47 protein-coding genes and 2 tRNA genes (2 of these 49 cut by a window edge) are annotated in these 57,671 nt (G+C 60.6%); 21 read left to right on the top strand and 28 right to left on the bottom strand.

The genetic code is table 11. The annotated features are described in order from the left end of the window. The 4 genes from ASD70_RS24045 to edd form a co-directional block, all read right to left on the bottom strand. Positions 1-1,458 carry the 5' portion of an ATP-binding protein gene (locus tag ASD70_RS24045; protein ID WP_046069369.1) on the bottom strand. It extends 12 nt beyond the left edge of the window, so only the first 1,458 of its 1,470 coding nucleotides appear in the window; it begins with the start codon at positions 1,456-1,458; its stop codon lies off the left edge, out of view. Then, entirely contained in the window at positions 1,448-2,182 is a 735-nt protein-coding gene (locus ASD70_RS24040) for a response regulator (RefSeq protein ID WP_046069370.1), read from the bottom strand. Before ASD70_RS24040 ends, ASD70_RS24045 begins: the two co-directional genes overlap by 11 nt. A 178-nt stretch (positions 2,183-2,360) precedes the next feature. After that, complete coding sequence (locus tag ASD70_RS24035; RefSeq protein ID WP_056847602.1) at positions 2,361-3,317, bottom strand: glucokinase; 957 nt, start codon at positions 3,315-3,317, stop codon at positions 2,361-2,363. After that, positions 3,314-5,140 carry a phosphogluconate dehydratase gene (edd, locus tag ASD70_RS24030; protein ID WP_046069372.1) on the bottom strand — a complete coding sequence of 609 codons (1,827 nt, stop codon included), beginning with the start codon at positions 5,138-5,140 and terminating at the stop codon, positions 3,314-3,316. Before edd ends, ASD70_RS24035 begins: the two co-directional genes overlap by 4 nt. A 221-nt stretch (positions 5,141-5,361) precedes the next feature. Between edd and gap the strand changes: the two genes are divergently transcribed. The 7 genes from gap to ASD70_RS23995 all read left to right on the top strand — a co-directional run bounded on the left by gap (position 5,362) and on the right by ASD70_RS23995 (position 14,262). Further along, positions 5,362-6,363, top strand: a complete 1,002-nt coding sequence (gene gap, locus ASD70_RS24025; RefSeq protein WP_005791003.1) for a type I glyceraldehyde-3-phosphate dehydrogenase — start codon at positions 5,362-5,364, stop codon at positions 6,361-6,363. A gap of 133 nt (positions 6,364-6,496) precedes the next feature. Then, entirely contained in the window at positions 6,497-7,015 is a 519-nt protein-coding gene (locus tag ASD70_RS24020) for an RNA polymerase sigma factor (RefSeq protein ID WP_046069373.1), read from the top strand. 74 nt (positions 7,016-7,089) lie between these two features. Next, on the top strand, positions 7,090-8,058 hold the full coding sequence (locus ASD70_RS24015; RefSeq protein WP_056847601.1) for a FecR family protein: 969 nt from the start codon (positions 7,090-7,092) through the stop codon (positions 8,056-8,058). A 117-nt stretch (positions 8,059-8,175) separates the two neighbouring features. Continuing rightward, a complete protein-coding gene (locus ASD70_RS24010) occupies positions 8,176-10,740 on the top strand; it encodes a TonB-dependent receptor (RefSeq protein WP_056847600.1) in 2,565 nt (854 codons plus the stop codon). 137 nt (positions 10,741-10,877) lie between these two features. After that, positions 10,878-11,486, top strand: a complete 609-nt coding sequence (locus ASD70_RS24005; RefSeq protein WP_056847599.1) for a biliverdin-producing heme oxygenase — start codon at positions 10,878-10,880, stop codon at positions 11,484-11,486. 98 nt (positions 11,487-11,584) lie between these two features. After that, complete coding sequence (locus ASD70_RS24000) at positions 11,585-11,986, top strand: YbaN family protein (RefSeq protein ID WP_056847598.1); 402 nt, start codon at positions 11,585-11,587, stop codon at positions 11,984-11,986. Between the two features lie 137 nt (positions 11,987-12,123). Continuing rightward, on the top strand, positions 12,124-14,262 hold the full coding sequence (locus ASD70_RS23995; protein WP_056847597.1) for a methyl-accepting chemotaxis protein: 2,139 nt from the start codon (positions 12,124-12,126) through the stop codon (positions 14,260-14,262). 146 nt (positions 14,263-14,408) lie between these two features. Here ASD70_RS23995 and ASD70_RS23990 read toward each other — a convergent pair whose 3' ends face one another. Beyond that, positions 14,409-14,972, bottom strand: a complete 564-nt coding sequence (locus ASD70_RS23990; protein WP_056847596.1) for an NAD(P)H nitroreductase — start codon at positions 14,970-14,972, stop codon at positions 14,409-14,411. Between the two features lie 140 nt (positions 14,973-15,112). Here ASD70_RS23990 and ASD70_RS23985 point away from each other — a divergent pair, with 140 nt between their 5' ends. The 3 genes from ASD70_RS23985 to ASD70_RS23975 are packed head-to-tail and all read left to right on the top strand — an operon-like array spanning position 15,113 to position 18,748. Continuing rightward, positions 15,113-16,552 carry a di-heme oxidoreductase family protein gene (locus tag ASD70_RS23985; protein ID WP_046069380.1) on the top strand — a complete coding sequence of 480 codons (1,440 nt, stop codon included), beginning with the start codon at positions 15,113-15,115 and terminating at the stop codon, positions 16,550-16,552. A 31-nt stretch (positions 16,553-16,583) separates the two neighbouring features. Then, positions 16,584-17,648: an imelysin family protein gene (locus ASD70_RS23980; protein WP_046069381.1), complete on the top strand. Its 1,065-nt coding sequence runs from the start codon at positions 16,584-16,586 to the stop codon at positions 17,646-17,648. A 2-nt stretch (positions 17,649-17,650) separates the two neighbouring features. Continuing rightward, the gene (locus tag ASD70_RS23975) at positions 17,651-18,748 is read left to right on the top strand and encodes a DUF1513 domain-containing protein (protein WP_056847595.1); all 1,098 of its coding nucleotides are present in this window, start codon (positions 17,651-17,653) and stop codon (positions 18,746-18,748) included. A gap of 75 nt (positions 18,749-18,823) precedes the next feature. Here ASD70_RS23975 and ASD70_RS23970 read toward each other — a convergent pair whose 3' ends face one another. The 10 genes from ASD70_RS23970 to ASD70_RS23920 form a co-directional block, all read right to left on the bottom strand. After that, positions 18,824-19,051: a hypothetical protein gene (locus ASD70_RS23970; RefSeq protein WP_056847594.1), complete on the bottom strand. Its 228-nt coding sequence runs from the start codon at positions 19,049-19,051 to the stop codon at positions 18,824-18,826. Then, positions 19,048-19,767: a lipopolysaccharide kinase InaA family protein gene (locus tag ASD70_RS23965; protein ID WP_056847593.1), complete on the bottom strand. Its 720-nt coding sequence runs from the start codon at positions 19,765-19,767 to the stop codon at positions 19,048-19,050. The genes ASD70_RS23970 and ASD70_RS23965 overlap by 4 nt, the downstream gene beginning before the upstream one ends. Positions 19,768-19,771: 4 nt before the next feature. After that, positions 19,772-20,452 (bottom strand): class I SAM-dependent methyltransferase, encoded by a 681-nt coding sequence (locus ASD70_RS23960; protein WP_043051096.1) that lies wholly within the window; start codon positions 20,450-20,452, stop codon positions 19,772-19,774. A gap of 188 nt (positions 20,453-20,640) precedes the next feature. After that, positions 20,641-21,921 carry a sensor histidine kinase gene (locus tag ASD70_RS23955; protein ID WP_046069383.1) on the bottom strand — a complete coding sequence of 427 codons (1,281 nt, stop codon included), beginning with the start codon at positions 21,919-21,921 and terminating at the stop codon, positions 20,641-20,643. Further along, entirely contained in the window at positions 21,911-22,594 is a 684-nt protein-coding gene (gene colR / locus ASD70_RS23950) for a two-component system response regulator ColR (protein ID WP_003208587.1), read from the bottom strand. The genes ASD70_RS23955 and colR overlap by 11 nt, the downstream gene beginning before the upstream one ends. 699 nt (positions 22,595-23,293) lie before the next feature. Next, positions 23,294-24,940 carry a chaperonin GroEL gene (gene groL, locus ASD70_RS23940; protein ID WP_056847591.1) on the bottom strand — a complete coding sequence of 549 codons (1,647 nt, stop codon included), beginning with the start codon at positions 24,938-24,940 and terminating at the stop codon, positions 23,294-23,296. A 50-nt stretch (positions 24,941-24,990) separates the two neighbouring features. After that, on the bottom strand, positions 24,991-25,284 hold the full coding sequence (locus ASD70_RS23935) for a co-chaperone GroES (protein WP_003193940.1): 294 nt from the start codon (positions 25,282-25,284) through the stop codon (positions 24,991-24,993). Positions 25,285-25,531: 247 nt separating this feature from the next. Beyond that, positions 25,532-26,008 carry an FxsA family protein gene (locus tag ASD70_RS23930; protein WP_043051599.1) on the bottom strand — a complete coding sequence of 159 codons (477 nt, stop codon included), beginning with the start codon at positions 26,006-26,008 and terminating at the stop codon, positions 25,532-25,534. A gap of 66 nt (positions 26,009-26,074) precedes the next feature. Beyond that, positions 26,075-26,806 carry a HugZ family pyridoxamine 5'-phosphate oxidase gene (locus ASD70_RS23925; protein WP_056847590.1) on the bottom strand — a complete coding sequence of 244 codons (732 nt, stop codon included), beginning with the start codon at positions 26,804-26,806 and terminating at the stop codon, positions 26,075-26,077. Between the two features lie 102 nt (positions 26,807-26,908). After that, on the bottom strand, positions 26,909-27,916 hold the full coding sequence (locus ASD70_RS23920) for a DUF481 domain-containing protein (protein ID WP_056847589.1): 1,008 nt from the start codon (positions 27,914-27,916) through the stop codon (positions 26,909-26,911). A 196-nt stretch (positions 27,917-28,112) separates the two neighbouring features. On the opposite strand from ASD70_RS23920, the gene ASD70_RS23915 reads away from it, so the two are divergent. The 4 genes from ASD70_RS23915 to ASD70_RS23900 all read left to right on the top strand — a co-directional run bounded on the left by ASD70_RS23915 (position 28,113) and on the right by ASD70_RS23900 (position 32,878). Next, positions 28,113-28,427 carry an MGMT family protein gene (locus ASD70_RS23915; RefSeq protein WP_043051602.1) on the top strand — a complete coding sequence of 105 codons (315 nt, stop codon included), beginning with the start codon at positions 28,113-28,115 and terminating at the stop codon, positions 28,425-28,427. Between the two features lie 43 nt (positions 28,428-28,470). Then, entirely contained in the window at positions 28,471-30,012 is a 1,542-nt protein-coding gene (locus ASD70_RS23910) for an AmpG family muropeptide MFS transporter (protein ID WP_043051603.1), read from the top strand. 176 nt (positions 30,013-30,188) lie between these two features. Continuing rightward, on the top strand, positions 30,189-31,904 hold the full coding sequence (locus ASD70_RS23905) for a proline--tRNA ligase (protein ID WP_056847588.1): 1,716 nt from the start codon (positions 30,189-30,191) through the stop codon (positions 31,902-31,904). A 20-nt stretch (positions 31,905-31,924) separates the two neighbouring features. Next, entirely contained in the window at positions 31,925-32,878 is a 954-nt protein-coding gene (locus ASD70_RS23900; RefSeq protein WP_046069392.1) for a lipoprotein, read from the top strand. Positions 32,879-33,007: 129 nt separating this feature from the next. On the opposite strand, the gene dinB is transcribed toward ASD70_RS23900, so the two are convergent. After that, complete coding sequence (gene dinB, locus ASD70_RS23895) at positions 33,008-34,066, bottom strand: DNA polymerase IV (protein WP_046069393.1); 1,059 nt, start codon at positions 34,064-34,066, stop codon at positions 33,008-33,010. Positions 34,067-34,344: 278 nt separating this feature from the next. Here dinB and ASD70_RS23890 point away from each other — a divergent pair. The 4 genes from ASD70_RS23890 to ASD70_RS23875 all read left to right on the top strand — a co-directional run bounded on the left by ASD70_RS23890 (position 34,345) and on the right by ASD70_RS23875 (position 38,875). Further along, positions 34,345-34,421: transfer RNA gene (locus ASD70_RS23890), tRNA-Met, on the top strand. A 175-nt stretch (positions 34,422-34,596) separates the two neighbouring features. Further along, positions 34,597-34,673 (top strand) — tRNA-Met (locus ASD70_RS23885). Positions 34,674-34,952: 279 nt separating this feature from the next. Then, a complete protein-coding gene (gene mprF / locus ASD70_RS23880) occupies positions 34,953-37,595 on the top strand; it encodes a bifunctional lysylphosphatidylglycerol flippase/synthetase MprF (protein WP_046069394.1) in 2,643 nt (880 codons plus the stop codon). Next, positions 37,595-38,875: a virulence factor family protein gene (locus ASD70_RS23875; RefSeq protein WP_046069395.1), complete on the top strand. Its 1,281-nt coding sequence runs from the start codon at positions 37,595-37,597 to the stop codon at positions 38,873-38,875. Before mprF ends, ASD70_RS23875 begins: the two co-directional genes overlap by 1 nt. Before the next feature lie 137 nt (positions 38,876-39,012). On the opposite strand, the gene recJ is transcribed toward ASD70_RS23875, so the two are convergent. Continuing rightward, complete coding sequence (recJ, locus tag ASD70_RS23870; RefSeq protein ID WP_046069396.1) at positions 39,013-40,722, bottom strand: single-stranded-DNA-specific exonuclease RecJ; 1,710 nt, start codon at positions 40,720-40,722, stop codon at positions 39,013-39,015. 150 nt (positions 40,723-40,872) lie between these two features. Beyond that, complete coding sequence (locus ASD70_RS23865; protein WP_003193952.1) at positions 40,873-41,415, bottom strand: YaeQ family protein; 543 nt, start codon at positions 41,413-41,415, stop codon at positions 40,873-40,875. A gap of 131 nt (positions 41,416-41,546) precedes the next feature. On the opposite strand from ASD70_RS23865, the gene ASD70_RS23860 reads away from it, so the two are divergent. Next, complete coding sequence (locus tag ASD70_RS23860; protein ID WP_056847587.1) at positions 41,547-42,746, top strand: CaiB/BaiF CoA transferase family protein; 1,200 nt, start codon at positions 41,547-41,549, stop codon at positions 42,744-42,746. A 172-nt stretch (positions 42,747-42,918) separates the two neighbouring features. Here the strand turns inward: ASD70_RS23860 and ASD70_RS23855 are convergent, their stop codons facing one another. Further along, a complete protein-coding gene (locus ASD70_RS23855; RefSeq protein ID WP_046069398.1) occupies positions 42,919-43,203 on the bottom strand; it encodes a DUF3509 domain-containing protein in 285 nt (94 codons plus the stop codon). A gap of 207 nt (positions 43,204-43,410) precedes the next feature. Here ASD70_RS23855 and ASD70_RS23850 point away from each other — a divergent pair, with 207 nt between their 5' ends. Then, positions 43,411-44,073 carry a response regulator transcription factor gene (locus tag ASD70_RS23850; RefSeq protein ID WP_056847586.1) on the top strand — a complete coding sequence of 221 codons (663 nt, stop codon included), beginning with the start codon at positions 43,411-43,413 and terminating at the stop codon, positions 44,071-44,073. Here the strand turns inward: ASD70_RS23850 and ASD70_RS23845 are convergent. The 6 genes from ASD70_RS23845 to xerD form a co-directional block, all read right to left on the bottom strand. After that, the gene (locus ASD70_RS23845; protein ID WP_056847585.1) at positions 44,042-45,286 is read right to left on the bottom strand and encodes an EAL domain-containing response regulator; all 1,245 of its coding nucleotides are present in this window, start codon (positions 45,284-45,286) and stop codon (positions 44,042-44,044) included. The genes ASD70_RS23850 and ASD70_RS23845 overlap by 32 nt on opposite strands. Before the next feature lie 514 nt (positions 45,287-45,800). After that, complete coding sequence (locus tag ASD70_RS23840; RefSeq protein WP_056847584.1) at positions 45,801-49,370, bottom strand: ATP-binding protein; 3,570 nt, start codon at positions 49,368-49,370, stop codon at positions 45,801-45,803. A gap of 173 nt (positions 49,371-49,543) precedes the next feature. After that, entirely contained in the window at positions 49,544-50,953 is a 1,410-nt protein-coding gene (thrC, locus tag ASD70_RS23835; RefSeq protein WP_043046863.1) for a threonine synthase, read from the bottom strand. A gap of 66 nt (positions 50,954-51,019) precedes the next feature. Further along, positions 51,020-52,324, bottom strand: a complete 1,305-nt coding sequence (locus ASD70_RS23830) for a homoserine dehydrogenase (protein WP_043046862.1) — start codon at positions 52,322-52,324, stop codon at positions 51,020-51,022. 128 nt (positions 52,325-52,452) lie between these two features. Further along, on the bottom strand, positions 52,453-53,184 hold the full coding sequence (locus ASD70_RS23825) for a thioredoxin fold domain-containing protein (protein WP_046069402.1): 732 nt from the start codon (positions 53,182-53,184) through the stop codon (positions 52,453-52,455). Between the two features lie 148 nt (positions 53,185-53,332). Further along, a complete protein-coding gene (gene xerD / locus ASD70_RS23820) occupies positions 53,333-54,229 on the bottom strand; it encodes a site-specific tyrosine recombinase XerD (RefSeq protein WP_046069403.1) in 897 nt (298 codons plus the stop codon). A 106-nt stretch (positions 54,230-54,335) separates the two neighbouring features. Here xerD and ASD70_RS23815 point away from each other — a divergent pair, with 106 nt between their 5' ends. Continuing rightward, the gene (locus ASD70_RS23815) at positions 54,336-56,144 is read left to right on the top strand and encodes a cation:proton antiporter (RefSeq protein ID WP_056847583.1); all 1,809 of its coding nucleotides are present in this window, start codon (positions 54,336-54,338) and stop codon (positions 56,142-56,144) included. On the opposite strand, the gene ASD70_RS23810 is transcribed toward ASD70_RS23815, so the two are convergent. The 3 genes from ASD70_RS23810 to trmD all read right to left on the bottom strand — a co-directional run. Next, a complete protein-coding gene (locus tag ASD70_RS23810) occupies positions 56,145-56,558 on the bottom strand; it encodes an acyl-CoA thioesterase (protein WP_046069405.1) in 414 nt (137 codons plus the stop codon). Positions 56,559-56,640: 82 nt separating this feature from the next. Beyond that, positions 56,641-56,991: a 50S ribosomal protein L19 gene (gene rplS / locus ASD70_RS23805; RefSeq protein ID WP_003175895.1), complete on the bottom strand. Its 351-nt coding sequence runs from the start codon at positions 56,989-56,991 to the stop codon at positions 56,641-56,643. Between the two features lie 45 nt (positions 56,992-57,036). Then, on the bottom strand, positions 57,037-57,671 hold the 3' portion of the coding sequence (gene trmD, locus ASD70_RS23800) for a tRNA (guanosine(37)-N1)-methyltransferase TrmD (protein ID WP_173664496.1). It continues 139 nt past the right edge of the window; only the last 635 of its 774 coding nucleotides appear in the window; the start codon falls outside the window, past its right edge; it ends in the stop codon at positions 57,037-57,039.

Below are 57,671 nucleotides of genomic sequence, written 5' to 3'. Positions count from 1 at the left end.
GCGGGGCAGTTGCAGGGTGACGCGAAGGCCACCTTCACGCAAATTCTGCAAACTCACTTCCCCTCCATGGCTATGGGCAATATTGCGCGCAATCCCCAACCCCAACCCATACCCCTGCTGCTGGCCTGCCAGGCGAAAGTGCGGTTCGAAAACTTGCTCCAGGCGCTGTTCCGGCACCCCCGGGCCTTCATCATCCACATGCAGGGTGAACAGCGCGCCATCGTCCTCGATATGCAAATGCGCGTTCTGCCCATACTTCAAGGCGTTGTCGATCAGGTTGCCGATGCAACGCTTGAGCGCCAGCGGCTTGCCCGGGTAGGTCGTCAGGGCCGCGCCATCCAGGGACACGCGACCGTTGCCATTGGGCGCCAGGTACGGCTCCACCAGGCATTCGAGTACGTGGTTGAGGTCCACCGGCTGAATGTTTTCGTGAATGTCGGTGTCTTTCACGCATTGCAGCGCGCCTTTGACCAGCAACTCCAACTCATCCAGGTCGCGGCCGAACTTGGCTTGCAGATTTTCGTCTTCAAGCAATTCTACCCGCAGCCGCAGGCGAGTAATCGGTGTGCGCAAATCGTGGGAAATCGCGCTGAACAATTGGCTGCGTTCGGTCAGGTAACGGCTGATGCGTTCGCGCATGGCATTGAAAGCGCGGCCCACTTCCACCACTTCACTGCCGCCGCCTTCGGCCACCGGCTCCACATCAGCGCCCAGGGACATGTCCCGCGCCGCCCGCGCCAGGCGCTTGAGCGGCCGGCTTTGCCAATGCACCAGCAGGCCGATGAACAGCAGCAAGAGACCGCTGGTCAACACGATAAACCAAACCTGCTGGGACGGCAGGCTCTGCTCCTCGAGGCTGGTATAGGGCTCGGGCAACAGCGAGGCGATGTACAGCCATTCTCCGGGGGCAAGCTGGATCTGGGTGACCAGTACCGGCGGGTTCACCGGTTCCAGAGTCAAGGCGTAATGCGCCCAGGAACGCGGCAGTTCGTCGAGCTTCAAGCCGGCATTGAAGATACGCAGCTCCTCGGCGCTGACGAACTCCACCGAGATAAGCACGTTGGCGCCCAGGGTCTGGCGCAACACGTCATCGACCGCTTCCAGCACCGCCTGCTTGCGCGGGGTTTGCGGCAGCAAGGCCATATCCAGCGGGCGGTCATTGAGGGTCACGACAAAACGCGTGCCGCCCATGCTGCGCAACTGGTCGAGCACCAAAGGTCGATAGGCCACCGGCAACGAACGGAAATAACTCACGCTGGCGGTCATCGAATGCGCCAGGCTACGGGCGCTGGTGACCAGGCCCTCAAGTTGGGTGGCGCGCAACTGCGAGACCCAGATCACGCTGGACAATGCCTGGGCGAACAGCACCACCAGCAAGGTCAGCAGCAGCATGCGCCCCAGTAGGGAGCGCGGTACCGGAAAGCGGCGACGGCGTTCAGCCGGGTGTTCAGTGGGCATTGCCGGCAACCACGCTGGCTGCCAGCTGGTAACCGCTGCCGCGCACGGTGCGGATCAGCCGCGGGGGTTTTTCAGTATCGCGCAGGCGTTGGCGCAGGCGGCTGACGGCCATGTCGACGATACGGTCCAGAGGCATCAGGTCACGGCCACGAGTGGCGTTGCCGATGGTGTCGCGGTCGAGGATCTGTTGCGGGTGGTCGAGAAATAATTTGAGCAAGGCAAAGTCGGCACCGGAGAGGATCACCTCTTCACCATCAACGTGGAACAGCCGATGGCTGATCATATCCAGGCGCCACTCGTCGAACACCAGCACGTCGCTACTGCTGCCGCGTTCCTGGCCAAACTGGCAACGACGCAGCAGCGCCTTGATGCGCGCCTGTAATTCTCGGGGGCTGAATGGCTTGCCGATATAGTCATCGGCGCCCAGCTCCAGACCGATCACCCGGTCGGCTTCGTCGGAACTGGCGGTGAGCATGATGATCGGCACCTGCGCCTGGCGAGGGTGCTGGCGGATCCAGCGACAAAGGCTGAAACCGTCTTCGTCCGGCAGCATTACATCGAGGATGACCAGGTCGCACGGCGCCTCGTTCATCGCCTGGCGGAACCCCGCGCCATCCGGCACGCCACGCACCTGGAAGCCGGCACGACTGAGGTAGGTTTGCAGCAATTCGCGGATTTCCTGGTCGTCGTCGACGAGGAGAATGGATTTACTGATTACGCTCACGGGGTCCTCCTTGTTGTTATGGCTGTAGGAGCGAGCTTGCTCGCGAAAAACCTGAGGGTGGCGCGTATAACCTGATGCGCTGCGTTATCGTTGGCGTTTTTCGCGAGCAAGCTCGCTCCTACATTTGCCTGCATTCCAGAGTTGAAACCAGGTCGAATGTGAAAGGGGCCATTATGACCTACGCAAAAGCCTGCTCAAGCGCCACACCCGCCCCGGTCAACCCGGAATACGGCGCGGTCACCAACCACACCGGAATGCCCTTGAAGTAGTCGCTCATGCAGCCTTTATCCGCAAAGCTCTTGGCGAAACCGCTGGCGATAAAGAAGTCGGCAAACCTCGGTATTACCCCACCCACGATGTAAACACCACCACGCCCACCCGTGGTCAGTACGTTATTGCCGGCCACCCGGCCCAGCCAGATGCTGAACTGGTCCAACACTTCCATAGCCACCGGGTCACCGGCCAGCCCCGCTGCGGTAATAGCCTCGGGACTGTCCAGCACCGGAGTATGCCCGTCGACCGCACAGATGGCGCGGTACAGACGCGGCAACCCACCGCCACTCAACGCGGTTTCTGCGCTGACATGGCCAATCTCGTTGTAAATGTGCTGCCACAGCTGGGTTTCCCGCGGGCTGCTCAGGGGCAGGTCGACATGTCCGCCCTCCCCCGGCAGCGCCGCGAAGCGGCCAGCGCCCAAATCCAGCAACGTCCCCACACCAAGACCCGTGCCCGGGCCAATCACTACGGCCGGGCGCAACGGCTCCGGCGTGCCTTGGCAGACCACGCGGAATTCGTCGGGTTTGAGGCGAGTCATGCCCAGGGCCATGGCGGAGAAATCGTTGACCAGCAGCAGTTCATCCACCTGCAACGCTTGGCAAAACGCAGTCTTGCTCAAGCGCCAATGATTGTTGGTGAATTTAAATTCATCACCGCTCACCGGCCCGGCCACCGACAGGCACACCGCGCCGATATCGCCGACTTGCAGGCCCTCTTCCTTGAGGTAGACCTTGATGGCCTCCTCAGGGCTCGAGTGATCTGCAGTGGCATGCACGCGGATCGAATGCAGTTCCTGGTCCCGCCACAACGCAAAGCGGGCGTTGGTACCCCCGATGTCACCGACCAGCGCAAGTTTCACTTAAGCGTCTCCAAGGCAGAGGTAAAGGCGCTGGCGCCCTGCTCTGCGGAGCTTGCGGCCAAGCGCATGAATGCAAACAGCTCGCGACCGGCGCCCACGTTATTGCCCAGCAGGCCCGTGGCAGGCGTGCGCGCTGCAAAAGTTGCGGCGTCTACCTTAAGCTCCAAGGTGCCGGTAACGCCATCCACGCGGATGATATCGCCATCCTGCACCCGCGCCAGCGGCCCGCCGCTCTGGGCTTCGGGGTTGACGTGGATCGCGGCAGGGATCTTACCCGAGGCGCCGGACATACGCCCGTCTGTCACCAGCGCAACTTTGAAACCACGGTCCTGCAACACACCGAGGAACGGCGTCATCTTGTGCAATTCGGGCATGCCGTTGGAGCGCGGGCCCTGAAAGCGCATCACCGCGACGAAGTCTTTTTCCAACTCGCCAGCCTTGAAGGCGTCAGCCAGGTCCTGTTGATCCTGGAACACCACCGCCGGCGCTTCGACAACCTGATGCTCCGGCGCCACCGCAGAAACTTTCATTACGCCACGACCGAGATTGCCTTCCATCACGCGCAGGCCGCCTTCGGGCGAGAACGCACGGGCCACCGGGCGCAGGATGGTTTCGTCGAGGCTTTCAATCGGCCCGTCGCGCCAGACCAGTTCGCCATCGACCAGGAACGGTTCCTGGATATAGCGGCTCAGGCCCTTGCCGGCCACGGTGTTGACGTCTTCGTGGAGCAGGCCGGCTTCGAGCAGTTCGCGGATCAGGAACGACATGCCGCCCGCCGCCTGGAAGTGGTTGATGTCGGCCTTGCCATTTGGATACACGTGGGACAGGGTCGGCACCACCTCGGAAAGGTCGGCCATGTCCTGCCAGGTCAGGATGATGCCCGCCGACATGGCGATGGCCGGCATGTGCAGGGTGTGGTTGGTGGAACCGCCCGTGGCGTTGAGGGCGACGATGGAGTTGACAATGGACTTCTCGTCGACAATCTCGCCGATCGGCGTGAAGTTGCCATTGGCCTTGGTCAAACGGGTGACCTGGTGCGCGGCCTCGCGGGTCAGGGCATCGCGCAGCGGCGTGTACGGGTTGACGAACGATGCGCCCGGCAAGTGCAGGCCCATCACCTCCATCAGCAACTGGTTGGTATTGGCGGTGCCGTAGAAGGTGCAGGTACCGGGGCTGTGGTAGGACTTCATCTCCGATTCCAGCAGCTCTTCGCGGCTGGCCTTGCCTTCGGCATAGCGCTGGCGCACATCGGCCTTCTGCTTGTTGGAGATACCCGACGGCATTGGCCCGCCGGGCACGAAGATCATCGGCAGGTGGCCGTAGCGCAGCGCGCCCATCATCAGGCCGGGGACGATCTTATCGCAGATCCCCAGCATCAGCGCGGCGTCGAACATGTTGTGGGACAGCGCTACCGCCGTGGACATGGCGATGACTTCACGGCTGAGCAGGCTCAGCTCCATGCCGGGCTCGCCCTGGGTCACGCCGTCGCACATGGCGGGCGTGCCGCCGGCGAACTGGCCGACCGAGCCCACTTCACGTAGGGCTTTCTTTATTTGTTCAGGGAAATGTTCGTAGGGCTGGTGTGCCGAGAGCATGTCGTTATAAGAAGAAACAATTGCCACGTTGGCGGCGTTCATCATGCGCAGGCTGTTTTTGTCTTCGGTGCCGCAACCAGCCACGCCGTGGGCAAAGTTGGCGCATTGCAGCTTGCCGCGCATCGGACCGTCGCTGGCGGCGCCGCGAATGAGCGCAAGGTAAGCCTCACGGGTGGCGCGGCTGCGGGCGATAAGCCGTTCGGTGACCTCAAGGACGCGGGGATGCATGTATAGAACTCCAGGCTAACGGATGTGGCGACCTGAGTGTCTATGCTGATCAAACGCCCACGGCTCATGGGATGGCAGGGGGTCGTTTGGATCATCGGACCAGTTGATTCAGGTCACTCGTTGTAGATTGAACAAAATATTGCCACTAAAAAGGCTTGTTTTCTATTTTTATGCGAATAATCTTGTAATTCTTACAACAAATCGACGACAGGCACTTTCCAATGACTCTACGTATCGCAATCAATGGTTTTGGCCGTATCGGCCGTAATGTCCTGCGCGCACTGTATACCCAAGGCTATCGCCAGGATTTGCAGATCGTCGCCATCAATGATCTGGGCGACAGCTCGATCAATGCCCACCTGCTCAAGTACGACACCGTACACGGCACTTTCGATGCAGAGGTTGCCCACGATCAGGAAAGCCTGACCGTCAATGGTGACCGGATTGCCGTCAGTGCCATTCGCAACCCCGCCGACCTGCCGTGGGCTGCACACAAGATCGACGTGGTGTTCGAATGCACCGGTCTGTTCACCGACCGCGACAAGGCTGCTGCCCATATTACCGCCGGCGCACGCAAGGTGATCATCTCGGCACCGGCCAAGGGCGCGGATGCGACCGTGGTCTACGGGGTAAACCATGACATTTTGCGTCAATCCCACCAGATCATCTCCAACGCCTCGTGCACCACCAACTGCCTGGCGCCGGTGGCCCAGGTGCTGCACCGTGAGCTGGGTATCGAAAGCGGCCTGATGACCACCATTCACGCCTACACCAACGATCAGAACCTCACCGACGTCTACCACACCGACCCGTACCGCGCGCGTTCGGCCACCCAGAACATGATCCCGAGCAAGACCGGCGCCGCCGAAGCGGTGGGCCTGGTGCTGCCGGAACTGGCGGGCAAGCTGACCGGCATGGCGGTGCGTGTACCGGTGATCAACGTGTCTCTGGTGGACCTCACCGTGCAATTGAAGAAAGAAGCCACCGCCGATGAGGTCAATGCCCTGCTCAAACAGGCCAGCCAACATTCGAAGATCCTCGGCTACAACACCCTGCCGCTGGTTTCCAGTGACTTCAACCATAACCCACTGTCGTCGATCTTCGACGCCAACCACACCAAGGTCAGCGGCAAGCTGCTCAAGGTGCTGGCGTGGTACGACAACGAGTGGGGCTTCTCCAACCGCATGCTGGATAACTGCCTGGCGCTCTGCAACGCCGAGTAACCCCATCTGTGGGAGGGAGCAAGCCCCCCTCCCACAGTTACATTTTGTCCAGAGTAGGTTCAGGGAAATAGCCACTTGCCATTTCAGTTGATGATAAGCATTATCATTCACTGCAAATCGGTCTGGTATCACTGTGAGCCAATCTCGCTTCAACCACGTCTTTCTCACCCAACGGGTGATTCTGCTTCGCACTCTGCAGCGCATGGTCAATAACCACAGCACTGCCGAAGACCTGTTGCAGGAAACCTACCTGCGCGTGACTCGGGCCCTGAGCGAGCGGCCAATCGACCACCTCGAACCTTTTGTCTACCAGACAGCGCGCAACCTGGCGCTGGACCACCTGCGCTCGCGTCGGATCCAGGCCCGCACGTTGCAGGAAGATGTGCCACTGGACGTGCTGCAAAGCGTGGCCGCCCCGGTCAGTACGCCCGAAGAGGCCACCCAGGCCGAGCAACTGCTGGAACACTTGAGCGTCAGCCTCGGCCAATTGACCGCCCGCCAGCAACGGATTTTCATCCTCAGCCGCCTGCACGGTTGCAGCTACCAGGAGATTGCCGATCAATTGGGCGTGTCCTTGAGCACCGTGCAAAAGGAACTGAAATTGATCATGGCCATCTGTGTAGGTGTGGCCGAACGGTTGGATCAGCCTTAAGCTTCATCCGACAGAGCTATCGATCCAAGCTGTAGGAGAGATGAATAGAACGTGGCGAAGACCCGAGGAACACCGTGACGGACCCGAATAAACTGCCCCCCCATGAGCTGGCTCATGAGGTGTTGCAAGACGCGGCCATGGACCAAGCCCTCGATTGGCTGATCGCCTTGCAGTGCCCACAACCCGGGCAGCAGGCCGCGTTCGACGCTTGGCTGGCCGCAGACCCGGCCCACGTTCATGCCTTCAGCAAGGCCCAGGCCGCCTGGAGTGGCGCGCCAGTACACAGTGCCGCCGTGGCCCTCGCTGCGCCGCGCAAGCCAAGGGGTTGGCGCCGGGTCAAACCGCATTGGAAACCCCTCGCTACCGCCGCCGTGCTGCTGATCGGCCTGTTCAGTTTCAGTAACCTGCCGGTGCGCCTGCAGGCTGACCACCTCACCGTGGTCGGCGAGCGCCAGCGCCTGCAACTGGACGATGGCTCCAAGGTGCTGCTGAACACCAACTCGGCGTTTTCCAGCAGCATCAAGGACCACCAGCGCATGGCCCGTCTGTACCAGGGCGAAGCGTTTTTCGAAATCGCCCCCACCCGTGGCCTGCCCCTGGAAATCGATGCCGGCCCCGTACGCGCCAGCGTGCGCGACACGGCGTTCGCCGTGCGCTACCTCAATGGCGAAGCCCAGGTACAGGTGCAGCGTGGCGATGTCGACTTGAGCAACACCTTCGACGATGTCCGCGTGCGCCTGAGTGCCGGGCAAAGCATCCGCATCGGGCCCAAGGGGTTCGGCCAGCCGGCCAAGCTGGATGCCAGCAAGGACCTGGCCTGGGTCCAGGGCCGCCTGGTATTCGAAAACTGCCCGCTGAGCGAAGTGCTGGCCGAACTGCGGCGCTATTACCCAGGCTGGATCGTCAACAACAACGAGCAACTGGCCAGCGTCGCCGTCACCGGCAACTATCGCCTCGACCAGCCCCTGGATGTGGTGCGCTCACTGGCCCACATCACCTCGGCCAAGCTGTCGGAATACCCGGCATTGGTGATCTTGAACTAAATGAGAATTATTTTTACTCGATAGTACGCGGCGGTACGTCTCGTCTTAGCCAATGCAACTGATTCCTATTTGGTTCAGTCCGCAACTATAAGATTCGTATCCCCCGGAGCGCTCTCGATGTCCTCTCGTTTCAACCGCCGGTGTTCTTCGCCCGTCTTGTCCTTGCTGACCGCCGCGATCCTGCTGGCTGGCGCACCTGCCATGGCCGCCACCGCCGCCGAGCCGATCCTGCGCAGCCACGCAAATTACAATTTCAGCATCGAGCAGCAGCCGCTCGTGTCGGCACTCAATGCCTTTACTGCGGTAACCGGCTGGCAAGTTGGCTTGCCGGCCGAGCTCGGCCAGGGTGTGTCGTCCCCTGGCGTACGCGGCCCGCTGCCGCCAGAAAAAGCCTTGGACCGGCTGTTGGTGGGGACCAATCTGAGCTATCGCAAACTGGGCGATAACAACATCGTGCTGGAGAAACGGGCCGCAGGCGGCGCCCTGAACCTGCAACAGGTGACCATCAGCGCCACCCGTAACGAACAGGATGTGAACAGCGTACCGAGCACCGTCAGCGTGCACGACCGCGAGGAACTGGACCGCCAGAACACCAACAACATTCGCGAACTGGTGCGCTACGAGCCCGGTGTTTCCGTCGGCGGCGCCGGCACCCGCTCAGGCAACGCGGGCTATAACATCCGTGGTATCGATGGTGACCGCATCCTCACGCAGGTCGACGGCGTCGAAGTGCCCAACAACTTTTTCAACGGCCCCTACGCCAAGACCCGCCGCAACTACGTCGACCCGGAAATCGTCAAGCGCGTGGAGATCCTGCGCGGCCCGGCCTCGGCCCTGTACGGCAGCAGCGCCATCGGCGGCGCGGTGAGTTATTTCACCCTCGACCCGGACGACATCATCAAGCCAGGCAAAGACGTCGGCGCCCGCCTGAAGACCGGCTACAGCTCCGCCGATGAAAGCTGGCTGACCTCCGGCACCTTCGCCGGGCGTATACAGGACTTTGACGGCTTGCTGCATCTGAGCCAGCGCAACGGCCATGAAACCGAATCCTACGACGGCAACAACGCCACCGGCCTGGCCCGTACCGGCGCCAACCCGGAAGATGCGCGCACCACCAACGTACTGGCAAAGCTGGGCTGGAACTACGGGGATGACAATCGCCTGGGCCTGACCTACGAGAAGTTCAAGGATGACCGCGACGTCAACTTGAAGAACGCCGTGGGCGGCCCATTCATCGGCGGTCGGGGCATGAACCTCTACCGTGCCCGCTCGGGCAACGACACCATTACCCGCGAGCGCTTCGGCCTGGAAAACAGCTTCGCCCTTGATTCACCGATTGCCGACCGCATCAAGACCAGCCTCAACTACCAGATCGCCAAGACCGACCAGACCACCGCCGAAATCTACCAGGCTGGCCGTCGTGTCCTACGCACCCGCGACACCCTTTACGAAGAAAAACAGTGGGTCTTCGACGCCCAGCTGGACAAGGCTTTCAGCCTCGGTGAGACCGATCACCAGGTGACCTACGGCACCACCCTCAAGCAGCAGAAAGTCACCGGTTCCCGCGAAGGCTCGGCCTCGTGCCTGGCGGTTGGCGCCGGATGCACGGCCATCGGCGCGCCCAGCCCCTCAGCCGGTGATAGCGTGAAAAAGGCCAGTGACTTCCCCGACCCGACCATCAACACCTACTCGCTGTTCGCCCAGGACCAGATCACCTGGGACAAATGGACCTTCCTGCCCGCCGTGCGTTATGACTACACCCGGCTCAAGCCCAAGCTGACCCAGGAATTCCTCAGCACCGTCAACCCGACTGGCGAGTATGCGGTCGATGGCAAAGATAAAACCTGGCACCGCGTCACGCCCAAGTTCGGTCTGACCTATGCCCTGACCGATCACTACACCTGGTTCGGCCAATACGCCGAGGGCTTCCGCACCCCGTCGGCCAAGGCCTTGTACGGTCGCTTCGAAAACCTCAACCTGGGCTACACCGTCGAACCCAACCCCGACCTCAAGCCGGAAACCAGCAAAGGAATCGAAACCGGGATTCGCGGCAAATTTGACGAAGGTTCCTTTGATATCGCGGTGTACTACAACAAGTACCGTGACTTTATCGACGAAGACAACGCCGTGGTCGGGGGCACCGTGGAGCAGTTCCAGGCTGTCAATATCAAGCGCGCCACCATCAAGGGCATGGAAGCCAAGGGCCGCCTGAACCTGGACGCTTTCGGCGCGCCAAAAGGTCTGTATACCCAGGGTTCCATTGCCTACGCCCATGGCCGCAACGACGATAACGGCGAGCCATTGAACAGCGTCAATCCGCTCAAGGGTGTGTTTGGCCTGGGCTACGACCAGGACAACTATGGCGGTCTGCTGAGCTGGACCCTGGTGAAGAAACAGGACCGCGTCGACAGCACCACCTTCCACGCGCCCGACGGCAACACCGACGGCCCGTTCAAGACCCCGGGCTTCGGCATCCTCGACCTGACCGCCTACTACAAGGTCAGCGACGACGTGACCATCAACGGCGGCCTCTACAACCTCACCGACAAGAAGTACTGGAACTGGGATGACGTGCGCAGCTACGACAGCGTCGGCGAAGCAGCGGTAACCGGCCCGGCCAACCTCGACCGCCTGACCCAGCCCGGTCGCAACTTTGCGATCAACCTGATCTGGGACATCTGACCCACCCGCCTCACCTCGCCGGAATCCATCAGCGGCGGGGTGAGGATTTTTTACTGTGCCACGTCTTCTTGTTCGTCTAGTTGATAACAGCTCTCTTTAAGGGCACCCAGGCGCTTACCTTCTCAAGGACTTTTTACATGACCGCTTCTCCTACCGCAGAACGCCCGAGCCTGCGCTCTCAGCGCCTGAACCAGATCACCAATGAACCGCACACCAAGCTGGATGCGTTGGTGAAGGCTCATGCGCCGTTCGAAACCCAAGCCAACTTCGCCCGCTTCGTGGTGGCCCAGTACCTGTTCCAGTCAGAACTGGTAGCGCTGTACAACGATGCCGAACTGATCAAGATCGTCCCCGACCTGGCCGCACGCTGCCGCGCCGAAGCCGCCAAGCTCGACCTCGCGGACCTGGACACTGAAATTCCGGCCCCGGTGGCCGGTGCAGTAAAGAATCCGAGTAAAGCCGAAGCCCTGGGCTGGCTGTTCGTGTCCGAAGGCTCCAAGCTGGGCGCCGCGTTCCTGATCAAGCGCGCCGTCGGCCTGGGCCTGAGCGAAAGCTTCGGTGCCCGCCACTTGGGCGAACCGGCCGGTGGCCGCGCCGAAGGCTGGAAAAGCTTCACCCGCACCCTCGACAGCCTGGAGTTCAGCGCCGAAGAAGAAGCTGCGGTAGAAAAAGGCGCGATCGATGCGTTTGTGCGCTTCACCGTGTTGCTGGAACAGGCGTACGCTAGCGCCCCTGAAATGGCCTGACCTCCAGATTGAAATGCAATCAGAAAATGTGGGAGGGGGCTTGCTCCCTCCCACACTGAGCACTCATTTCACATTGATTTTTTGTGATATTCCTACCTATGACCGGCAAAACCCAATCCACCTCCAAAGTCGCCCAAGTCCTCTTCGGCCTGCTGGCCTACGTCAGCCTGGGGATCGGCCTGGTGGCGATTGTCATACCGGGTTTGCCGACCACCGAATTCATCCTCCTCGCCGCCTGGGCCGCCACCAAAAGCTCACCGCGCCTGAGCGCCTGGCTGGAAAACCACCGCCTGTTCGGGCCTATCCTGTTCAACTGGCGCAACGGCAAGATCATTGCGCGCCGGGCCAAGGTCAGCGCCACCGTGAGTATGTTGCTGTGTGCCGTGTTGATGCTGGTGATGCTGGATCACAACTGGCCGGTGTACCTGGCCATCGCCGGGATGAGCCTGGGCAACCTGTGGATCTGGTCTCGCCCCGAGCAGCTGGCACGCTCCATATAGGGCTGCATGTAGGCGTTATCCTACCGCTCATCGCCTATTCCTCATGAATCGATTTGTGACGCCGATGTTTCAGGCATGGCGCCGAATGGACTTGGCTCTGCTGCCCGCATTCCAACAAGTCATTCGTGAGTGAACCTATGTTCGACACCCTCTCCATTCGCTTGAAAATCGTGCTGCTGTCCGGTCTTTGCCTGTTGGGAGTCATTGCACTGGTGGTCGGCATCAATATCTACAACACCAACCAGAACGACCTATTGGTCAGTGACTCAAGCTCACGAATGCTGACCGCCAGCGTGGAACAGCTACTGCAAGCCAAGGCAGCCGAACAGGCCGGGCACTTGCAAAAGACCTTTGGTGAAAATCTGCTGGTGGTCACGGCCCTCGCCGACCAGATCAAAGACCTGCGTAAACTGGGGACCAAGCGCTCTCTTGAAGCCGGCGCCTTGCGCGAAGAAATCAACCAAAGCGTGAAAACCGCATTCGAGCGCAACACCAAGGTGCTGGGCATTTGGCTGTCGTTCGAACCCAACGGGTTGGATGGCAAAGACAGCGAGTTCGTCGACGACAAAGCGCGCGTCTCCAACGAAAAGGGCCGCTTTTCCAGCTACTGGAGCCGTGCGGGCGGTGAAGGCCTCAACACCATCATGGTCGAAGATGATCTGACCAAGACCACCCTCAACCTCAGCGGCACGCCCTACAACATTTGGTATACCTGCCCACGAGACACCCGCAGCACCTGCTTGCTGGACCCCTACGAAGACACGGTGGCCGGCAAACCTGTGCTGATGACCACCATTTCCCTGCCCCTGATCGTCGATGCCAAAGTCATTGGCGTCGTCGGTGTCGATATCGCTCTCACTGCCCTGCAAGCGACCACCGATGCCGCACAGACAGACCTGTTCAACGGCGCAGCGCACCTGGAGATTCTGTCCAGCACCGGCCTGATTGCGGCCTACAGCGGTGAACCGGCCAAGGTGGGCAAGAACCTGATCGACAGCCTCGGCGCCGAAGGCAAGGAAATCGTGCAGCTGCTCACCAATGACCGGCCCGTGATCCGCGAGCAAAACGACATTATTCGCGCCGTTTACCCGGTCAAGCCGATTGCCGACGCCAAGTCCTGGGGTGTGGTGATCAAGCTGCCAAAAACCGTGATGCTGGCCGATAACGTCAAGCTGCAAGCGGTACTCGACGAGGCCCAGGCCAGCGGCACCCTCAAAGCCTTGCTGGTGGCAGCGGCTGCCGGCCTGTTGGGCTTGCTGCTGATCTGGCTGACCGCCACCGGCGTCACCCGGCCGATCAACAGCGTAGCCGCCATGCTCAAGGACATCGCCAGCGGCGACGGCGACCTCACCCAACGCCTGGCGTACTCCAAGAAAGACGAACTGGGCGAGTTGGTGAACTGGTTCAACCGCTTCCTCGACAAGCTGCAACCGACCATCGCGCAGATCAAGCAAAGCATCACCGAAGCCCGTGGTACGGCAGATCAATCGTCAGCCATTGCGCGCCAGACCAGCGAAGGCATGCAGGTGCAGTTCCGCGAAATCGACCAGGTGGCGACCGCCTCCAATGAAATGAGCGCCACTGCCCATGACGTCGCCAACAGCGCCTCGAATGCCGCCAGCGCGGCACGCGGTGCCGATCAGTCGGCCCGTGAAGGCATGTCGATCATCGAGCAGAGCACTCGCGACATCACCACCCTTGCCGAGGAAGTCAGCAAAGCGGTGAGCGAAGTCGAAGCCCTGGCGGTCAACAGTGAACAGATCGGTTCAGTCCTGGAGGTGATCCGCAGCATCGCCGAACAGACCAACCTGCTCGCATTGAACGCCGCGATTGAAGCGGCACGCGCCGGCGAAAGCGGGCGTGGCTTTGCGGTGGTGGCCGACGAAGTACGCAACCTGGCCAAACGCACCCAGGATTCGGTCGAGGAAATCCGCCTGGTGATCGAGCGTATCCAGAGCGGCACCCGAGGCGTGGTAGCGACCATGCACTCCAGCCAGCAACAGGCCCAGAGCAATGCCGGGCAGATCCACCAGGCGGTGCAGGCCCTGGGCAAGATCAGTGACGCGGTCACCGTGATCAGCGACATGAACCTGCAAATTGCCAGTGCCGCCGAAGAGCAGAGCGCAGTGGCCGAAGAAGTCAATCGCAACGTCTCGGCGATTCGCACCGTGACCGAAACCCTCACCGGCCAGGCCACGGAATCGGCGGAGATCAGCAGCCAGCTCAATGCACTGGCCAGCCAGCAGATGAAGTTGATGGATCAGTTCAGGGTCTGACTCGGTTCTGAAAACATTGCCTCCTGTAGGAGCGAGCTTGCTCGCGAAAAACGTCAACGATGACGCGTGCTTCCTGAATAAACGCGGCGCCTTTGAGTTCTTCGCGAGCAAGCTCGCTCCTACATATAGAGCAGGGCAGTGGTGAATTACCGGCCGGGCCAGGCCTGGACGAACGGCGTCAGGTCTTCCTTCGGCGCCGTACGCGGCGGGTTCTGCGGCGTGCCCAGGTAAAGGAAGCCAATCACTTCTTCATCCGACGTCAGCCCCAACCCTTTGGCCACATGGGCCGAGTAGGACAATTCCCCGGTCCGCCACACCGCACCAATCCCCTGGGCATAGGCCGCCAACAGGATGCCGTGGGCTGCACAAGCCGCCGCCAGCAATTGCTCGGACTTGGGCACCTTGAAGTGCTCTTGCAGGCGCGCAATCACCACCACCACCAACGGCGCACGCAGCGGGCCGTTCTGGGCCTTGTCGATGACCGCCTGGGGAGCGTCGGCGTCCTGCAGGCGCGCGGCCTCGGCCAACAGCGTGCCCATCTGCTCACGGGCTGCGCCTTCTACGGTAAGGAAACGCCAAGGGCGCAGCTGACCGTGGTCGGGCGCACGCATGGCGGCGGCGAACAACAGGTCGCGCTGCTCCTGGGTCGGTGCCGGTTCCAGCAGACGTGGCACGGAAACACGGTTGAGCAAAGCGTCGAGAGCCTGCATTGGCCACCTCCAGAAAAAAATGTGCAGTCATTCTAGCGGGAATGAATCCGGATGCCACCAAACGATAATTGCTCTTATTCAAACCGCCCTGCCCTGTTAGACTTTGCGACCACATTTTCCGACCGTTTCCAGGAATTTCGATGTTCCGTGCGTTTTTTTGCCTGTCCGCAGCGTTGATGGCTTTAAGCCTGACCGCTTGCGACGACGCCACCCGCTTCACCAAGGCCGAGCCTGGTGAGTCGCGGTCAGGTGGCGCCACGACGGTGAACAAGCGCGACCAGAACGCCTTTTCCCTGCCCTCGGCCAACCTGGCGCCCACCCGCCGCCTGGATTTCAGCGTCGGTAACAGTTTCTTCCGCAGCCCTTGGGTGATTGCGCCGTCCACCACCACGGCACGGGATGGCCTGGGCCCTCTGTTCAATACCAACGCCTGCCAGAACTGCCATATCAAGGACGGTCGGGGCCATCCGCCGCTGCCTGATGCGCCGAATGCGGTGTCGATGCTGGTGCGCCTCTCCATCCCTATCTCCATTACAGAGCGGCCGCACTACGCCAAGCTCATCGAGCAGCTCGGCGTGGTGCCCGAGCCGGTCTACGGCGGGCAGTTGCAAGACATGGCCGTGCCTGGCGTAGCGCCGGAAGGCAAGGTGCGGGTCGACTACAGCCCTGTCCAGGTCAGCTTCCAGGACGGCACCGTTGTCGAACTGCGCAAACCCGACCTGCAAATAACCCAGCTCGGCTACGGCCCGATGCATCCTGATACACGCTTCTCCGCACGGGTAGCGCCGCCGATGATCGGCCTGGGCCTGCTCGAAGCGATCAGCGACGCCGATATCCTGCGCAACACCGACCCCAAGACCGCCGACAAAGACGCCATCGTCGGCCGCGCCAACTGGGTCTGGGATGACGCCCAGCATAAAACCGTACTCGGGCGTTTTGGCTGGAAAGCCGGGCAACCCAACCTCAACCAACAAAATGTTCACGCGTTTTCTGGTGATATGGGCCTCACAACCTCCCTGAGACCCTTCGATGACTGCACCGACGCCCAAGTGGCCTGCAAGCAGGCGCCAAACGGCAATGGCCCCGACGGCGAGCCGGAAGTCAGCGACAACATCCTGCGTCTGGTGCTGTTCTACACCCGCAACCTCGCGGTGCCCGCGCGCCGAGGCGTCAACACGCCGCAGGTGCTGGCCGGCAAGAACCTGTTCTACCAGGCCGGTTGCCAGGGCTGTCACAAGCCGACATTCACCACGGCCGCCAACGCCGCCGAACCCGAGCTGGCCAACCAGGTGATACGCCCCTACAGCGACCTGTTGTTGCACGATTTGGGCGAAGGCCTCGCCGACAACCGTACCGAATTCAAAGCCAGTGGCCGCGACTGGCGCACGCCGCCGTTGTGGGGCATTGGCCTGACGCAAGCCGTGAGTGGTCATACCCAGTTTTTACATGACGGCCGCGCCCGCAACCTGCTTGAAGCCGTGCTGTGGCATGGCGGTGAAGCACAAGCGGCACAGCAGCATGTGTTGTCGTTCAATGCCGAGCAGCGTGCCGCGTTGCTGGCGTTCCTGAATTCTTTATAAGCTTTGCCCCACTTACAGAAGGGAGCTCGACATGTTTCGTCCCAAGTTGTTGTTCACCAGCCTGGCCGCCCTTGCCCTCGGCGCCTGCTCGCCCCAGGACCCGCAAGCGGTAACCTCGGCGGCCATCGCCAAACAAGTCATCCTGCCGACCTACAGCCGCTGGGTTGAAGCCGACCGCCAACTGGCCGTCAGCGCCCTGGCCTACTGCCAGGGCAAGGAAAGCCTGGACACCGCCCGCGCCGACTTCCTGCACGCGCAAAAAGCCTGGGCCGAGTTGCAACCGCTACTGATCGGCCCGCTGGCCGAAGGCAACCGTGCGTGGCAGGTGCAGTTCTGGCCGGACAAGAAGAACCTGGTCGGTCGCCAGGTCGAGCAACTGGTCAGCGCCCAGCCGCAGATCGATGCCGCCGCCCTGGCTAAATCCAGTGTCGTGGTGCAAGGCCTGTCGGCCTACGAATACATCCTCTACGACGCCAAGCCCGATGTCGCCGACGAGGCACAGAAGGCCCGCTACTGCCCACTGTTGATGGCCATTGGCGAGCGTCAGAAAGCCCTGGCCGAAGAGATTCTCGCCAGCTGGAACAGCACCGACGGCATGCTCGCGCAGATGACCAAGTTCCCGAACCAGCGCTACGCTGATTCCCACGAGGCCATAGCCGACCTGCTGCGCGTACAAGTAACCGCCCTGGACACCCTGAAGAAAAAACTCGGCACGCCCATGGGTCGCCAGACCAAAGGCATTCCGCAACCGTTCCAGGCCGATGCATGGCGCAGCCAGTCGTCGCTGCAAAGCCTGGAGGCGAGCCTCGCCGCGGCCCAGACCGTGTGGGTCGGCGTCGACAACAAAGGCTTGCGTGGCCTGCTGCCGGCGGACCAGAAGCCGTTGGCCGAGAAGATCGACGCCGCCTATGCCGCGTCCTTGAAACTGTTCGCCAGCAACCAGCGCAGCCTCAACGAACTGTTGAACGATGACGCCGGGCGCCAGCAGCTCAACGACATCTACGACAGCCTCAACGTGGTCCACCGCCTGCACGAAGGCGAGCTGGCCAAGGCCCTGGGAATCCAACTGGGCTTCAACGCCAACGACGGTGACTGATAATGCTCAGGCGACAGGCTTTGGCGGTGGGCAGCGTGCTGCTCAGCGCCCTTACATTGGGCGGCTGGACGCTGTTCAAAGGCAAGGATAAAGGCCCGCTGCTACTGTCGGCGCGGGATGATACCGACGGCAAGCACTACGCCGTCGGCTATCGCCTGGATGGCAAGCAGGTGTTTGCCACCCAGGTCGGCCAGCGTTGCCACGACATCATCAATCACCCTACGTTGCCGATCGCGCTGTTCGTCGCCCGCCGCCCGGGCACCGAGAGCTACCTGATTGACCTGCGTGATGGCGCGCTGCTGCAAACCATCAGCTCGAACGCCAACCGCCACTTCTATGGGCATGCGGTGATCCACAAGAGCGGCGACTGGCTGTACGCCACCGAGAACGACACCTCCGAGCCCGGTCGCGGCCTGTTGGGTGTATATAAGTTCGAAGGCGAGCGGCTGGTACACAGCGGCGAGATTTCCACCCACGGTATCGGCCCGCACCAAGTGTCCTGGATGCCCGACGGCGAAACCCTGGTGGTGGCCAACGGCGGTATTCGCACCGAAGCCGAAAGCCGGGTAGAGATGAATCTCAACGCCATGGAGCCGAGCCTGGTGCTGATGCATCGCGATGGCACCTTGATCAGCAAGGAAACCCTGGGCCAGCAGATGAACAGCGTGCGCCATATGGGCATCGCCAGCGATGGCACTATCCTCACCGGGCAGCAGTTCATGGGGCCGTCCCAGGAACGCTCGGAGTTGCTGGCGATCAAGCGCCCGGGCCAGCCTTTCGTGGCGTTCCCGGTGGCCGATGAGCAATTGCAGGCGATGGGACACTACACCGCCAGCGTGGCGGTGCACAGCGAACTGCGCCTGGTGGCACTGACGGCGCCCCGGGGAAATCGCTTCTTCATTTGGGATATGGACAGCGCCGAGCTGCGCCTGGATGGGCCACTACCCGACTGCGCCGGTGTAGGTGCAGTGGCCGATGGGTTCGTCGTCACGTCAGGCCAAGGGCGTTGCCGCTTCTATGATTGCCGCCAGGACCAACTGATGGCCAAACCGTTGGAACTACCGGCGGGCTTTTGGGATAACCACCTGCACCTGATCTGAAATTCCCCTCTGTAGGAGCGTCAGGCGTAAAAAAAGGGCCTCGCATCGCAAGGCCCTTTTTGGGGGTCAATCGTTTCAACTCTGCGGCTTCATCGCTTGAGACATCCCGAACATGAATAACAGCAATTCATGATCAGGCTTGGCCGCCACACTTGCCTTGGCAATGCGTGGCAGCAGGCATTGCCCGCCGCCGTCTACCGCACTGAGCACTTGTGTGCGAGGTTGTTCCCACACCGCCAGGGCCAGGGCTGAAACGCCCAACGCCCCGACCAGGAACAAACCTCGTGCCATTTCTAGCTTCATCTGGTTAAACCCTTGATAGCGCTGCCAAACGCCGTCTCGTAAAAGTAGCTGAGTTTTTTCCAGTCGGTATCACTCCACGACGAATGGCGGCGCAATTGCAGCATGTCATGGGAAGCGGCCCGATAAGCGGTCAAGCGTTGGCGACATTTTTCAAAGTCCAGCAGGGCCACTTCTACAGTCGCCGCTTCGGGCTCGCCGGTGACCCGCACGAAGATGTGCTTGATATACAGGCAACCGTGCTGCCAGCGGCCTTTGTGCATGCGGGCCAGGGTGCCGGCCAATTCCTGCAGCAAGCGCTCGTGGACGGCCTCGCCATACTGTTCACGGCCGCCAGCTGCGTACCAGTTTTCGATCTCGTCGAAACCGTCCAGGGACGCGGTGACCAGCAGGGCTTTCCATTGGTGCTCCGGGTCGCGTCGCGCCTCGCAAAACACCAGCTCCGGCACGCGCACATCCAGCAAACGCAGGCCCTTGAGGGCATCACGTTCACGTAGCACGGTCGGGCGCCCAAAGGGGTGCAGCCAACTGCGGTAAATGTGGCCGGTCTGGCGCTTGCTATAGAGCAACCGCCCGTTGGGGCCTACCACACGCTGCACGCCACTTTCGCCACCACGTCGACGGTTGGGTTCTTCAACCCACTCGCCTTGCTGACGCCAGAAAAAATCGAATCGTTCTTCGGGAGCTACATGACTGCCTGCTACGCACTCAACTGCCATCCTGTTACCTCTTGCGCAATACATATACTCGCCACATGGCGTAGAGCGGTATGAAGTCCAGGGATTCCTGAACACGGAAACCGGCCTGCTCGAATTCTGCCTCGACAGTAGCAGCCGGTAACACAAACCGGTTTTGGTAACCTTCCTGCTCACCTCGTTTGCGACGACGTACTTCGTTGCGCTTGCGCTTCCAGGCCTTGAAATTGCCGTCTACCCACAACGAAATAATCACGCTGTCACGGGTAACCCGCTGAAACTCACGCAGTATTGTCAGCCTGTGCTCAGGTTCACCGATGTGGTGCATCAAGCGCATGCAGAAAATACTGTCGACGGAGTTATCTGGCAAATCGATATCAAAGGCAGATGTCTGCAAAGGGCGTACCCGTTTCACCACATCCGCCGGTTGGGCGGTGGTGGCGATCTTCAACATCGACGCCGAATTGTCAGCCCCGATAATTACACGGTTGGGTTTTTCGGCCAGCAACGGCCAGAAGCGTCCAGCGCCACAAGGCAGATCCAGCACCAGGCCGGGTTCACCGGCCATGGCCAGCGCACCGCGCGCCAGTTGCTCGTCGCGTTTGTGGGACAACCGGCGAGCCAGATTGTCCTGATGTTTGAGCAAATATTGTTGCGCGTGTTGATCGTCGTACTTTTCGGAAAATTCCAACTTGATTGGGGAAGGCATCGCACGTCTCCAGTAACTGATGCCTACAACCTTATGCAGCGAACTGTGATCAACAGGTCAACTCATTGTGAAAATCTTGTCCTGTCCAACTGCATACATTTCAAGACTTTACAGAAACATTCAGTAGCATGGGGCCATCTTCGCTGAAAAGCGGGCAGTCTGCATTAGCAAAACGACAGACTGAACGGTCAGCTTTTGACCTGGCTCAACTCCACATGAAAACGACAGCCATTGGGCTCCATCGTCGTCAAGCTCACGCTCCAGCCCTGGCTCTCGCAGATCCGTTGCACCAGCGACAGGCCGAGCCCCAACCCCTCGCCACGGTTCTCGCTGCCGCGTACAAACGGCTCGAACATCGCTTCGCGTTTTTCTTCGGGAATGCCGACACCGGTGTCCTCCACCACGAAGCCACTGGGCTCCAACGTGAGGCGGATAAACCCGTGCTCGGTGTAGTGCAGGGCGTTGCGCAGCAGGTTGCCCATCACCGCATGTAAGAAGGTGGTGTTGTAGCGGGTGTCCAGAGGGTTGCCTGGTCGGTAGATCAACTCCAGGCCTTTTTTCTCGATAGGCTCGCGCCAGATGCCGAGCAGGTCTTCGGCGACCTGGCTGAGGTTGCCCTGGGGCGCAACGGCAGCATCATCGTGCTTGGCGCGTGCGAGCATCAGGAAGGTCTGCACCAGCTCGCGCATTTCTTCACAAGCACGGGCGATGCGCTCCACCTGGCGGCGGCCACGTTCATCAATGGCCGGGTTTTCCAGCAACAGTTCGCAGGAGCTGGCCAATACCATCAAGGGCGTGCGCAACTCGTGACTCACGTCGCTGGTAAACAGTTGCTCGCGGGACAGCGCCTGGCGCAAGCGGCCCAGGGTGGCGTCGAACGCCACCGCCAGCTCACCCACTTCGTCGGCGGCATAATCCGGGGCCAGAGGCGGTGCCAGGCCCAGCAGTTGGTCACGGTGACGCACCTGGCGAGCCAACCGCACCACCGGCGCCATCACCTTGCGGGCCAGCACCCAACCGAGGAATACCGCCAGTGCCAGGCTGAGCACGAACCCCACCAGCACCACGGCAAACAGCACGCGCTCACGTTCTTCGAAATCGCTTTGGTCTTGCAGCAGCACATAACGTCGCCCGTCGATCACCTCGACCATGGCGTGGTACGACAGCGACTCGCGAAATACTTCGTGGAAGCCCGGGTCCAGATGCCGAAGATCCTTGGGCAGCTCGAAATCGCCTTGCCCGCCGCTGAAGTAAAACAACTGGTCCGGCTCCGGCCGATGTCGCCAGTCTTCCATGCTGTCCATCAACAGAAGGCGTTGCAGGTCACCGCCCAGGCCCGCCGAGATCAACTTCTCTTCCACCAGGTGCACCGTCGCAACGATGCCCATGGCGAACGCACCCGCCACCAACGCACTCATCAAGGCAAAAGCGATGATGATCCGCTGGGCAAGGCTTTGCTTAAACTCCATCACGACCCTCGGCCAAGCGGTAACCCACGCCGTGCACCGTTTGCAGCAACGGCTTGGCGAATGGCTTATCGATCACCTGGCGCAATTGGTGAACGTGGCTGCGCAGGCTGTCGCTGTCCGGGCAATCATCGCCCCATAACGCCTCTTCGAGTATTTCCCGGCGCAGTACGTGCGGGCTCTTCTGCATCAACACCGCCAGCAGTTTCAGGCCAACGGGGTTGAGCTTGAGCAGGCGCCCTTCGCGGGTGACTTCCAAGGTATCGAGGTCGTAGTTCAGGTCACCCACCTGCAGGGCGCGGCGCCCGCCACCCTGGGCACGACGCAGCACCGCCTCGATACGCGCGGCCAGTTCCGACAAGGCGAATGGCTTGAGTAAGTAATCATCGGCGCCAGACTTGAAGCCCTGCAGGCGGTCATCCAACTGGTCACGGGCGGTGAGCATGATCACCGGCGTATCGCGGCGCGCGTCTTCGCGCAGACGTTTGCAGAGGGTGTAGCCATCGATTCCGGGCAGCATGATATCGAGCACGATCAAGTCGTAATGCTCGGTGGCCGCCAGATGCAGGCCCGACAAGCCATCCTGTGCACAGTCCACTGTGTAACCTTTGAGCCCCAGATAATCGGCCAGGTTGGCGAGGATATCGCGGTTGTCTTCAACCAATAGAATTCGCATGGGCAGTGTCTCCGTACGCAGTAACAGCCGTGTTGGCTCGCGCAGCTTAAGGCCAAGCGGGGTTCAGGGATAGACCTGCAAAGGCCCTTGATATAGGTTTTCAACCGATATTTGAATTGAACGAGATTTTCACTATAACTTCACAGACTTGCTACAGCCGCGCGGGGAAAATCGTCGCACATTTAAGTGAAGAAAAAATGTGGGCGCCTGAGATCAAGATCAAACACGACTCGCTGCGCATCGCAGATACGCTGGCGGCGCTTGTGCTTTTCTGTAGGAGCGAGCTTGCTCGCGAAAAACCTGAGAACGCCCCGTTCTTTCTGGTTTCCCGCGTCATCGTTAACGACCTTCGCGGGCAAGCCCGCTCCCACAGGGGTACGCGCATGCTTCAACGATCAGGTCGGCTATACGGCCGCCTCGCTGTGTTTTTGATCTTAGGCAAGAGCGTTTGGTTACTTTGCCGCTTTTGCAAAGTGACCCGCCGTCAGGGCGGAACCCTAAGTAGCCGTTACCTGAATAACGGATATGTACTCGATCAAACTCCAACATCCTGGCGGGCTACCAGGCCGCCATCGGGAGCAAGCCCCTTCCTACATTTTTGAACCAGTACACCCGCATTATCACTGACCAGGCCGATACAACAAAAAACCCCGCCTGCATCACTGCAGGCGGGGTTTTTCAGTGCCGGGTGAGGCTGGCTTACATCATACCGCCCATGCCACCCATGCCACCCATGTCTGGCATGCCGCCGCCAGCTGCGCCTTCAGCCTTCGGCTTTTCAGCGATGGCAGCTTCGGTGGTCAGGATCAGGCCACCGATGGACGCTGCCGCTTGCAGCGCGGAACGAGTCACCTTGGTAGGGTCCAGGATGCCCATTTCGATCATGTCGCCGTAGATACCAGTCGCAGCGTTGTAACCGTAGTTACCCTTGCCGTTCTTGACTTCGTTGACCACAACGCTTGGCTCGTCACCGGAGTTGGCAGCGATCTGGCGCAGCGGTGCTTCAACGGCACGACGCAGTACCGCGATACCGACGTTCTGGTCAGCGTTGTCGCCGGTCAGGTTAGTCAGGGCTTCCAGGGCACGGATCAGCGCAACGCCACCGCCAGGTACCACGCCTTCTTCAACGGCTGCACGGGTTGCGTGCAGGGCGTCTTCAACGCGGGCTTTCTTCTCTTTCATTTCGACTTCGGAGCCAGCGCCAACCTTGATCACTGCAACGCCGCCGGACAGCTTGGCCAGGCGCTCTTGCAGTTTTTCACGGTCGTAGTCCGAGGAGGTTTCAGCAACCTGTGCACGGATCTGGGCGATACGGGACTCAATGTCGCCTTCAACGCCAGCACCGTCAACGATGATGGTGTTTTCCTTGGAGATGGTTACGCGCTTGGCGCTACCCAGGTTTTCCAGGGTGGCGCTTTCCAGGCTCAGGCCGATCTCTTCGGAGATAACGGTACCGCCGGTCAATACAGCGATGTCCTGCAGCATGGCCTTGCGACGATCGCCGAAGCCTGGAGCCTTGACGGCCGCGACTTTAACGATGCCACGCATGTTGTTCACGACCAGGGTCGCCAGGGCTTCGCCTTCAACGTCTTCGGAAACGATCAGCAGTGGGCGACCGGCTTTGGCAACGGCTTCCAGCACTGGCAGCATTTCGCGGATGTTGGAGATCTTCTTGTCAACCAGCAGGATCAGCGGGTTGTCCAGTTCGGCAACCATGGTCTCAGGCTTGTTGACGAAGTACGGGGACAGGTAGCCACGGTCGAACTGCATGCCTTCTACAACCGACAGTTCGTTTTCCAGGCCCGAGCCTTCTTCAACGGTGATCACGCCTTCTTTACCGACTTTTTCCATCGCCTGGGCAATGATGTCGCCGATGGAGCTGTCGGAGTTGGCAGAGATGGTACCTACCTGAGCGATGGCCTTGGTGTCGGCGCATGGCTTGGACAGGTTCTTCAGCTCAGCCACGATGGCGATGGTCGCCTTGTCGATGCCGCGCTTGAGGTCCATCGGGTTCATGCCGGCAGCGACGGCCTTGTAGCCTTCGTTGACGATCGCCTGGGCCAGGACGGTAGCGGTGGTGGTGCCGTCGCCTGCGTCATCGTTGGCACGGGAGGCAACGTCTTTGACCAGCTGCGCACCCATGTTTTCGAAACGGTCTTCCAGTTCGATCTCTTTGGCTACGGAAACGCCGTCCTTGGTGATGGTCGGAGCGCCGAAGCTCTTCTCGATGATCACGTTACGACCTTTCGGGCCGAGGGTCGCTTTTACTGCATCAGCCAGGACGTTGACACCGGTGAGCATTTTTTTGCGGGCGGAATCGCCGAATTTAACTTCTTTAGCAGCCATGATCGATATTCCTTAAATACTTTGTAGTAACGGGAAAATGAGCGAGGAAATCAGTCTTCCAGAACGGCGAGAATTTCGTTCTCAGCCATTACCAGCAGGTCTTCGCCGTCTACTTTCACAGTGTTGCTGCCGGAGTAAGGGCCGAAAACAACCTTGTCACCCACCTTCACGGCCAGTGCGCGTACATCACCGTTCTCCAGGGTCTTGCCTGGGCCTGCAGCGACGATCACACCGTGGTTGGCTTTTTCAGCAGCCGAACCTGGCAGAACGATCCCGCCAGCGGTTTTCTTTTCTTCTTCGCTGCGACGGATTACGACGCGGTCGTGCAGAGGACGAAGCTTCATTGTCGATCTCTCCTAATTGTGTTTTTCATCGGCCGGTATCAATTCCGGCGGGTTAAATTCCGGCGGTGCCGGTCGCGACTCGCTGGGCGAATCGCGGAAGTCTGTCTAGTGTCACCACCAGAAACCTTGCGGTGACCGTTACATAAGGGCGGCTGTGGTTATTACAAGGGGGCAAGGATGAAATTTTTTGTGTCGGCGGCGGGGTGAATGCAACACGGCACCCGAGGGTGCCGTGCCAGTGAAGCGCTTATTTGCTGTCGCGATGTTCGAATTCGCCTTCGATCACATCGCCTTCGCGTCCCAGGGGCTGGCGCGGAGCCGGACCGCCGCGGGGTTGCAGGTCGTCGGCGAAGGCGCGTTGGCGAATCGCGGCTTCTTCGGCGCGCTGGCGCATTTTGCCCGCCAGCAGCTTGCGCGTGAACGGCAGCAGCAGGACCAGGCCGACCACATCGCTGACAAAGCCCGGCAGGATCAACAAGCCACCTGCCAGCGCCATCATCAAGCCCTCCAGCATGGTCTGGGCGGGTAACTCGCCGCGGTTCAGGCTTTCACGGGCACGCAGCGCCGTGGCCAGGCCGGCGACGCGCAGCACGAGGACGCCGAGCATCGAGCCGGCGATGATCAACAGCAATGCCGGGAAAAACCCGATCGCACCGCTGACTTGAACGAATACGAACAGCTCCAACACCGGGAACAGCAGAAAGAGCAATAAAAAAGGGCGCATCAAATGGTTCCTCAACGCAAGAATGCCTTGCCAGTCCACCTTAGATGACGTCGCCATTTCGTGAATTCAAGCATTGGCGGCGGTTATTTTCGGCCAGGCCTCGGCGTGAGCCAATGAAACCAAGGCTTCGCGCACTTGTGTCGGCGTGTTGCAAGGCGTTGCGAAGGGCAACCAATGCAGGGACTGGCCGATACGCAGGTGCATGCCTTCGCTGTCGATGCCAGCCAATTGCGCAGGCTCGGACGTGGGCAACCCGCTGAGCCCGACGTAATGGGCGATGGCCTTGGTGTGATCGCTGTTCATGTGCTCGATCATGCTGCATTCGGCCTTGCCGGCAAACGGGTTGGCCAAGGTCAACTGATCGACCCAATGAATCGCGCCAAACCCGCCGATATACCGGTGGCGCACCGGCTTGAGCACCCAGAAATCGAAATCGTGGGCCTTGTGGTAGTTGGCCGAATCGGGGAAATAGCGGTAATAGCGCTCGGCAGCGGCTTCAATCACTGTCTGGTCTTCAAGTTTTTCGGCTTCGGCCAGGTAGGTCAGGCGCCCCACGGCCTGCACATCATCGGCCCCGCGCTCACCTACCAGCAGCGAGCACTTGGGATCTTTTTGCAGGTTGTGGGTGTGCTGGGCGATGCGGCTGATCAGGATCAGCGGGCGGCCCTGCTCGTCAAGGCAATAGGGCACGACCGAGCCAAAGGGAAACCCGGGCATGGCCTTGGACAGTGTGGAGAGAGCCCCACGGTATTCCTTGAGCAACAGCTCTCGGGCGTTCTTGGCAACGTGCACGCTCAACGTATGACTCCTCGGTGTTCCGCCGTCCATGGCATATGGGAATGGATCTCAACACAAGGTAATCAATATCCGCGCAGGTTGCCAGGGTGGCCGACGCAGGTTTTACCAGGCCACACCAAAGCCTGCGGTGTAGCGGGTCTTGCTCAAGCTGCTGTCGGAGTTGCCGCTGACCTCGTTGCGCTCGGCCTTCAAGTTGAGCGAGGCCCATTCGGTGACCTTGTAGCGCAGGCCCATCTCGGCATCCAGGGAATACTCGGCCGGTCCGGCCAGGGGCTTGCCCAATTCACCGTTGGTGAAGAACTCGACGGTCTTGCCCACCAGGTAGCGGTTGTAGTTCCACTTCATGGCCAGGGAATAGAAGTTGTCCTTGCCGCCGTCGGCATATTCATAATCGGTGCGGTTGACCAGCGAACCCAGGGAGAAGGCGCCCAGCTCATCGTCCCAGAACTGATAGCCCGGGCCGGTACCGACAACGCGCTGGCGAGCCAGGTCTTCGACCTTGTCGCGCTTGTAGGTCAAGCGGCCCTGCCAGAACCAGTGCTCGGTGATGAAGCGGTCCAGGCTGTATTCCAGCGCCCAGTTGTCGGTGGTGGTGACGTCATCCTGGAACTCGCGGTTGTATTCACCCTTGCCCGTATGACGCCACTGGCCGTGACGGGCCGACGTCTTGAAGTCGACGTCGTAATCGTTGGTGTCTTTGTCTGCACGCTTGTAGTCCAGCGCCAGGTCGACGTTGCCCTTCCACACCAGGTCTTCGATCACTGGCTTGGGCTTCATGATCTGCTGGATACTTGCCAGCTCCACGGTCTTGGGTGCCTCGCCGTTGGCCAGCACCACCTTGCCGTCATCCGAGGCGTGCAAGGACTTGGCCTTTTCGCCGCTGTAGGCGTCCTGCTTGACCAGCAGTTCCTGGTCGCTTTCCAGGGTCTTGACCTGCTTCCAGTCCACCGGGATGGAGCCAGCGTAGGTGGTCTGGATCAGCAATTTGCCGCCATCGAAGACTTTGATCTTGCCGGTCAGGCGATCACCGTTTTTCAACCACACGGTATCGGCGAGCAAGGGCGTGGAAGCACTGAAAACAGCAAGGCACAACAGGGTTCTGGACAACATAAGCAGATACGGGGCTCAGGGGTGGCGAAAATAAGGGGCGTTATAGTGTTACATGGCTAGAACTGACTCAAGGATTTATATTGAGTTCAATTCTCATCGCCATGTTTACAGACGTTTCTGACAAAACAACGACGATCTCAACGGATATCCCCACACAGTGAATCTACCTGCCGATACGCCGCAAAGCCCCGCCGACATGCGTCGTACCGCCTTGTACCTGACGCTGGCGCAAGTGCCGGAAGGCTGCGTGGTGAGCTACGGCGAGCTGGCCCGACTGGCCGGCCTGGGCCGCGCCGCCCGCTGGGTCGGGCGCACCCTGAGCCAGTTGCCCGAGGACACGCGATTGCCCTGGCATCGGGTGCTGGGTGCCGGCGGTCGGATAAGCCTGCCGGTGGGCAGTGCTTCGGGTGACGAACAACGTGCGCGTTTGCGTAGCGAAGGCGTCACTATCTTGAACAATCGCGTTGATATTCAGCGTCATGGCTGGCGCCCGGTAGAGCACAGCGGTTAGAGTGCGCGCTTTGTTTCCGCAAATCTGAGGCAGACTCCAGCCCATGCCCCGTAAAACCTGGCGCGCCGCGCTCGCCGCCTATGCCAGCCCCTCGACGTTAGTGCTGTTGTTGCTCGGTTTCGCCGCCGGCATGCCTTACATGTTGGTGTTCTCGACGCTTTCCGTGTGGCTGCGTGAAGCCGGTGTGGCCCGCGAGACCATCGGTTATGCGAGCCTGATCGGTCTGGCCTACGCCTTCAAATGGGTCTGGTCGCCGCTGCTCGACCAATGGCGCCTGCCGTTACTCGGTAAATTGGGGCGTCGTCGTTCCTGGCTGGTGCTGGCCCAGTCGCTGGTGATCCTCGGATTGATCGGCATGGGCTTCTGCGATCCGCAAAAACACTTGTCCTGGTTGATCGCCATTGCGGTGGTGGTCGCGTTCGCGTCGGCCACCCAAGACATTGCCGTGGATGCCTATCGCCTGGAAATTGCCGACGACAGCCGCCAGGCCGCCCTGGCCGCAAGCTATATGTCCGGTTATCGCATTGCCGCACTGCTGGCCACGGCCGGCGCACTGTTCTTTGCCGAAGGCTTCGGCTCCACCGGCTTCAACTATAAACACTCGGCCTGGACCGGCACCTATGTGCTGTTCGGCGTGTTGATGGTTCCGGCCCTGCTGACCACCCTGTTGATGCGTGAGCCCGATGTGCCCCTGCGCACCCAGTTGCAGGCCGGGCGCTACAGCTTCGTGCACCAACTGGTGTCGGTGTTCGTGTTGATCGTGCTGCTGGTGTCGGTGCCGGCGATGTTCACCCAGCTGTACAACACTGACTTCGCCAGCGTGCTGTTCCAGGGTGTGAGCCTATGGGAGTTGCTGATGGAAGACCGCGCATTCCTGCGCGCCATCCTCTATATCACGCTCACTTCGCTGTGCCTGTCGGCCATGGGGCGCCGGGGCCTGGCGCCGGTGCTGACGCCGGTCAACGACTTCATCCTGCGTTATCGCTGGCAGGCACTGTTGCTGCTCGGGCTGATTGCCACCTATCGCATGTCCGACACGGTGATGGGCGTGATGGCCAACGTGTTCTACATCGACCAGGGCTTTACCAAGGACCAGATCGCCGGGGTGAGCAAAATCTTCGGCCTGATCATGACCCTGGTCGGCGCCGGCATGGGCGGCCTATTGATTGTGCGGTTCGGTATCCTGCCGATCCTGTTCATCGGCGGCGTGGCCTCGGCCGGCACCAACCTGTTGTTCGTGATGCTCGCCGACATGGGCCCCGACCTGCAGATGCTGATCGTCACCATTTCCCTGGATAACTTCAGCTCGGGCCTGGCCACGTCGGCGTTTGTCGCCTACCTGTCGAGCCTGACCAACCTCAAGTTCTCCGCCACCCAGTACGCGTTGCTCAGCTCGATCATGCTGTTGCTGCCACGCCTGATCGGCGGGTATTCGGGGGTGATGGTGGAGAAGTTCGGTTACCACAACTTCTTCATGATCACCTGCCTGCTGGGCCTGCCGACGCTGTTCCTGATTGCGTTGCACTGGTTCCAGGAAAATAGGCGTGCACGGTTGAACCCCTCTGAAGAAACGGATCCCTTGTAGGAGCGAGCTTGCTCGCGAAGAACTCACAGACACCGCGTTCTCCCCGGTTTCCCACGTCATCGTTGACGATCTTCGCGAGCAAGCTCGCTCCTACATAGCTCATGCCTGTACGCGAGCAGCAAGCGCCCGTACAATCCCAAGTCATTTCAAGTCCAAGCAACCGACAACGGCCTACCATGCGTACCAGTCAATATTTGCTCGCCACACAGAAAGAAACGCCTTCCGACGCGGTAGTGATCAGCCACCAGCTGATGCTGCGCGCCGGCATGATCCGCAAACTGGCCTCCGGCCTGTACACCTGGTTGCCCATGGGCTTGAAGGTGATGCGCAAGGTCGAAGCCATCGTTCGTGAAGAAATGAACGCCGCCGGCTCTCTGGAAGTGTTGATGCCGAGCACCCAACCGGCTGAGTTGTGGCAGGAATCCGGGCGCTGGGAAGAGTACGGCCCTGAGTTGCTGCGCTTCAAGGACCGTCATGGCCGCGATTTCTGCGCCGGCCCGACCCATGAAGAAGTCATCACCGACCTGATGCGCAACGAGTTGAGCAGCTATAAGCAGTTGCCACTGAACCTGTATCAGATCCAGACCAAGTTCCGTGATGAAATCCGCCCACGCTTCGGCCTGATGCGTGGCCGCGAGTTCATCATGAAGGATGCTTATTCCTTCCACGCCGACCTCGCGTCGCTGCAGGTCACCTACGACCGCATGCACCAGGCCTATTGCAACGTGTTCACGCGCCTGGGCCTGAAATTCCGCCCGGTTGAAGCGGACAACGGCTCCATCGGCGGTGCCGGCTCCCACGAATTCCACGTGCTGGCCGAATCCGGCGAAGACGATATCGTGTTCAGCAACGGCTCCGACTACGCGGCCAACATCGAGAAAGCCGAAGCCGTGCCACGGGAAACTTCCCGCCCCGCACCGACCGAGGAACTGCGCCTGGTCGATACCCCTGACACCAAGACCATCGCGGCCCTGGTGGAAAAATTCAATCTGCCGATTGAAAAGACCATCAAGACCTTGATCGTGCACGCCGAAGAAGAAGGCAAGCTGATCGCCCTGGTCATACGTGGCGACCACGAGCTCAACGAAATCAAGGCGGCCAACCAGCCTGGCGTCGCCAGCCCGCTGGTCATGGCCTCCGACGCCGAACTGCGTGACGCCATCGGCGCCGGTGCCGGTTCCCTGGGCCCGCTGAACCTGCCGCTGCCGATCATCATCGACCGTTCGGTAGAGCTGATGAGCGACTTCGGCATCGGCGCGAACATCGACGACAAGCACTACTTCGGCGTGAACTGGGAGCGCGACCTGCCGGTGCCGACCGTGGCCGACCTGCGTAACGTTGTCGCTGGCGACCCAAGCCCGGATGGCAAGGGCACCCTGGAAATCAAGCGCGGCATCGAAGTCGGGCATATCTTCCAGCTGGGCAACAAGTACAGCAAGGCGATGAAGTGCGAAGTGCTGGGCGAGAACGGCAAGCCGATCACCCTGGAAATGGGTTGCTACGGCATCGGCGTTTCTCGTGTGGTAGCCGCTGCCATCGAACAGAATAACGACGAAAAAGGCATTATCTGGAGTGACGCCCTCGCACCGTTCCAGGTGGCCCTGGTGCCACTGCGCTACGAAACCGAGCAGGTACGCGAAGCCACCGACAAACTGTATGCCGAACTGACGGCCGCCGGTTTTGAAGTGCTGCTGGATGACCGGGACAAGAAGACCAGCCCGGGTATCAAGTTTGCCGACATGGAACTGATTGGCATCCCGCACCGGATCGTGGTCAGTGACCGCGGCCTGGCCGATGGCAACCTGGAATACAAGAGCCGGACCGAAGCCGAAGCCCAACCGTTGCCGGTGGCTGACGTGCTGTCTTTCCTCCAGGCGCGCATTCGTCGCTGAAAACCAGACCAAGAGACGTCATGTTCAAGCCACACACCAGAGCCCTGGGGGGCGCCGCCTTGTGCGGCGCCCTGCTGGTCAGCGGCTGCGCCAATCAGATGTCGCAACGCAGCGAGCACGAGGAGCGGATCGAGCGCAAGTTGCTCGACCACAGCCTGCAGATCGATGTCGGCGAACCCAAAGTGCTGGAGCTGCCGCAACGCCGGGTTCGCATCCATGAGCAGAAGACCTTCGAGGTCACCGAATTCGAAGTCACCCGTCGTTACGACCGCTACACGCCCTACCAGCCCTGGCGCAAACTCTATGAGATGCCGCTGGGCGCCGTGGCGTTGGTGGCTGGCGTGGGCGCCAACGTGGCGAATATCTTCGCCCTCGGCAACTTGCCCACCAGCGTGACCCGTGACTGGTTGAGCTACGGCGTGGACGGCATCAACCCGTTCATGAACGTGCAATCCCACGGCCGTGCGCAACAGAACCTGGCAGCCATCGATGAAGTCCAGCGTGACAAGCGCCTGGAGTACTCGAGCCTGCCCTGGAGCGAACGCCCGGTACAGGTCACCGCCGGCAAGCAGACCCATGAGCTGACCACCGACCGCAACGGCATACTGCGCCTGAACCTGTTGGACAGCCCCTTCGCCGAGCAGGACCTGAACCGCGTCACCACCTTGAAGATCAGCGTCGAAGACGGCCAGGATGACGTGCATACGGACTCGACCCTGGCGGTCAGCAACAGCCTGCGCGGCAAATTGCTGGAAGCCCATGGGCTGATCTACGACGACCTGGAAGATGACGAGGTGAACCAGTGGGTACACCGGGTCAAGCGCCTGTCGGAACTGGGCCTGGAAGAAGAGGCCAGCGAACTGGAACAAAGCCTGATTGAACTGACCCGCAATGATCCGGAGTTGCAGCAGGAGTTTGTGCAGGCACTGACCAAGGATGCGGGGCGCTTGGTGGCAGACCCTGGCGCACGCTGATCCCAGGCTTTTTTTGTAGGAGCGAGCTTGCTCGCGAAAAACGTCAACGATAACGCGTGTTTCCTGGAAGAACGCGGTGCCTATGAGTTTTTCGCGAGCAAGCTCGCTCCTACAGAGAGCACCCGGTTTTTACCAGGAAAATTCGAGCTGTTCGTTACCGCCGCTCAGGTCCAGCAACCGCACCCCAATCCCCAGCAATCGCACCGGTTTCCCCCCACGGTTAAACGCCTGGGTCAGCAACTGTTGATAACTCTCCAGATCCCGCCCTGCCCCGGCCTGTTCCAGTGTCGTCTGGGTAAAGTCATGAAACTTCACTTTTACAAACGGCTTGCCTGCCCGGTAGCTGCTGTCTATGCGCGCCATCCGCCCGGCCAGGGTTTCCATCAGCTCGGGCAGTTTCGCCAGGCAGCTTGAGAGATCCGGCAAGTCCACGTCGTAGGTATTTTCCACACTAATGGATTGTCGACGGCTGTCGTTCTGCACCACGCGGTCATCAATCCCACGGGCCAGGCTCCACAGGCGCTCGCCAAAACTGCCAAATTCGCGCACCAGCGCCAGTTTGTTCCACTCGCGCAACTGCAGGCAGTCTTCGATACCCAGGCGTGCGAGCTTATCCGCCGTGACCTTGCCGACGCCGTGCAACTTGCTGACGCGCAACTGCGAAACAAAGTCTTCGACCTGGTCCGGGGTGATCACGAACAGGCCGTTGGGTTTCTTCCAGTCGCTGGCGATCTTGGCCAAGAACTTGTTCGGCGCCACACCGGCAGACACGGTGATATGCAGCTGGTTGGAAACACGGCGGCGGATATCCTGGGCAATGCGCGTGGCACTGCCGCCAAAATGCGAACTGTCGGAGACATCAAGGTAGGCTTCATCCAGCGACAACGGCTCGATCAAGTCGGTGTAGTCGCGAAAGATCGTCTGGATTTCCTTCGATGCTTCTTTATAGGCATCCATGCGCGGCTTGACGATGGTCAGGTCCGGGCACAGCTTCAAGGCATGGCGCGACGACATGGCAGAACGAACCCCGTAAGCCCGTGCTTCGTAGTTGCAAGTAGCGATCACGCCCCGACGGTCCGCCGAGCCACCCACGGCCAAGGGCTTTTGCGCCAGGCTCGGGTCATCGCGCATCTCAATGGCGGCGTAGAAGCAATCACAATCGACGTGGATGATTTTGCGCTGCGTCATATAAACGGGGTGTGAACCAACGGGTGGGCAGTATCGCATTCACACCTGTATATAGCACCAGTAGTTTGATTCTTCCTTCCAAGTGGTAGGAAATTTCTCAGTTGAATTTATTTTCTCAATCGAATTCAGCCTTCCGATAGAGCTGAAAGCCTCGGCCTGACTGGCCCCGAACGGTTCAAAGCCGCACTTTGCAGAGCTAACCGATTGAAGCACAAGCGCTTTTCTTCGATTAACGGGTTGACACACTCGCGTTCCTCTGTAGAATGCCGACACACAGACGCGGGATGGAGCAGTCTGGTAGCTCGTCGGGCTCATAACCCGAAGGTCGTCGGTTCAAATCCGGCTCCCGCAACCAAACATCAAGAAAGGCTACTCGAAAGAGTGGCCTTTTTTGTGCGCGTCTGTTTTTCATCCCCCTCTTATCAAAAACGCGCCAACACCTTGATTTCAGAATAATTCGCACTAATTGGCCCCATCGGTGCATTAACGGTTGACACCCTGCCGCTGGGCTGTAGAATGCCGCCCACAGACGCGGGATGGAGCAGTCTGGTAGCTCGTCGGGCTCATAACCCGAAGGTCGTCGGTTCAAATCCGGCTCCCGCAACCAAACATCAAAAAAGGCTACTCGAAAGAGTGGCCTTTTTTGTATCCGGTGAAAAAGTTCTCCTGAAACAATGACATGGCATCTTTCATGAAACCGTACAGGGTTTGTAGAGTCCATCTCATTGCACGCTAGCCTCAATGCTCAAGCGCTTCCCTCTACGACCAATGGCCGCAGTCGCCCCACCCGGTGATCCGCGTTAATATTTGTAATTATTTTGTCCATAGGGATTGGTAACTTGGCTGGATACCCCCATCCTGTCGCGCACAATCCACGAGGTGATTGATGCGCGCCAACTCGTCTGAACCACAAGACACTGTCACAGCAGAACAACCGATCACGCCCACCCGCTTGCGCTGGCTGGATCTGTTGAGCAAGTACCGGCAGCCTATCGGCCTGGCGGTTACGCTGCTGTTGTTTGCTATCGCCCTGATCGCTTGCCGACACCTGCTGCTGGAACTGGATCTCTATGCCCTGCATGACTCGATCCTGGAGGTGCCCAAGCCATCCCTGCTCGGCGCGTTTGCAGCGGCGGTCGCCGGCTTCGTCATCCTGCTCGGCTATGAATTCTCCGGTGCCCGTTATGCCGGGGTGAAGTTGCCCGCCAAGACCCTGGCCCTGGGTGGCTTCACCGCCTTTGCCATCGGCAACGCCATAGGTTTGTCGATGCTCTCGGGCGGCTCGGTGCGCTACCGTCTATATGCACGGCATGGCATCGGCGCGTCGGAAGTAGCGCACATGACCGTGTTCGCCAGCCTGGCCCTGGGCTGTGCCCTGCCGCCACTGGCCGCATTGGCCACCTTGAGCAACCTGCCGGCGGCCTCGACTTACCTGCATTTACCGCAAGGCCTGCTCGGCGGCATCGCCGGTGCCGTGCTGCTGCTGTCAGCCGCGTTGTGCATCGGTATCTATCGCCGCCGCCTGCCGGAACAGCCCTATCCCGACAACCTGCTGGTCAAGGCCGGACGCCGTACGCTGCGCCTGCCTGGCCGTCGCCTGACCTTCCTGCAACTGATCATCACCGCACTGGACGTCGCCGCTGCCGCTACCGTCCTTTATATGTTGTTGCCGGAAGCACCGCCCTTCGGTCCGTTCCTGCTGGTGTACCTGCTGGCCCTGGCCGCCGGCGTGCTCAGCCATGTGCCGGGAGGCGTGGGTGTATTCGAAGCGATCCTGCTGGCGGCCTTCGCCGACAAACTCGGTGCCGCGCCCCTGGCTGCAGCCTTGCTGCTGTACCGGATGATCTATGTGGTCCTGCCGCTGTTGATCGCCTGTGTGTTCCTGCTGGTCAACGAGGCCCAGCGTCTATTCCAGACCCAGCAAAGCCTACGGGTGGCCTCGGGGCTGGCGGCGCCAGTACTGGCCGTACTGGTTTTTTTGTCCGGCGTGGTCCTGCTGTTTTCCGGCGCCACGCCAGAAATCGACTCACGCCTGGAAAACATCGGCTTCCTGATTCCCCACCGCCTGATTGACGCTTCGCACTTTGGTGCCAGCCTGATCGGCGTGTTGTGCCTGCTGCTTGCCCAGGGCCTGCGTCGACGTTTGTCGGCAGCCTGGATGCTGACCATGGTGTTGCTGCTGGTGGGGGCCCTGCTCTCGCTGCTTAAAGGTTTCGACTGGGAAGAAGCCAGCCTGATGACCATGACAGCGGTGCTGCTGGCGATCTTCCGTCGCTCGTTCTACCGCGCCAGCCGCCTGACCGAGTTGCCTTTTTCGCCGCTGTACCTGGTGGCCAGTGTCTGTGTACTCGGCGCTTCGATCTGGCTGCTGCTGTTCGCCTATCAGGACGTGCCCTACAGCCATCAACTGTGGTGGCAGTTCACCCTCGACGCCAACGCCCCACGTGGCTTGCGCTCATTGCTGGGTGCCGCGGTACTGCTGGTAATCGTGTCGCTGACCTGGCTGCTGCGCACTGCACGCCCGGTCATCCACTTGCCGACGTCGGAAGAACTGGAGCGCGCCACCAAGATCCTGATGGCCTCCTCCCAGCCCGACGGCGGCCTGGCGCTGACTGGCGACAAGGCGCTGCTGTTCCACCCCAACGACGAAGCCTTCCTGATGTACGCCCGTCGCGGACGCAGCCTGGTGGCCCTGTACGACCCGATCGGCCCGACCCAACCGCGTGCCGAGATGATCTGGCAGTTCCGTGACCTGTGCGACATCCATCATGCCCGCCCGGTGTTCTATCAGGTCCGTGCCGAGAACCTGCCGTACTACATGGACATCGGCCTCACCGCGATCAAGTTGGGCGAAGAAGCCCGCGTCGACCTGAAACGCTTTGACCTGGAAGCCAAGGGCAAAGAGATGAAGGATTTGCGCTACACCTGGAACCGTGGCACCCGGGACGGCCTGTCCCTGGAAATCTTCGAACCCGGCCAGGCGCCGATGGATGAATTAAAAGTTATCTCCGATGCCTGGCTGACAGGTAAGAATGTGCGGGAAAAGGGCTTCTCCCTGGGCCGTTTCAGCGACGACTACCTCAAGCACTTCCGTATTGCGATCATTCGCTTCGAAGGGCGCCCGGTGGCCTTTGCCAACCTGCTCGAAACCTACAACCATGACCTGGCCAGCCTTGACCTGATGCGTGCCCACCCGGACGCGCCCAAGCTGACCATGGAGTTCATGATGGTGGGCCTGATTCAACATTATAAGAACCACGGCTACGCCCGCTTCAGCCTCGGCATGGTGCCGCTGTCGGGCCTGCAACCGCGGCGTGGCGCACCGTTGACCCAGCGCCTGGGCTCGATGGTGTTCCGTCGTGGCGAGCAACTGTATAACTTTCAAGGTCTGCGCCGCTTCAAAGACAAGTTCCAGCCTGACTGGGAACCCCGTTACATGGCCGTGCCCGCAGGACTTGATCCGCTGGTGGCACTGGCCGATACTGCCGCCCTGATCGCGGGCGGCTTGACTGGATTGGTGAAACGCTGATGATTCGACGCTCCTGGCGGTATGTATTGGCCTTTGTAGTGCTGCTCGCCCTGATCCTGGGTGGCGGCTATTGGTACTGGAACCGCCCTGCTCCGCAACCGACCCTGGAGCAATTGCCCCAGGCCGACGGCTCGGTGATGACCCGCGTGACCCCGGCCAGCACCGCGAAAGCTCGTGTAGCCGTGGCGGTGATGGCTGATGAAGCCCTGACCGACAGCCAGCTGATTGCCCTGAGCCAGGGTGGCGCGGCACAGATCATCCAGGTGGTGCTGCCCAAGGCTGACTGCACAGTGCAGGAACAAGCCCTGCAAGGCGCCCTGGCCCAGCTTAAGGGCCCAGCGACCCTGGTCAGCGGCATCGGCCCTGGCGCCGCACTCGCCTGGCGCTGGCTGGCCACCCAGAACGATGACAAGGCCAACGCCATCTCGGTGGGCTTCGCATTGACCCAGGAAGGCTGCAAGGACCCGCTGCCGAAAACCGCCGCCCATGGCAACTGGCTGGTAGCGTGGAACGATAATCCTGACGATGAAAGCGCCAGCTTCGTACGCGACACTCCGCGTGCCACCACCAGCATCAGCGATTACGACATTCATTACCCGCAAATCCTGAACAACGAGTTGCGCAAGCAACTGGTAGGTTCGGACAACGGCGGCCTGGCCATTCCAGTGGTGGAAGTACCCGCTGGCCAAGCCAAGGACACCGTGACCCTGTTCCTCTCCGGTGACGGCGGCTGGCGCGACCTGGATCGCGACGTGGCCGGCGAGATGGCCAAGATCGGTTACCCGGTGGTCGGCATCGACACCCTGCGCTACTACTGGCAGCACAAGACTCCGGAACAAAGCGCCAAGGACCTCACTGAGCTGATGCAGCACTACCGGCAGAAATGGGGCACCAAACGCTTCGTGCTGACCGGTTATTCGTTTGGCGCCGATGTACTGCCGGCCATTTACAACCGTATGCCGGAAAACGAACAGCAACGGGTCGACGCAATCATCCTGCTGGCCTTCGCCCGCACCGGCAGCTTTGAAATCGAAGTGGAGGGTTGGCTGGGTAACGCCGGCAAAGAAGCCGCGACCGGCCCGGAAATGGCCAAGCTACCGCCAGAGAAGGTCGTATGCATCTACGGCGCGGAAGAAGTCGATGAGAGTGGCTGCACCGACAAGACTGCGGTGGGCGAAGCCATGAAGCTGCCGGGCGGGCACCACTTCGATGAAAACTACCCGGCGCTGGCCAAGCGCTTGGTGGACATTATCGTCAAGCACCAGGGCAAAACCGAGTAGCTCCAGGGCTGTACACAAAACCAAATGTGGGAGGGGGCTTGCTCCCGATAGCGGTGGATCAGTCATACATCATTGACTGACACCCTGCTATCGGGAGCAAGCCCCCTCCCACATTTGTTTTGTATTGTCAGTAATATCTAGCGCGGTTCGATGTGGGCAATCATCAGCTGTACAGTCTCATTGCCGCGAAACTCGTTCACATCCAGCTTATAAGCCAACTCTACCCACCGCACGGTCGGGTTCGGCCACACCTCGCGGTCCACGCCAAAGGCGATACCATCGAGCTTCACTGACCCGCATTCGCTCTTGAGCACCACCTTCAGGTGCCGCTCCCCCACTACCCGCTGCTCCACCAACTGAAACACACCATGAAACAACGGCTCGGGAAAGTGCTGCCCCCATGGGCCGGCATGGCGCAGGGCGCGGGCCAGCTCCAGGTGGAACTCTTCCACGGCCAAGGTGCCGTCGGAGAGCAGGCGGCCGGTGAGGTCCTCTTCACGCAGCTGCCGACGCACTTCGGCATCAAAGGCTTCGGCAAACAGTGGGAAGTTCGCTTCGGGCAAGGTCAGCCCCGCCGCCATGGCGTGGCCGCCGTATTTGGTGATCAGGTTGGGATGCTGGCTGGCGACAACCGCCAGCGCATCGCGGATATGAAAGCCTTGCACCGAACGCCCAGAACCCTTGAGCAGGCCGTCGCCCGCGTCAGCAAAGGCAATGGTCGGGCGGAAGTAACGTTCTTTCATGCGCGAGGCGAGGATGCCGATCACCCCCTGGTGCCACTCCGGGTCGAACAGGCACAAGCCGTACGGCATCGACTCCACCGGCAAGTCCTTGAGCTGGGCCAGGGCCTCGCGCTGCATGCCTTGTTCGATGGATTTGCGGTCCTGATTCATGCCGTCCAGTTGCGCGGCCATTTCCCGTGCGGCGGCAACGTCGGTAGTGAGCAGGCATTCGATGCCCAGGCTCATATCATCCAGGCGCCCGGCCGCATTCAGACGCGGGCCGAGGATAAAACCCAGGTCGGTGGAGGTGATGCGGGCATGATCGCGCTTGGCTACTTCGAGGATCGCCTTGATCCCGGGTCGCGCCCGACCCGCACGGATACGCTCCAGGCCCTGATGGACGAGGATGCGGTTGTTGGCGTCCAGCGGCACCACGTCGGCGACACTGCCCAGGGCCACCAGGTCGAGCAGTTCACCGATGTTCGGCTGTGGGCTGTTGTCATACCAGCCCAAGCTGCGCAAACGCGCACGCAAGGCCATCAGCACGTAGAAAATCACCCCGACCCCGGCCAGGGCCTTGCTGGGAAACCCGCAGCCCGGCTGGTTCGGATTGACGATGGCGTCCGCCGCCGGCAGTTCATCGCCCGGCAGGTGATGGTCGGTCACCAGCACTTTTAATCCCGCCGCCTTTGCCGCCGCCACGCCTTCGACGCTGGAGATACCGTTGTCCACGGTGATCAGCAACTGCGGTTCGCGTTGCAGCGCCACCGCGACAATCTCCGGGGTCAGGCCGTAGCCGTATTCGAAGCGGTTGGGCACCAGGTAGTCGACATGGGCCGCCCCGAGCAAGCGCAGGCCCAGGGTGCCCACGGTGCTCGCCGTGGCGCCATCGGCGTCGAAGTCACCGACGATCAGGATGCGCTGGCGCTGCTCCAGGGCGGTCACCAGCAAGTCCACCGCCGCATCGATGCCCTTGAGCTGCTGGTAGGGAATCAATCGCGCCAGGCTCTTGTCCAGTTCGGCTTCCGATTGCACCCCGCGTGCGGCGTAGAGACGGGTCAACAGCGGCGGCAATTCACCGAGGAATGGCAAGACGGCGGGCAATGGGCGGGGATCGATACGCATACGGTGGTGATAACTTCTCTTTAATAATTGTAGGAGCGAGCTTGCTCGCGAAGGTGGTTAACGATGACGCGGGATGTCTGGGTGATCGCGGTGCCCGGAGGTTTTTCGCGAGCAAGCTCGCTCCTACAGGGAGCCGTGCTCAGCCACGATTCAACCGCGCTCGCCAACCAGCCATTGCAGTTGCACTTCATGCTGGCCACGGTCGTCGGTCACGAAGATCGTACCTTCGCTGATCATCACATCCCACTTGATCACCCGCGGCATGTCCTTGGCCAGGGTCTCCAACACTTCCTGGGGCACGGCAGCGATGTGCACGTTCTTCAGGTTGTTGGCCACCGGCACTACCTTGCCTTCCCACACACGCAGGCTGCCATAGGCCAGCAGGCTGGTGCGCTCGGTGCGGCGCGAGCACCAGGTCAGGCGGTCGGCATCCGGCTGGCCGACTTCGATCCAGTGCAAAACCCGATCATCCAGGCTTTTTTCCCACAGGGCCGGCTCGTCTACATCTGACAGGCCACGCCCGAACGCCAACTGCTCGTTGTACCAAAGGGCGTAGGCCAGCAGACGCACGGTCATGCGCTCTTCGGTTTCCGAAGGGTGGCGGGCGATGGTCTGTTTGACGCTCTCATACACCGAGCGGTCGAGGTCGGTGAGGTTGAGTTCGAATTTGTAGGTCGTGGACGGCTGGGCCATGAACGGGCTTCTAGAGACAGGGAAAGGTGGCCAGTCTAACCGATGGCGGGGTCATTCAACGAATCTGCGCTGCATCTGCTCACCTATGTTAAAAAGCAAGACACCTCCGTCCCGTGCTTGTAAGGATCCCCATGTCGCTTAATGCCAAACCCCTTGCCGGTCTGAAAGTCATCGAACTGGGCACATTGATTGCCGGCCCATTCGCGTCGCGGATCTGCGCTGAATTCGGTGCCGAGGTGATCAAGGTCGAATCGCCGGACGGCGGTGACCCGCTGCGCAAGTGGCGCAAGCTGTATGAGGGTACCTCGTTGTGGTGGTTCGTGCAGGCGCGTAACAAGCAGTCGCTGACCCTCAACCTCAAGCACCCCGATGGCCTGGCGATCCTCAAGCAACTGCTGGCCGACGCCGACATCCTGATCGAAAACTTCCGCCCCGGCGTGCTGGAAAAACTCGGCTTGAGCTGGGAAACCCTGCACGCATTGAACCCCAAACTGGTGATGGTGCGGCTCTCGGGCTTCGGCCAGACCGGGCCGATGAAGGATCAGCCGGGGTTTGGCGCGGTGGGCGAGTCCATGGGGGGCTTGCGCTATATCACCGGCTTCGAGGACCGCCCGCCCGTGCGCACCGGGATCTCCATCGGCGACTCGATTGCCGCGCTGTGGGCGGTGATCGGTGCGTTGATGGCGCTGCGTCATCGCGAAGTCAACGGCGGCCTGGGCCAGGTGGTGGATGTGGCGTTGTATGAAGCCATCTTCGCCATGATGGAAAGCATGATCCCCGAGTTCGACGTATTCGGGTTTATTCGCGAACGCACCGGCAACATCATGCCCGGCATCACCCCCTCCTCGATCCACACCAGTGCGGACGGCAAGCATGTGCAGATCGGCGCCAACGGCGATGCGATTTTCAAACGCTTCATGGCCACCATCGGGCGTGACGACTTGGCGAATGACCCACAGTTGGCCAGCAATGACGGGCGAGACCTGCGCCGCGACGAGCTGTACGGCGTGATCGACCGCTGGGTCAATTCGCTGCCGCTGGACCAGGTGGTTGAGCAACTGAACAAGGCCGAGGTGCCCGCCAGCCGTATCTACAGCGCCGAAGACATGCTGGGCGACCCGCAATTCCTGGCCCGGGAAATGTTCCTCAAGGCGCAACTTCCAGGCGGCAAGGACTTCAAGATGCCGGGCATAGTGCCCAAGCTCTCGGATACACCGGGCAGCTGCGAATGGGTCGGGCCGCAATTGGGTGAACACAACAGCGTGGTGCTCAATGCCCTGGGCTACGACGTGGCGGCTATTACCCGCCTGCGTGAGAATGGTGCGATCTAAAAATCGCGGGCAAAAAGAAACCCCGAGCAGTGGGGAGACAACTCGGGGTTAAACGTGGCCTACAAAAAAGGCCCGCACAGCAAGCAACAAACACCGGAGCACAATGATTGCTCTTGCTGATACCAACTCTGACTGACCGCCCCGTAGGAAGGTTCCGAAGAAAAATAATGTTTCACGCCAGTGCGCCGCCACGGGTCTGGGCGGCGTTGCGCAAGGCTGCAATGACCGAGGGTTCCAGACGCCCTTCGGCGATCTTCAGGTCGCGAAGCAGGCAATCCACCACATCTACCAACGCACGTTTATCGATCAACTGCCCACGGTCGACTTCACGTTCAACCACAATGGCGCCACCGGGATTCTTCACGGTTACCAGGCAGTCGTCCCGCACACCAGAAGTGGTCAGCGTAACCTGATAAGGGCTCAGTGCCTCACTGAGCAATAGGTTGATACTTTCCATCTCGATCACCACTCAATCATTCGAAAAAGGTTCGAAAAACAAAAATGTCACGAAGATGCTGACATTCAAGTGACCCGTGCTCAAAGCAGAAAGTTCTACCTTTTGTGTAATCCGCTGCTTGAGGGAAACGAGCATGCACGGAAAACATGACAGAGAAAAAACACCCGCTCACAGGCTAGAATCCCTGAATTAGCCTGGGAGCCTGCCTTGAGAGCCGCGTCTGAAACACCTTTGCGCGTCGTCATTGCCGACGATCATCCGATTTTCCTGATTGGCCTGCGCGCCGTGCTCGAGCGTGACCCGCACCTCAGCATCGTCGGCGAGGCGAACTCACCCCAGGCTCTCAGTGCGTTGCTGCAACACTGTGCCTGCGATGTGCTGGTGACCGACTTCATGATGCCCGCCGAACCGGAGGCCGACGGGTTGCGCCTGATCGAGCAACTGCGCCGGCACCATCCGAACCTGCCCGTTGTGGTGGTGACCATGCTCAATAACGCCGGGCTGTTTCATTCCATCCTGGCGTTGGGCGTCATGGGCCTGCTGAGCAAGGCCAGCCTGGCCGATGAACTGCCGCAGGCAATCCGCCAAGTGCGCCAGCAACGCACCTATGTGGCCCAGACCATTCGCCAGGCGCTGAGCCTGGCCGGAGAAGTCGGCGCTGATCGCCTGCACTCCCGGGAACAGCTGTCACCCCGGGAGCTGGAGGTGATTCGCCTGTTGGCCAGTGGCATGACCGTAGGCGCGATCGCCGCACACCTGCATCGCAGCAAGCAGACCGTCAGCGCACAAAAAGTCAGCGCCATGCGCAAGCTGGGGCTGGGCAACGATGCCGCGTTGTTTATTTATGTACAGGAACACGGGCTGGCCTAGCCTGAAATGCGATCCATTGCTTGATCGCCTCGGCATCCATCGGTCGGGCAATGAAGCAGCCTTGCAGCCACGCGGCTCCCAGCTCACCCACAGCGTGATAGTCGGCGACAGTTTCCACGCCAGTGACCACCACGGCGATGTTCAGCCGCTTGGCCATACTCATGGCACCCGCCACCACCGCGGCCTTGCGGTCGTCATTGGCCATCCCGCAGGCAAAGGCCGGGGGGATCTTCAGTTCGGTGAAAGGCAATTCCAGCAAATGTTGCAAGCTGGTGCCGCCCATGCCGAAATCACCGATAGATAACTGGCAACCCAACATGCGCAGGCGCAGAAGGCCGGTGACATGCGCGCTGTCGGTTTTCAACGTCGAGGCTTCCACCAGCTCCAGAGTCAGGCTGTGGGCGGGCACGCCGTGAAGTTGCAGCAAGCCTTGCAGCACCTGGGGAAAGTGCGCTCGCTCGAGCATGCGCCCAGGAATGTTCACCGCTACCGGCAACACTTGGCCGGTCTCGCCCATGACCAGGTTCGCGAGGCCGAGCGCCTGTTCCAGCACGTGCCAGGTAAAGGCCTCCTCCATGCCGGCAAACTCGAGCACCGGCAGGAATTCATCAGGTAGCAGCAGCTCGCCTTCCGATAACTGCCAACGCGCCAGCGCCTCTACACCTTGAAGCACACCGGCCTGGCTGACGATGGGCTGATACCAGACCCTGCCACACGCCGCGATAGCGACCTGGCTGATATCGGCCGACGGCGGCAATTGCTCGCTGTCGCTCAAGCCCAGCAACTGGCGCACGCGCTCCCAGGACAGCACCAGTGGCCCAGGACGCAAGTGCGCCTGGCAGTCGGCCAAGACTTGCCCGATCAACGTTGCCGAGGCCGGCTTGGGCAGGCACGCCAATACCTTGAGTCCCATCTGCCGTGCCATATTCGCAACGCCTTCCAACACATCAGGCTCGGCATTACTGAGCAGGACCAGCACTTGGGCCAGACGGCGCTCGGCCAATTCGCGGATCAGTTCCAGGCCATCCCCCTGCTCCAGGTATAGATCGCAAATGGCGATATCCACCGGGCCTTTGCTGTCCAGGGATTGGCGGGCCGTTTCGACATTCTCGGCGGTCAGTACGTTGAACACGCCATTGGCATTGAGCATCTGGTGCAGTGCCATCAGTTGAAACGGGTTGTCTTCGAGGATCAGGACGTTGAGAGAGCGCATGGTTCATTGAGTCGGCATCGGGGCAGAGGCTGACACACTACTCAGATGTCCCGCACAGCCCCATAGGACATGTCCTAAATGCGGTCTCAGGGATGATCAAATGTGGGAGAGGGCCTGCCCCCGCTGAGCATGGGTATCTACACAACTGTGTAGCCGCCGACGGTAACTACGATGCGCAGCGAGCCGCCCTTGATCTTGCTTTTGATCTTAGGCGCCCCGTTAAACCACGCTGGCCGTAAGGGCGGAACCCATAGACGCCGTTACCTAAATAACGGATATGTACTCGGTCTGATCCAACATCCTGGTCGGCTCTCAGACCGCCATCGGGAGCAAGCCCCCTCCCACACTTGGATCGCGGTGCATCAGTCATATAGCTATAAGCTGCCAGGGAGCAGCAGCGCACCAAAGTTGTGTAGATACCTATGCCCCGATGAGGGAGTGTCAGCAAGCACATCTGTGACTGAGCCGCCGCCATTGGGGGCAAACCCCCTCCCACATTGCATCGCGTTGGCAGTCAATCCAGATAGGGCTGCAGGTCGCGCCGGAACACCTTCAATACCTCGGACAACTTCAACCAAGGCTCCTCCAGATCGGCGCCGCGCTGTTCGCGCGCACATTTTTCCAGGGCCATGCACGCCTTGGCCAGTGGCAGGGCATCCACCAGCGAGCAAATACCCTTGAGCCGGTGCAGCGCCGCATTCAAGCGCGCAACGTCACGCTCGGCCAGGGCGCCCGCCAATACCTCATGTTCGTGATCCAGGCTCTTTGCCAGTTCCTGCAACATGCTGCGCAGCACCGGCCCGTCGGCCTGGGTCATGGTGCGCAAGGCCTGGATGTCGAACGAGCGCTGCGACGCCACGCGGGCCAGCACACGGGTCCAGTGCTCCAGGGTCACAGGCTTGACCAGCAGCTCATCCATGCCAGCCTCCTCGCAGCGTTGTAGCTCATCGTTCATGGCGTTCGCGGTACAACCGATTACGGCGCAACGGGACCGTTGTTGCCCGGCTTCGATGCGCCGGATCGCCTCGCTCAAGGCATACCCGGACATGCCCGGCATCTGGCAATCGGTCACCACCACGTCGAAATGTTGCTCACGCCAACGTTGCAACGCGGCGTCGGCTGAATCCAATGCAATCACCTGATGCCCGAGGAACTGCAACTGCTGGGCCAGCACCAGGCGATTGGCCGCCAGGTCATCGACCACCAGCACCGAGAGGCTGCGCCCCAGGGGTGGCAACGTTGCGGTCGGCGTCGCCGGCACATCATCGGTGCTGACCCGATCCAGGCGCAGGTCAATGCACACCACCGTGCCCTCGCCCACCACGCTGTCGAGGTGAATGCGCCCGCCCATCAACTCCACCAATTGCTTGCAGATACTCAGGCCCAACCCGGTACCGCCATGTTCCGCCGTGGTCAGTGCGCTCACCTGGGTAAACGGCTTGAACACACGCGGCTGCTGCTCGGCGCTGATCCCCGGGCCGCTGTCCTCGACGCAAAGGTGCAGATACTCGGCGTCGTTCTCATCGCGCTGGCAACTGACACTGAGGCGAACCCCCCCCCGCTCGGTAAACTTCAACGCGTTGCCCAACAGGTTGTGCATGACCTGGCGCAAGCGCAGCGGGTCGAACCAGTAATAGCCCTGGGCGGCCGGATCAAATGCCAGGGTCAAATGCAGACCCTTTTTTTGTGCCGTAGCTTCGAACAGGCGCTGGATGCCTTCAAAAAAGCCCTTCAACTCGACGGTCTGCGGAACCAGTTGCAGGTGACCGGCCTCGATCTTGGCCAGGTCCAGGCTGTCACCCATCAAGGCGATCAGCTCCCGTGCCGAACGATGGGCCACCTGCAGCGCTTCAGACACCGCCTGGCCGCTTGCCAGGCAGCGCTCTTGTTCCAGCTCGAGCAAACCAATGATGGCGGTCATGGGTGTACGAATCTCGTGGCTCAAGGAGGAGAGAAACGCACTTTTGGCGTAGTTCGCTTCGTCGGCGGCCTGGCGGGCATCCATCAGTTGGTGCTCCAGGTCTTTGCGTTCGCTGATGTCGATCCAACCGCCCAGCAGCCCCTGCAAGCGGCCCTGGGCGTCGAAGAAGGGCACGGTCCACTGGTAGACGTGCAAGCTGCCGCCGTTGAACTCCAGCTGCCGATCAACAAACAACGGCTGTTGCGTGGCCAGTTGTTCCATGTGTCCTGCGTGCAGGCGCGCCGCCGTGGCTTCGGGCATTACCCTGCTCTCCATCAGCGTGAGGCCCTGGATCAGCTCCAGCCGGGTCGCCAGTTGCTGTTCATAACTCTTGTTGCAGGTCATCAGCCGCCCGGCCAGGTCGCGGACGAACAACGGATTGGGCATGCCATCGAGCAAGGCGCGCTTGAACGCCAATTGGTCATTGAGGCGCTGCTCGGCTTCCAGCCGCTGGCGGATCTGGCGCTTGAGCCGGCTGTTCCACACCAGCGACACCAGCACAAACAACAGCGCCGTGGCCACCGTCCAATAAGCCCATGGCGGCACCCGCTGCCAGGCCGGCAACGGAATCGCCACGGCGCCGATCCAACGCAGGCGCAACGCGCTCAACTCGGCCACCGGCAAGGCCTCCAGGGCTTTGTTCAGGATGCTCAACAGCTCAGGCTGATCCTTGCGCACCGACAGGCAGTTTGACGACCACTTGCCATCGACACTGCGGCCGATTCGCAAACCGTCCTCGGTATAACTCTGCACCTCCACTTCGGTCTGCACGGTGGCGGCCGCTTCACCCCTTTGCACCAACTCACGGGCCTGGGCGTAATTGTCCACCAGCCGCAGCTCGATCCGGGGGTACATCTGGCGGATATCATTCTCCAGCACATGGCGCGCCGGCAGCGCCAGGACCTTGCCCTCCAACTGCTTCAAACCGGTCAGCGGCGCCGTATCGGCGCGTTCGACAAACACCCAGCCGGAGCCGCCAAAACCGTGGCTGAAGTCGAGCAACGCCCTGCGTTCCTGATTCGCCGCCAGGGTGGTGTTCATCTGCGCCCTGCCCGTTTCCAGCCACTCCAGGGTTTGCGCGGTGGAATGCACTTCTTCGATGACAAACTGCAAACCGGTCATGCGCGAAATGCGATGCAACAGGTCGACGTTCAAGCCCACCCAGTGACCGTCCTTGTCCTTGAATATGTAGGGCGACATCTGTTGGGCCACTACCACGACATGGGGATGCTGCAATAACCAAGTGCGTTCCGAGGCCGACAGCGCAACACGCTCGCCGCTGAAACCGACGCCGAGCCCGGTGGTCCAGCGTGCGAGGATTTCGCGCTGCACCGACTCGTCGATACTCGCCAGGGCACGGTTCATCATCGCTCCCAGCAACGGCTCGGCCGCACGGGTGGCGAAGGCAAAACCGATGGGGGCCAGCCGGCTCTGCTCCTTGATCTGCAAGCCCAGATAAGGCCGCAGCGACTTATAGGCCCGAACAATCACTTCATTGCCGATAAACGCATCGGCATCGCCTTGCTTGAGTGCTTCCAGGCCGCTGTAAAGGTTGGGAGCAAGCATGATGTGGCTATCAGGGTAAGCCGCCTGCACGTTATGCACATTGGCGTAGCCGTCGAGCAACACCACTTTCTTGCCCGCCAGATCGTCGTCTTGAAACTCGTCACGACGCAACACCACTACGGATTGATCGGGCATGTAGTCCTGGGTGAAGTGCAACCCGGGGACATCGCGTTCATAGCCATTGGCGCTGGTCAGGATATCGATGGCCCCACTGCGCAGCGCCTCAACCGCCTGGGCCCGCTCGGCAAAGCCCAGTACCTGCATGGGCACCTGCAACCGAGCACCGACCAGGCTCAGGTAATCGGCACTGATGCCCTGGTAGCGATTGCGGTCGCGGGTGATATCAATCGGCTGGTAGTCATCAATGGAAATGCCCACCTTCAATGGTCGGTGCGTCGCCAGCCACTGCTGCTCGGCGGGCGCCAGGGGCAACGGCTCAAGGGGGATAAATGCCGGCACCAGTTTGAAGGGCAGGCTGACGGCCGCCAGGCCTGCCGGTATTTGGGTAAGCCACAGCATGCACATCAGCCGCCATGTCCATTGGATCAAAACCTGCACCGATTGGATTTCCTTGATTGGGCAAGTGAGCAAGTATGGCTCGCCAAAATAAAAAAGCCCGTCACGAGGACGGGCTTGGCCGACTGCAAAAGCGATATTTGCCGGATGAATTCGGATCAAATGTGAGAGGAACAGCAGATAGATGCCTCTCAATATTCAGGCCGAACTATCGATCAGAGCGGCTTGCCGCGATTACCGTGCTGGCTGACAAACGCCTGCACAGCCTTCAGGTCGTTAGCCAGCACGGTGCAGCGCTCTTCACGCTCGAACAGGTCGACCAAGTGCTCCGGCAATTCCAAGGCCTTGCCAACACCGGCCTTCTCCACCGCCTCGGGGAACTTGACCGGGTGCGCAGTGCCGAGGATCACCATCGGGATGTCCAGGCTGCGGCGGCATTCGCGGGCGGCCTTCACACCGATTGCCGTGTGCGGGTCGAGCACTTCGCCGGTCTGGGCATAGACCTCAGCAATGGTTTCGCAAGTCTGCGCATCGTCCACGGCCAGGGAGTCGAACAGCTTGCGGGTTTCGGTCCAGCGTTCCTCATCAACGCTGAAACCGCCACCTTGCTTGAAGCTGCTCATCAGTTCGGCCAGGGCCGCGCCGTTGCGACCGTGCATGTCGAAAAGCAGGCGTTCGAAGTTCGACGACACCATGATGTCCATGGACGGCGACAGCGTGGCGTGCAGGGTTTCCTTGACGTACTGGTTGCCGCTCATGAAGCGGTGCAGGATGTCGTTGCGGTTGGTGGCGACGATCAGCTGGTTGATCGGCAGGCCCATGTTGCGCGCCAGGTAACCGGCGAAGATGTCGCCGAAGTTGCCGGTGGGTACCGAGAACGACACCGAACGCGCCGGGCCGCCCAGTTGCAGGGAGGCGTGGAAGTAGTAGACGATCTGGGCCATGATCCGCGCCCAGTTGATCGAGTTCACTGCCACCAGGCGGGTGCCCTTGAGGAAACTCTGGTCAGCGAAGCTGTTCTTGACCATTTCCTGGCAGTCGTCGAAGTTGCCTTCGATGGCGATGTTGTGGATGTTCTCACCGAAGATGGTGGTCATCTGCCGGCGCTGCACCTCCGACACGCGCTTGTGCGGGTGCAGGATGAAGATGTCGACGTTTTCGCAGTGCTTGCACCCTTCGATGGCCGCGGAGCCGGTATCACCGGAAGTGGCGCCGATGATCACCACGCGTTCGCCGCGCTTCTCCAGCACATAATCGAGCAAACGCCCCAGCAATTGCAGTGCGAAGTCCTTGAACGCCAGGGTCGGGCCGTGGAACAGTTCAAGAACCCACTCGTTGCCGTTCAGTTGGCGCAAGGGTGCGATGGCATTGTGGGAAAACACGCCGTACGTCTCTTCCAGGATCTTCTTGAAATCCGCATCCGGAATGCTGCCGGTAACGAACGGGCGCATCACCCGGAACGCCAGCTCGTGGTACGGCAGGCCGGCCCAGGAAGCGATTTCTTCCTGGGTGAAGCGCGGCAGGTTTTCCGGCACGTACAGGCCGCCGTCGGTGGCAAGGCCTGCCAGCAGGACGTCTTCGAAATTCAGGGCCGGTGCCTGGCCGCGGGTGCTGATGTAACGCATGACTGGCTCCTCTAAAACATTCTCGAACAGAGGCCGCCAAACAGTCGGGGCCCCTGGAACAATCGGTTAGTTCAGGTGTTCGACGCGAATACGCACCACCGGGCCAACCACACCTTGCAGAGCTTCCAGGGCGTGGATGGCATCGTTGATATGCTGCTCGAGCACGCGGTGGGTCAGCAGGATCATCGGCACCTGGCCGTTTTGCTCCTCGACTTCCTTCTGCATGATCGACTCGATATTGATGCCGCGCTCCGACAGGATGCTCGCCACCTGGGCCAGCACGCCGGGATGATCCTGGGCCTGGATGCGCAGGTAGTAGGCGCTTTCGCAGGCTTCGATCGGCAAAATCGGATGGGCCGACAGCGAGTCCGGCTGGAAGGCCAGGTGCGGTACGCGGTTTTCCGGGTCGCTGGTCATAGCGCGGACCACGTCCACCAGGTCGGCGATCACCGACGAGGCGGTCGGCTCCATGCCGGCGCCGGCGCCGTAGAACAGGGTGGAGCCGGCGGCGTCGCCGTTGACCATCACCGCATTCATCACGCCATTGACGTTGGCGATCAGGCGGTCGGCCGGGATCAGCGTCGGGTGCACACGCAACTCGATGCCTGCCGGGGTGCTGCGCGCCACGCCCAGGTGCTTGATGCGGTAGCCCAGGGCTTCGGCGTAGTTCACGTCGGCAGTGGTCAGCTTGGTGATGCCTTCGGTGTAGGCCTTGTCGAACTGCAGCGGGATACCAAAGGCAATGGAGGCCAGGATGGTGAGCTTGTGCGCTGCGTCGATGCCTTCCACGTCAAAGGTCGGGTCGGCCTCGGCGTAACCCAGGGCCTGGGCTTCGGCCAGTACGTCTTCGAAGGTACGGCCCTTCTCGCGCATTTCGGTGAGGATGAAGTTACCGGTGCCGTTGATGATGCCGGCCACCCAGTTGATACGGTTGGCAGACAGGCCTTCACGGATCGCCTTGATCACCGGGATACCACCGGCCACCGCGGCTTCGAACGCGACAATCACGCCTTTTTCGCGGGCCTTGGCGAAGATCTCGTTGCCATGCACGGCGATCAGCGCCTTGTTGGCGGTGACCACGTGCTTGCCGTTCTCGATGGCCTTGAGCACCAGCTCGCGGGCCACGGTATAGCCGCCCACCAGTTCGATGACGATATCGATTTCAGGGTTGGTGGCTACGGCGAAGACATCGTTGGTAATCGCAATACCGGTCGTTTCGTACTGAGGCTTTGGCGAACGCGTGGCAATTTGCGCCACTTCAATCCCACGCCCTGCACGGCGGGAAATTTCTTCAGCGTTACGCTGAAGTACGTTGAAGGTACCGCCACCGACGGTCCCTAACCCACAGATGCCTACTTTGACCGGTTTCACTGAAGAACTCCCCATGAAACGGCCGACTCAAGGTCGGCCGTGAAAACAGCCGCACAACTGCGGCTCTCAATTAATGACCCGTCGACAGTTCGGCGGGTCATGATCGTCAAAGGCTCGACGATTAATGCTTACTTGGCACCCAGTGCCAGTTTGGCAACTTGCGGCGCCGGCTGGTAGCCCGGAATCACCTGACCGTCGGCCAAAACGATGGCCGGTGTACCGTTCACACCAATGGACTGGCCGAGGGCGAACTGCTTGGAAACCGGGTTGGCGCATTTGGCCGCCTTGATTTCCTTGCCATCGACCATCTTGTCCATGGCCGCTTTCTTGTCGGCCGAGCACCATACGGCTTGCAACTGCTCGTCACCCGGCGAACCCAGGCCCTGGCGCGGGAACGCTACATAGCGCACTTCCACACCCAGCTTGTTCAGTGCCGGTATCTCGGCGTGCAGCTTGTGGCAGTACGGGCAGGTGGTGTCGGTGAACACGGTGATGTGGGTCTTGGTCTCGCCGATGGCCGGGTACACCACGGTTTCAGCCACCGGGATACCGTTGATCAGCTTGGACACGCCCAGGCGCTCGGCCTTCTCGGTCAGGTTGACCGGCTTGCCATCCTTGAGCTGGAACAGGTAGCCCTGCACGATGTACTGGCCATCGGCACTGGCGTACAGCACACGGCTGCCCTTGAGCTTGACTTCATACAGGCCGGCCATGGGGCTGGCGCTGATGCTTTCGATCGGGGTGTCGAGCGCCAGGTTGGCCAGGCTCTTGCGAATGGTCTGCTCGGCCGCATCATCGGCGACAGCAAAGGTGGAAACCAACGCAATGGCTGCGGCGGCAATAATCTGGGTCAAGCGCATGGGAACTCCTGAAGGCAGAGGCAGGGACGGGAGCAGAATATCGATCTGGAACCCAACTCGGGTCGTCCCCTTTGCGAACCGGCAAAGCCTACCACAGTTGGGCCGGGGGGCAGACTGCGGCAGGTAAATTGGGCCGTTTCTGACAGTTTTATCCCCTTGGGTGATGCTTGGCGTGCATGTCCTGCAAACGTGCGCGGGCCACATGGGTGTAGATCTGAGTGGTGGATAAGTCGCTGTGGCCGAGCAGCATTTGAACCACACGCAAATCGGCGCCGTGGTTGAGCAAATGGGTAGCGAATGCATGGCGCAAGGTGTGGGGCGACAGGGCCTTGCCGATTCCAGCCACTTTGGCCTGGTGCTTGATGCGGTGCCAGAAGGTCTGGCGGGTCATTTGCTCGCCGCGCAGGCTGGGGAACAGCACATCACTGGGGCGCCCACCGAGCAATTCGTGGCGCGCATCGCGCATGTAGCGTTCGACCCACACGATCGCTTCCTCACCCATGGGCACCAGCCGCTCCTTGCTGCCCTTGCCCATCACCCGCAGCACGCCCTGGCGCAGGTTGACTTGCTCCAGGGTCAGGCTGATCAGCTCGGTCACACGCAGGCCGCAGGCGTACAACACTTCCAGCATGGCGCGGTCGCGTTGGCCGATGGCTTCACTGAGATCCGGCGCAGCCAACAGAGCATCCACGTCAGCTTCCGACAAAGATTTAGGAAGAGGCCTACCTAATTGCGGCATATCGATTTGTAGAGTGGGATCGGTCGCAATGAGCTTTTCCCGCAGCAGGTAGCGGTAAAAGCCGCGCACGCCGGACAGGAATCGTGCGGTGGAGCGTGGTTTGTAGTTCTGCTCAAGGCGCCACGCCAGATGATCGAGGATCAGCTCACGCCCGGCGTTGATCAACTCAAGGTTTTTGTCCTGCAACCAGCCATTGAACAGGGCCAGGTCGCTGCGATACGCCTGGCGCGTGTTGTCCGACAGGCCTTTTTCCAGCCAGAGGGCGTCAAGGAAACGGTCGATCAAAGGGTGGTCGATGGCGGGCATGGGTACTCAAGGCAGCGCAGCATGGGGCTGTGCGAATTATTTAGTGAACTGTGGCAAGGGCCGCTAGTCTTTCATAGCCCGCTACTTCAAGGAACAGGAAGCTTCAATGAATGAACAACAGATTTTGCTGGCCTTTGGCGGCGTTGGAGTGGCGGCATTGGGTTGCCAATGGCTGGCGTGGCGGCTCAAGTTGCCGGCGATCCTGTTTCTGTTATTGACGGGTATTTTGGCGGGGCCGGTACTGGGCTGGCTCGACCCGCAGGAGATGTTCGGCCCTCTGTTAATGCCGTTGGTGTCCCTGGCCGTGGCGTTGATCCTGTTCGAAGGCAGCCTGACCCTGCACCTGTCGGAATGGAAGGAAATCGGCAGCGTGGTGCATCGCCTGGTCACGGTCGGTGCCCTGTCGACTTGGGCGGTGATCACCCTGGCCACGCACTGGCTGCTGGGCTTTGACTGGATGCTCGCGCTGCTGTTCGGCACGCTGACCCTGGTGACCGGGCCGACCGTGATCGTGCCGATGCTGCGCGTGGTACGCCCCAAAGCCTCCATCGCCAATATCCTGCGCTGGGAAGGCATCGTCATCGACCCGATCGGCGCGCTGCTGGCGGTAGTGGTCTACAGCTTCATCATTGCCCGGGCTTCGGGCGACGGCTTGAGCCATAGCCTGCTGACCTTTGGCGGCGTCATCCTCTGCGGTAGCCTGTTCGGGATCGCCGGCGGCTGGGTACTGGGGCAGATCATGCGCCGCCAGTGGTTGCCGGAATACCTGCATAACTTGGCGACGCTGGCGGGTGTGCTGGGCATCTTCATTGCCGCCAACCAGGTGATGCATGAGTCCGGCCTGCTGGCGGTCACGCTGATGGGCATGTGGATGGCGAACATGAAGGGTGTGGATGTAAGACACATCCTGCACTTCAAAGAAAACCTCAGTGTGCTGCTGATTTCCGGGCTGTTCATCCTGTTGGCGGCGCGCCTGGACCTGAATGCCTTGATCGCCCTGGGTCCATTCGTGCTGATTCTGCTGGTGATCATCCAGTTTATTGCCCGCCCGCTGAACGTGGCTCTCTCGACCTTCGGCTCCGGACTGAACTGGCGCGAGCGTGCACTGCTGGCCTGGATCGCGCCACGGGGCATTGTGGCGGCGGCGGTGTCGGCGATCTTTGCGATCCGCCTGGATGAGGCGGGTCATGAAGGCGCGTTATTGCTGGTGCCGCTTACCTTCGCGGTGATTATCGGCACCGTGGTGCTGCAAAGTGCCACGGCGCGCCCCTTGGCGCGCTTGCTCAAAGTCGCCGAGCCAGCGCCCAGCGGTTTCCTGATCGTCGGCGCAAACGGCCCGGCGCGGGCACTCGGCAAGGCATTGCAGCAATTGGGCAGCCGGGTGTTGCTGACAGATTCAAGCTGGGAAAACATCCGCGCCAGTCGCATGGAGGGCCTGCCGACCTACTTCGGTAACCCTGCCTCCCAACATGCCGAGTCGCATCTGGACCTGGTCGGCCTGGGGCATTTGCTTGCGCTCTCCCCGTCCGGCGAGTTGAACGCCTTGGCGACCATGCGTTTTCGACATGATTTCGGCCAGCGATTGTTCGCCCTGGCCAGCAGCCAGGAGAACCGTCGCACCGACAAACACAAGGCCAGCCACGAACACCGCGGCCACCTGTTGGGCAGCCAACCCCTGAGCTATACCAAATTGGCAAGCCTGCTGGGCCAGGGTGCCGAGCTATATAGCACCAACCTCACCGATGGCTTTGGCTGGGAGCAGTACCAGGCGTTGCACGGGGAGCGCGCCACCTTGCTGTTTGCCCGGGACACCAGCGGCTGGGTACATGTGGTCACGCCCGAGAGCAGCCTGAAGCCCGTGGCCGGCTGGACGCTGCTGGCGGTGATTCAACCGCAAAACAGCACCACTGCGTAATCAGTCGGCAAACCCAGGCAGTACCGGTACAGGGCGTTTGTCCGCGTCAATCGCGACAAAGCTGAACACGCCCTGGATCGCCTTTTCACGGCCATCAGCGCTCATGCTCTCGACAAACACTTCCACTTCAACCTTGAGGCTGGTGTTGCCGACTTTGATCACTCGGCCGATCAGCTCAACAATGGAGCCGGCCGGGATTGCGTGATTGAAGTCGATACGGTCGGTGGAGACCGTCACCAACGGCAAGCGACAGAAGCGCGTGGCGGCGATGAACGACACTTCGTCCATCCATGCCAAGGCGGTGCCGCCGAACAGGGTGTTGTGGTGGTTGGTAGTCGGCGGGAACACGGCCTTGGTCACGTGGGTAACGGACAGGTCGGTGCGGCGCTGGATTTCTTCGAGGCGGGTGGTCATGGACAAATACCGGCAGATAGACAAATTTCAGGCACAAAAAAGCAGCCCGTAGGCTGCTTTTTTCTGCATCGGGAAGCTGGACTTAAGCCAGTTTTTCCTTGATGCGAGCTGCTTTACCGGACAGGTCACGCAGGTAGTACAGCTTGGCTTTACGTACGTCACCGCGACGCTTAACGGCCATGCTGTCGATTTGCGGGCTGTAGGTCTGGAAAGTACGCTCTACGCCAACACCGTTGGAGATTTTACGAACAGTGAAAGCACTGTTCACACCACGGTTACGCTTGGCGATTACCACGCCTTCGAACGCTTGCAGACGCGAACGGTCGCCTTCCTTCACTTTCACCTGAACGACAATGGTGTCGCCCGGGGCAAAGGTAGGGATCTCTTTGGTCATCTGCTCTGCTTCGAGTGCAAGGATGATTTTGTTAGTCATGCTGTGCTCCTAAGGTAAGTCAATGGACCTACCATCGATACGTTGTTAACTATCGTCCCGCGCGAGGATGTATTCCTCGAGCAGCTTCTTCTCTTCTCCAGAAAGCGAGCGGCTTTCCAGAAGATCGGCGCGTCGTTCATAGGTCCGACCAAGGGACTGCTGTAAACGCCAACGCCGGATGTGTGCGTGATTGCCACTTAGCAATACGTCGGGAACACGCTGATCCGCATACACCTCCGGTCGGGTGTAGTGCGGGCAATCCAGCAAACCATCCGTGAAGGAATCTTCCTCCGCAGAGTCCACATGCCCTAAAGCTCCAGGCAGCAGTCGTGTAACCGCATCTATCAGGACCATTGCCGGCAGCTCGCCGCCAGACAATACATAGTCCCCAATCGACCACTCTTCATCGACATGAGCTTCAATAAAACGCTCGTCAATGCCTTCATAGCGACCGGCAATCAGGATCAAACTTTCCTCATTCGCCAGTTCGCGTACCGCCGCCTGTTTCAGCTGACGGCCTTGAGGGGACAGGTAAATCACCTTCGCCTTCTCCCCGGCGGCTGCCTTGGCCTGAACCAACGCATCTTCCAGGGGCTTGATCTTCATCACCATGCCCGGGCCACCGCCAAATGGGCGGTCATCCACAGTGTGATGTCGATCCGTCGTGTAGTCTCGCGGGT

Origin of the sequence: Pseudomonas sp. Root569, from assembly GCF_001427465.1 — a bacterium.
Lineage (GTDB): Bacteria > Pseudomonadota > Gammaproteobacteria > Pseudomonadales > Pseudomonadaceae > Aquipseudomonas > Aquipseudomonas synxantha.
Note: the sequence above shows the minus strand (reverse complement) of the source record. Positions and strands in the feature narration are given on the sequence as shown.

What these genes read in the sequence shown, in the direction of transcription:
- ASD70_RS23900 (WP_046069392.1), top strand. Translation starts at nt 31,925, where the DNA reads ATGTTCAAGCCACACACCAGAGCCCTGGGGGGCGCCGCCTTGTGCGGC.
- ASD70_RS23860 (WP_056847587.1), top strand. Translation starts at nt 41,547, where the DNA reads ATGTCGCTTAATGCCAAACCCCTTGCCGGTCTGAAAGTCATCGAACTG.
- gap (WP_005791003.1), top strand. Translation starts at nt 5,362, where the DNA reads ATGACTCTACGTATCGCAATCAATGGTTTTGGCCGTATCGGCCGTAAT.
- groL (WP_056847591.1), bottom strand. Translation starts at nt 24,940, where the DNA reads ATGGCTGCTAAAGAAGTTAAATTCGGCGATTCCGCCCGCAAAAAAATG.
- ASD70_RS23960 (WP_043051096.1), bottom strand. Translation starts at nt 20,452, where the DNA reads ATGCCTTCCCCAATCAAGTTGGAATTTTCCGAAAAGTACGACGATCAA.
- ASD70_RS23910 (WP_043051603.1), top strand. Translation starts at nt 28,471, where the DNA reads ATGCCCCGTAAAACCTGGCGCGCCGCGCTCGCCGCCTATGCCAGCCCC.
- ASD70_RS23980 (WP_046069381.1), top strand. Translation starts at nt 16,584, where the DNA reads ATGTTTCGTCCCAAGTTGTTGTTCACCAGCCTGGCCGCCCTTGCCCTC.
- ASD70_RS23845 (WP_056847585.1), bottom strand. Translation starts at nt 45,286, where the DNA reads ATGCGCTCTCTCAACGTCCTGATCCTCGAAGACAACCCGTTTCAACTG.
- recJ (WP_046069396.1), bottom strand. Translation starts at nt 40,722, where the DNA reads ATGCGTATCGATCCCCGCCCATTGCCCGCCGTCTTGCCATTCCTCGGT.
- ASD70_RS23875 (WP_046069395.1), top strand. Translation starts at nt 37,595, where the DNA reads ATGATTCGACGCTCCTGGCGGTATGTATTGGCCTTTGTAGTGCTGCTC.
- ASD70_RS23930 (WP_043051599.1), bottom strand. Translation starts at nt 26,008, where the DNA reads ATGCGCCCTTTTTTATTGCTCTTTCTGCTGTTCCCGGTGTTGGAGCTG.
- ASD70_RS23975 (WP_056847595.1), top strand. Translation starts at nt 17,651, where the DNA reads ATGCTCAGGCGACAGGCTTTGGCGGTGGGCAGCGTGCTGCTCAGCGCC.
- ASD70_RS23905 (WP_056847588.1), top strand. Translation starts at nt 30,189, where the DNA reads ATGCGTACCAGTCAATATTTGCTCGCCACACAGAAAGAAACGCCTTCC.
- colR (WP_003208587.1), bottom strand. Translation starts at nt 22,594, where the DNA reads ATGCGAATTCTATTGGTTGAAGACAACCGCGATATCCTCGCCAACCTG.
- dinB (WP_046069393.1), bottom strand. Translation starts at nt 34,066, where the DNA reads ATGACGCAGCGCAAAATCATCCACGTCGATTGTGATTGCTTCTACGCC.
- ASD70_RS23825 (WP_046069402.1), bottom strand. Translation starts at nt 53,184, where the DNA reads ATGCGCTTGACCCAGATTATTGCCGCCGCAGCCATTGCGTTGGTTTCC.
- ASD70_RS24010 (WP_056847600.1), top strand. Translation starts at nt 8,176, where the DNA reads ATGTCCTCTCGTTTCAACCGCCGGTGTTCTTCGCCCGTCTTGTCCTTG.
- ASD70_RS23995 (WP_056847597.1), top strand. Translation starts at nt 12,124, where the DNA reads ATGTTCGACACCCTCTCCATTCGCTTGAAAATCGTGCTGCTGTCCGGT.
- xerD (WP_046069403.1), bottom strand. Translation starts at nt 54,229, where the DNA reads ATGCCCGCCATCGACCACCCTTTGATCGACCGTTTCCTTGACGCCCTC.
- ASD70_RS23865 (WP_003193952.1), bottom strand. Translation starts at nt 41,415, where the DNA reads ATGGCCCAGCCGTCCACGACCTACAAATTCGAACTCAACCTCACCGAC.
- ASD70_RS24000 (WP_056847598.1), top strand. Translation starts at nt 11,585, where the DNA reads ATGACCGGCAAAACCCAATCCACCTCCAAAGTCGCCCAAGTCCTCTTC.
- ASD70_RS23855 (WP_046069398.1), bottom strand. Translation starts at nt 43,203, where the DNA reads ATGGAAAGTATCAACCTATTGCTCAGTGAGGCACTGAGCCCTTATCAG.
- mprF (WP_046069394.1), top strand. Translation starts at nt 34,953, where the DNA reads ATGCGCGCCAACTCGTCTGAACCACAAGACACTGTCACAGCAGAACAA.
- ASD70_RS24005 (WP_056847599.1), top strand. Translation starts at nt 10,878, where the DNA reads ATGACCGCTTCTCCTACCGCAGAACGCCCGAGCCTGCGCTCTCAGCGC.
- ASD70_RS23965 (WP_056847593.1), bottom strand. Translation starts at nt 19,767, where the DNA reads ATGGCAGTTGAGTGCGTAGCAGGCAGTCATGTAGCTCCCGAAGAACGA.
- ASD70_RS23915 (WP_043051602.1), top strand. Translation starts at nt 28,113, where the DNA reads ATGCGTCGTACCGCCTTGTACCTGACGCTGGCGCAAGTGCCGGAAGGC.
- ASD70_RS23815 (WP_056847583.1), top strand. Translation starts at nt 54,336, where the DNA reads ATGAATGAACAACAGATTTTGCTGGCCTTTGGCGGCGTTGGAGTGGCG.
- ASD70_RS23955 (WP_046069383.1), bottom strand. Translation starts at nt 21,921, where the DNA reads ATGGAGTTTAAGCAAAGCCTTGCCCAGCGGATCATCATCGCTTTTGCC.
- ASD70_RS23810 (WP_046069405.1), bottom strand. Translation starts at nt 56,558, where the DNA reads ATGACCACCCGCCTCGAAGAAATCCAGCGCCGCACCGACCTGTCCGTT.
- ASD70_RS23920 (WP_056847589.1), bottom strand. Translation starts at nt 27,916, where the DNA reads ATGTTGTCCAGAACCCTGTTGTGCCTTGCTGTTTTCAGTGCTTCCACG.
- ASD70_RS23970 (WP_056847594.1), bottom strand. Translation starts at nt 19,051, where the DNA reads ATGAAGCTAGAAATGGCACGAGGTTTGTTCCTGGTCGGGGCGTTGGGC.
- ASD70_RS23985 (WP_046069380.1), top strand. Translation starts at nt 15,113, where the DNA reads ATGTTCCGTGCGTTTTTTTGCCTGTCCGCAGCGTTGATGGCTTTAAGC.
- rplS (WP_003175895.1), bottom strand. Translation starts at nt 56,991, where the DNA reads ATGACTAACAAAATCATCCTTGCACTCGAAGCAGAGCAGATGACCAAA.
- edd (WP_046069372.1), bottom strand. Translation starts at nt 5,140, where the DNA reads ATGCATCCCCGCGTCCTTGAGGTCACCGAACGGCTTATCGCCCGCAGC.
- ASD70_RS23990 (WP_056847596.1), bottom strand. Translation starts at nt 14,972, where the DNA reads ATGCAGGCTCTCGACGCTTTGCTCAACCGTGTTTCCGTGCCACGTCTG.
- thrC (WP_043046863.1), bottom strand. Translation starts at nt 50,953, where the DNA reads ATGCGTTACATCAGCACCCGCGGCCAGGCACCGGCCCTGAATTTCGAA.
- ASD70_RS23935 (WP_003193940.1), bottom strand. Translation starts at nt 25,284, where the DNA reads ATGAAGCTTCGTCCTCTGCACGACCGCGTCGTAATCCGTCGCAGCGAA.